Source organism: Pseudonocardia sp. TRM90224, from assembly GCF_021245725.1.
In the GTDB taxonomy this organism is placed as follows: Bacteria; Actinomycetota; Actinomycetes; order Mycobacteriales; family Pseudonocardiaceae; genus Pseudonocardia.
Genome location: NZ_JAJGSX010000029.1, coordinates 57,068 through 113,872 on the forward strand (window position 1 = coordinate 57,068; position 56,805 = coordinate 113,872).

53 protein-coding genes, 2 tRNA genes and 1 riboswitch (1 of these 56 running past the window's edge) are annotated in these 56,805 nt (G+C 70.9%); of the genes, 29 read left to right on the plus strand and 26 right to left on the minus strand.

Going from position 1 to position 56,805, the window contains the following annotated elements:
- The 3 genes in view from LL648_RS30455 to LL648_RS30465 are tightly spaced (at most 2 nt apart) and all read right to left on the minus strand, a layout consistent with a single transcriptional unit that may run on beyond the window.
- Nucleotides 1-238, minus strand: partial view of an enoyl-CoA hydratase/isomerase family protein gene (locus LL648_RS30455; protein ID WP_232666223.1) — the beginning only. It extends 533 nt beyond the left edge of the window; only the first 238 of its 771 coding nucleotides appear in the window; the start codon lies at nucleotides 236-238; the stop codon falls past the left edge of the window.
- Nucleotides 235-1,392 carry a CaiB/BaiF CoA transferase family protein gene (locus tag LL648_RS30460; protein WP_232666224.1) on the minus strand — a complete coding sequence of 386 codons (1,158 nt, stop codon included), beginning with the start codon at nucleotides 1,390-1,392 and terminating at the stop codon, nucleotides 235-237. Before LL648_RS30460 ends, LL648_RS30455 begins: the two co-directional genes overlap by 4 nt.
- 2 nt (nucleotides 1,393-1,394) lie before the next feature.
- Nucleotides 1,395-2,735 (minus strand): SLC13 family permease, encoded by a 1,341-nt coding sequence (locus LL648_RS30465; protein ID WP_232666225.1) that lies wholly within the window; start codon nucleotides 2,733-2,735, stop codon nucleotides 1,395-1,397.
- 87 nt (nucleotides 2,736-2,822) lie between these two features.
- Between LL648_RS30465 and LL648_RS30470 the strand changes: the two genes are divergently transcribed.
- The 5 genes from LL648_RS30470 to LL648_RS30490 are packed head-to-tail and all read left to right on the plus strand — an operon-like array spanning nucleotide 2,823 to nucleotide 8,492.
- Nucleotides 2,823-3,977: a pyridoxal-phosphate-dependent aminotransferase family protein gene (locus LL648_RS30470; protein WP_232666226.1), complete on the plus strand. Its 1,155-nt coding sequence runs from the start codon at nucleotides 2,823-2,825 to the stop codon at nucleotides 3,975-3,977.
- Complete coding sequence (locus tag LL648_RS30475; RefSeq protein ID WP_232666227.1) at nucleotides 3,974-6,907, plus strand: FAD-binding and (Fe-S)-binding domain-containing protein; 2,934 nt, start codon at nucleotides 3,974-3,976, stop codon at nucleotides 6,905-6,907. The genes LL648_RS30470 and LL648_RS30475 overlap by 4 nt, the downstream gene beginning before the upstream one ends.
- A gap of 51 nt (nucleotides 6,908-6,958) precedes the next feature.
- The gene (locus tag LL648_RS30480; protein WP_232666228.1) at nucleotides 6,959-7,303 is read left to right on the plus strand and encodes a YbaB/EbfC family nucleoid-associated protein; all 345 of its coding nucleotides are present in this window, start codon (nucleotides 6,959-6,961) and stop codon (nucleotides 7,301-7,303) included.
- Nucleotides 7,300-7,599 carry a type VII secretion target gene (locus tag LL648_RS30485; RefSeq protein WP_232666229.1) on the plus strand — a complete coding sequence of 100 codons (300 nt, stop codon included), beginning with the start codon at nucleotides 7,300-7,302 and terminating at the stop codon, nucleotides 7,597-7,599. The genes LL648_RS30480 and LL648_RS30485 overlap by 4 nt, the downstream gene beginning before the upstream one ends.
- Nucleotides 7,596-8,492, plus strand: coding sequence for a WXG100 family type VII secretion target (locus tag LL648_RS30490; RefSeq protein WP_232666230.1), 897 nt, complete (start codon nucleotides 7,596-7,598; stop codon nucleotides 8,490-8,492). Before LL648_RS30485 ends, LL648_RS30490 begins: the two co-directional genes overlap by 4 nt.
- An 89-nt stretch (nucleotides 8,493-8,581) precedes the next feature.
- Here the strand turns inward: LL648_RS30490 and thiC are convergent, their stop codons facing one another.
- Both thiC and LL648_RS30500 read right to left on the minus strand, forming a co-directional pair.
- A complete protein-coding gene (gene thiC / locus LL648_RS30495; RefSeq protein WP_232666231.1) occupies nucleotides 8,582-10,234 on the minus strand; it encodes a phosphomethylpyrimidine synthase ThiC in 1,653 nt (550 codons plus the stop codon).
- Nucleotides 10,226-10,352: riboswitch (TPP riboswitch) on the minus strand. Its footprint overlaps the gene before it by 9 nt.
- Nucleotides 10,353-10,379: 27 nt before the next feature.
- Entirely contained in the window at nucleotides 10,380-11,006 is a 627-nt protein-coding gene (locus tag LL648_RS30500; protein ID WP_232666277.1) for a pyridoxamine 5'-phosphate oxidase family protein, read from the minus strand.
- Nucleotides 11,007-11,052: 46 nt separating this feature from the next.
- On the opposite strand from LL648_RS30500, the gene LL648_RS30505 reads away from it, so the two are divergent.
- Nucleotides 11,053-11,493 (plus strand): SRPBCC family protein, encoded by a 441-nt coding sequence (locus tag LL648_RS30505; RefSeq protein ID WP_232666232.1) that lies wholly within the window; start codon nucleotides 11,053-11,055, stop codon nucleotides 11,491-11,493.
- Between the two features lie 20 nt (nucleotides 11,494-11,513).
- Here LL648_RS30505 and LL648_RS30510 read toward each other — a convergent pair whose 3' ends face one another.
- Both LL648_RS30510 and LL648_RS30515 read right to left on the minus strand, forming a co-directional pair.
- Complete coding sequence (locus LL648_RS30510; protein WP_255686828.1) at nucleotides 11,514-11,897, minus strand: type II toxin-antitoxin system VapC family toxin; 384 nt, start codon at nucleotides 11,895-11,897, stop codon at nucleotides 11,514-11,516.
- Nucleotides 11,894-12,160, minus strand: coding sequence for a type II toxin-antitoxin system Phd/YefM family antitoxin (locus tag LL648_RS30515; RefSeq protein ID WP_232666234.1), 267 nt, complete (start codon nucleotides 12,158-12,160; stop codon nucleotides 11,894-11,896). Before LL648_RS30515 ends, LL648_RS30510 begins: the two co-directional genes overlap by 4 nt.
- A gap of 108 nt (nucleotides 12,161-12,268) precedes the next feature.
- Here LL648_RS30515 and LL648_RS30520 point away from each other — a divergent pair, with 108 nt between their 5' ends.
- The 4 genes from LL648_RS30520 to LL648_RS30535 all read left to right on the plus strand — a co-directional run bounded on the left by LL648_RS30520 (nucleotide 12,269) and on the right by LL648_RS30535 (nucleotide 16,141).
- Complete coding sequence (locus LL648_RS30520) at nucleotides 12,269-13,231, plus strand: carbohydrate kinase family protein (protein ID WP_308190419.1); 963 nt, start codon at nucleotides 12,269-12,271, stop codon at nucleotides 13,229-13,231.
- 169 nt (nucleotides 13,232-13,400) lie between these two features.
- Nucleotides 13,401-13,943 (plus strand): DUF1707 SHOCT-like domain-containing protein, encoded by a 543-nt coding sequence (locus LL648_RS45460; RefSeq protein WP_232666236.1) that lies wholly within the window; start codon nucleotides 13,401-13,403, stop codon nucleotides 13,941-13,943.
- A gap of 51 nt (nucleotides 13,944-13,994) precedes the next feature.
- Complete coding sequence (locus LL648_RS30530; RefSeq protein WP_232666237.1) at nucleotides 13,995-15,026, plus strand: ABC transporter ATP-binding protein; 1,032 nt, start codon at nucleotides 13,995-13,997, stop codon at nucleotides 15,024-15,026.
- Complete coding sequence (locus LL648_RS30535; protein WP_232666238.1) at nucleotides 15,023-16,141, plus strand: hypothetical protein; 1,119 nt, start codon at nucleotides 15,023-15,025, stop codon at nucleotides 16,139-16,141. Before LL648_RS30530 ends, LL648_RS30535 begins: the two co-directional genes overlap by 4 nt.
- A 77-nt stretch (nucleotides 16,142-16,218) precedes the next feature.
- Here LL648_RS30535 and LL648_RS30540 read toward each other — a convergent pair whose 3' ends face one another.
- The 7 genes from LL648_RS30540 to LL648_RS30570 form a co-directional block, all read right to left on the minus strand.
- On the minus strand, nucleotides 16,219-16,908 hold the full coding sequence (locus tag LL648_RS30540; protein WP_232666239.1) for a hypothetical protein: 690 nt from the start codon (nucleotides 16,906-16,908) through the stop codon (nucleotides 16,219-16,221).
- 34 nt (nucleotides 16,909-16,942) lie between these two features.
- Nucleotides 16,943-17,962: a PHP domain-containing protein gene (locus LL648_RS30545; RefSeq protein ID WP_232666240.1), complete on the minus strand. Its 1,020-nt coding sequence runs from the start codon at nucleotides 17,960-17,962 to the stop codon at nucleotides 16,943-16,945.
- Between the two features lie 32 nt (nucleotides 17,963-17,994).
- Nucleotides 17,995-18,450: a hypothetical protein gene (locus LL648_RS30550; protein ID WP_232666241.1), complete on the minus strand. Its 456-nt coding sequence runs from the start codon at nucleotides 18,448-18,450 to the stop codon at nucleotides 17,995-17,997.
- Nucleotides 18,451-18,659: 209 nt separating this feature from the next.
- Nucleotides 18,660-20,069 (minus strand): AMP-binding protein, encoded by a 1,410-nt coding sequence (locus LL648_RS30555; protein ID WP_232666242.1) that lies wholly within the window; start codon nucleotides 20,067-20,069, stop codon nucleotides 18,660-18,662.
- Nucleotides 20,066-21,442: an FAD-binding oxidoreductase gene (locus tag LL648_RS30560; RefSeq protein WP_232666243.1), complete on the minus strand. Its 1,377-nt coding sequence runs from the start codon at nucleotides 21,440-21,442 to the stop codon at nucleotides 20,066-20,068. The genes LL648_RS30555 and LL648_RS30560 overlap by 4 nt, the downstream gene beginning before the upstream one ends.
- A 9-nt stretch (nucleotides 21,443-21,451) precedes the next feature.
- Nucleotides 21,452-22,390: an NAD(P)/FAD-dependent oxidoreductase gene (locus LL648_RS30565; RefSeq protein WP_232666244.1), complete on the minus strand. Its 939-nt coding sequence runs from the start codon at nucleotides 22,388-22,390 to the stop codon at nucleotides 21,452-21,454.
- A gap of 28 nt (nucleotides 22,391-22,418) precedes the next feature.
- The gene (locus tag LL648_RS30570) at nucleotides 22,419-23,930 is read right to left on the minus strand and encodes a flavin-containing monooxygenase (protein ID WP_232666245.1); all 1,512 of its coding nucleotides are present in this window, start codon (nucleotides 23,928-23,930) and stop codon (nucleotides 22,419-22,421) included.
- 71 nt (nucleotides 23,931-24,001) lie between these two features.
- Between LL648_RS30570 and LL648_RS30575 the strand changes: the two genes are divergently transcribed.
- Nucleotides 24,002-24,586 (plus strand): TetR/AcrR family transcriptional regulator, encoded by a 585-nt coding sequence (locus LL648_RS30575; protein ID WP_232666246.1) that lies wholly within the window; start codon nucleotides 24,002-24,004, stop codon nucleotides 24,584-24,586.
- A 125-nt stretch (nucleotides 24,587-24,711) separates the two neighbouring features.
- The gene (locus LL648_RS30580; protein ID WP_232666247.1) at nucleotides 24,712-25,455 is read left to right on the plus strand and encodes a siderophore-interacting protein; all 744 of its coding nucleotides are present in this window, start codon (nucleotides 24,712-24,714) and stop codon (nucleotides 25,453-25,455) included.
- A gap of 7 nt (nucleotides 25,456-25,462) precedes the next feature.
- Here the strand turns inward: LL648_RS30580 and LL648_RS30585 are convergent, their stop codons facing one another.
- The 5 genes from LL648_RS30585 to LL648_RS30605 form a co-directional block, all read right to left on the minus strand.
- Nucleotides 25,463-25,675: a hypothetical protein gene (locus tag LL648_RS30585; protein WP_232666248.1), complete on the minus strand. Its 213-nt coding sequence runs from the start codon at nucleotides 25,673-25,675 to the stop codon at nucleotides 25,463-25,465.
- A 68-nt stretch (nucleotides 25,676-25,743) separates the two neighbouring features.
- On the minus strand, nucleotides 25,744-26,166 hold the full coding sequence (locus LL648_RS30590; protein WP_232666249.1) for a type II toxin-antitoxin system PemK/MazF family toxin: 423 nt from the start codon (nucleotides 26,164-26,166) through the stop codon (nucleotides 25,744-25,746).
- Nucleotides 26,163-27,305 carry an acyl-CoA dehydrogenase family protein gene (locus LL648_RS30595; protein WP_232666250.1) on the minus strand — a complete coding sequence of 381 codons (1,143 nt, stop codon included), beginning with the start codon at nucleotides 27,303-27,305 and terminating at the stop codon, nucleotides 26,163-26,165. Before LL648_RS30595 ends, LL648_RS30590 begins: the two co-directional genes overlap by 4 nt.
- Complete coding sequence (locus LL648_RS45465; RefSeq protein WP_232666251.1) at nucleotides 27,302-28,813, minus strand: acetyl-CoA acetyltransferase; 1,512 nt, start codon at nucleotides 28,811-28,813, stop codon at nucleotides 27,302-27,304. Before LL648_RS45465 ends, LL648_RS30595 begins: the two co-directional genes overlap by 4 nt.
- A 28-nt stretch (nucleotides 28,814-28,841) precedes the next feature.
- Nucleotides 28,842-29,498: a DUF2461 family protein gene (locus LL648_RS30605; protein ID WP_232666252.1), complete on the minus strand. Its 657-nt coding sequence runs from the start codon at nucleotides 29,496-29,498 to the stop codon at nucleotides 28,842-28,844.
- 146 nt (nucleotides 29,499-29,644) lie between these two features.
- Between LL648_RS30605 and LL648_RS30610 the strand changes: the two genes are divergently transcribed.
- The 9 genes from LL648_RS30610 (at nucleotide 29,645) to LL648_RS30650 (ending at nucleotide 42,005) form a co-directional block, all read left to right on the plus strand.
- Entirely contained in the window at nucleotides 29,645-30,388 is a 744-nt protein-coding gene (locus LL648_RS30610; RefSeq protein WP_305080804.1) for a response regulator transcription factor, read from the plus strand.
- Nucleotides 30,385-31,791: a sensor histidine kinase gene (locus LL648_RS30615; RefSeq protein WP_232666253.1), complete on the plus strand. Its 1,407-nt coding sequence runs from the start codon at nucleotides 30,385-30,387 to the stop codon at nucleotides 31,789-31,791. The genes LL648_RS30610 and LL648_RS30615 overlap by 4 nt, the downstream gene beginning before the upstream one ends.
- A 135-nt stretch (nucleotides 31,792-31,926) precedes the next feature.
- Nucleotides 31,927-33,870 (plus strand): glycosyltransferase family 39 protein, encoded by a 1,944-nt coding sequence (locus LL648_RS30620; protein ID WP_374112132.1) that lies wholly within the window; start codon nucleotides 31,927-31,929, stop codon nucleotides 33,868-33,870.
- 95 nt (nucleotides 33,871-33,965) lie between these two features.
- Nucleotides 33,966-35,186, plus strand: a complete 1,221-nt coding sequence (locus tag LL648_RS30625; RefSeq protein ID WP_232666254.1) for a bifunctional glycosyltransferase family 2/GtrA family protein — start codon at nucleotides 33,966-33,968, stop codon at nucleotides 35,184-35,186.
- The gene (locus LL648_RS30630) at nucleotides 35,183-37,216 is read left to right on the plus strand and encodes an ArnT family glycosyltransferase (protein WP_232666255.1); all 2,034 of its coding nucleotides are present in this window, start codon (nucleotides 35,183-35,185) and stop codon (nucleotides 37,214-37,216) included. Before LL648_RS30625 ends, LL648_RS30630 begins: the two co-directional genes overlap by 4 nt.
- A gap of 54 nt (nucleotides 37,217-37,270) precedes the next feature.
- Entirely contained in the window at nucleotides 37,271-38,914 is a 1,644-nt protein-coding gene (locus LL648_RS30635; protein WP_232666256.1) for an AMP-binding protein, read from the plus strand.
- Nucleotides 38,915-39,042: 128 nt separating this feature from the next.
- Entirely contained in the window at nucleotides 39,043-39,939 is an 897-nt protein-coding gene (locus LL648_RS30640) for a sucrase ferredoxin (protein WP_232666257.1), read from the plus strand.
- A 33-nt stretch (nucleotides 39,940-39,972) separates the two neighbouring features.
- A complete protein-coding gene (locus tag LL648_RS30645) occupies nucleotides 39,973-40,461 on the plus strand; it encodes a PH domain-containing protein (protein ID WP_232666258.1) in 489 nt (162 codons plus the stop codon).
- Nucleotides 40,458-42,005, plus strand: coding sequence for a PH domain-containing protein (locus LL648_RS30650; protein WP_232666259.1), 1,548 nt, complete (start codon nucleotides 40,458-40,460; stop codon nucleotides 42,003-42,005). Before LL648_RS30645 ends, LL648_RS30650 begins: the two co-directional genes overlap by 4 nt.
- A gap of 17 nt (nucleotides 42,006-42,022) precedes the next feature.
- Here LL648_RS30650 and LL648_RS30655 read toward each other — a convergent pair whose 3' ends face one another.
- The gene (locus LL648_RS30655; RefSeq protein WP_232666260.1) at nucleotides 42,023-43,564 is read right to left on the minus strand and encodes a helicase HerA-like domain-containing protein; all 1,542 of its coding nucleotides are present in this window, start codon (nucleotides 43,562-43,564) and stop codon (nucleotides 42,023-42,025) included.
- A gap of 226 nt (nucleotides 43,565-43,790) precedes the next feature.
- On the opposite strand from LL648_RS30655, the gene orn reads away from it, so the two are divergent.
- The 5 genes from orn (at nucleotide 43,791) to LL648_RS30680 (ending at nucleotide 46,854) form a co-directional block, all read left to right on the plus strand.
- A complete protein-coding gene (orn, locus tag LL648_RS30660) occupies nucleotides 43,791-44,396 on the plus strand; it encodes an oligoribonuclease (protein ID WP_232666261.1) in 606 nt (201 codons plus the stop codon).
- Between the two features lie 67 nt (nucleotides 44,397-44,463).
- Nucleotides 44,464-44,539: transfer RNA gene (locus tag LL648_RS30665), tRNA-His, on the plus strand.
- A gap of 80 nt (nucleotides 44,540-44,619) precedes the next feature.
- Nucleotides 44,620-44,695: transfer RNA gene (locus LL648_RS30670), tRNA-Lys, on the plus strand.
- 819 nt (nucleotides 44,696-45,514) lie between these two features.
- Nucleotides 45,515-45,934, plus strand: a complete 420-nt coding sequence (locus tag LL648_RS30675) for a hypothetical protein (RefSeq protein WP_232666262.1) — start codon at nucleotides 45,515-45,517, stop codon at nucleotides 45,932-45,934.
- Entirely contained in the window at nucleotides 45,931-46,854 is a 924-nt protein-coding gene (locus LL648_RS30680; RefSeq protein WP_232666263.1) for a hypothetical protein, read from the plus strand. The genes LL648_RS30675 and LL648_RS30680 overlap by 4 nt, the downstream gene beginning before the upstream one ends.
- A 356-nt stretch (nucleotides 46,855-47,210) precedes the next feature.
- Here the strand turns inward: LL648_RS30680 and LL648_RS30685 are convergent, their stop codons facing one another.
- Complete coding sequence (locus LL648_RS30685; protein ID WP_232666264.1) at nucleotides 47,211-47,477, minus strand: hypothetical protein; 267 nt, start codon at nucleotides 47,475-47,477, stop codon at nucleotides 47,211-47,213.
- Nucleotides 47,478-48,511: 1,034 nt separating this feature from the next.
- Between LL648_RS30685 and LL648_RS30690 the strand changes: the two genes are divergently transcribed.
- Nucleotides 48,512-48,937 carry an HNH endonuclease gene (locus LL648_RS30690; protein ID WP_232666265.1) on the plus strand — a complete coding sequence of 142 codons (426 nt, stop codon included), beginning with the start codon at nucleotides 48,512-48,514 and terminating at the stop codon, nucleotides 48,935-48,937.
- Nucleotides 48,938-49,193: 256 nt separating this feature from the next.
- Here the strand turns inward: LL648_RS30690 and LL648_RS45845 are convergent, their stop codons facing one another.
- Both LL648_RS45845 and LL648_RS30695 read right to left on the minus strand, forming a co-directional pair.
- Nucleotides 49,194-49,904, minus strand: a complete 711-nt coding sequence (locus LL648_RS45845; RefSeq protein WP_374112133.1) for an HNH endonuclease — start codon at nucleotides 49,902-49,904, stop codon at nucleotides 49,194-49,196.
- A complete protein-coding gene (locus LL648_RS30695) occupies nucleotides 49,834-51,642 on the minus strand; it encodes an AAA family ATPase (RefSeq protein WP_232666266.1) in 1,809 nt (602 codons plus the stop codon). Before LL648_RS30695 ends, LL648_RS45845 begins: the two co-directional genes overlap by 71 nt.
- Before the next feature lie 507 nt (nucleotides 51,643-52,149).
- Here LL648_RS30695 and LL648_RS30700 point away from each other — a divergent pair.
- Entirely contained in the window at nucleotides 52,150-52,644 is a 495-nt protein-coding gene (locus LL648_RS30700) for a hypothetical protein (RefSeq protein ID WP_232666267.1), read from the plus strand.
- Nucleotides 52,645-52,839: 195 nt separating this feature from the next.
- Here LL648_RS30700 and LL648_RS30705 read toward each other — a convergent pair whose 3' ends face one another.
- The 3 genes from LL648_RS30705 to LL648_RS30715 are packed head-to-tail and all read right to left on the minus strand — an operon-like array spanning nucleotide 52,840 to nucleotide 54,415.
- Nucleotides 52,840-53,778, minus strand: a complete 939-nt coding sequence (locus LL648_RS30705; protein WP_232666268.1) for a hypothetical protein — start codon at nucleotides 53,776-53,778, stop codon at nucleotides 52,840-52,842.
- Nucleotides 53,753-54,196 (minus strand): hypothetical protein, encoded by a 444-nt coding sequence (locus tag LL648_RS30710; RefSeq protein WP_232666269.1) that lies wholly within the window; start codon nucleotides 54,194-54,196, stop codon nucleotides 53,753-53,755. The genes LL648_RS30705 and LL648_RS30710 overlap by 26 nt, the downstream gene beginning before the upstream one ends.
- Before the next feature lie 9 nt (nucleotides 54,197-54,205).
- On the minus strand, nucleotides 54,206-54,415 hold the full coding sequence (locus tag LL648_RS30715) for a hypothetical protein (RefSeq protein WP_232666270.1): 210 nt from the start codon (nucleotides 54,413-54,415) through the stop codon (nucleotides 54,206-54,208).
- Between the two features lie 1,928 nt (nucleotides 54,416-56,343).
- Here LL648_RS30715 and LL648_RS30720 point away from each other — a divergent pair.
- Nucleotides 56,344-56,646 (plus strand): hypothetical protein, encoded by a 303-nt coding sequence (locus tag LL648_RS30720; protein ID WP_232666271.1) that lies wholly within the window; start codon nucleotides 56,344-56,346, stop codon nucleotides 56,644-56,646.
- Nucleotides 56,647-56,805 lie beyond the last annotated feature (159 nt).

The window sequence follows — 56,805 nt, forward strand, 5'->3', positions numbered from 1 at the left end:
ACGCGACGCCGTCCTGGCCGTCGAACCCCTCGAACTGCGCGATGTCCGTGCCCGAGACGAACGCCTTCCCGCCGGCGCCGCGCAGCACGAGCACGCGGATGTCGGGATCGGCGTCGGCGGTCTCGCACGCGTCGTGCACGCCCTCGTACATCGCGAACGTCAGCGCGTTGTGCGCCTTCGGTCGGTTGAAGGTGACGTGCAGCGCCGGGCCGGCGCGCTCCACCAGCAGGTCGCTCATCTGGCCACCTCGTCCATCTCGGCGTCGCTGTAGCCGAGCTCGGCCAGCACGGTCCGGGTGTCGGCGCCGAGCGGCGGGCCCGCGTTGTCGTGGCGGGGTGGGCTCTCGGAGAACCGCATCGGTGAGCCCAGCTGGCGGACCGGCCCCAGCTGCGGGTGGTCGGCGTCCCAGAAGAACCCGCGCTCGCCGAGGTGCGGATCGCTGAAGACGGCCGCGTAGTCCTCGATCGGCGCGACCGGCACCCCGGCCGCCACCAGCGCGTCGACGACCGCCGCCGTCGAACGCGCCGAGGTCGCCTCCTCGACGGCGGGCACGAGCGACGCGCGGTGGGTGTGCCGAGCGGCCGAATCGCCGTAGCGCGGGTCGGTGTGCAGGTGCGCGAGGTCGAGCGCGGCGCACAGGCCGTCCCACGTCTTCGGGGTGATCGCGCCGAGCGTCACCCAGCCGTCGGCGCACCGGAACGCCTGGTAAGGCGCGCCGGTCTGGTGCGCCGAGCCGAGCGGGCGGCCGACCTCCCCGGTGGCGAAGTACCGCCCCGCCTCCCAGACGGCGAGCGAGACGCCCGACTCCAGCAGCGAGACGTCCACGTGCTGGCCGGTCGCGCCGCGCAGCGCGGCCGTCACCGCCAGCGCCGTGTAGAGGCCCGCGACGAGGTCGCAGATCGGCACGCCGACCTTCACCGGGTCGCCGCCCGGCTCCCCCGTGATGCTCATCAGCCCCGAGCGGGCCTGCGCCATGATGTCCAGCCCTGGCAGCGCGGCGAGTGGGCCGTCCTGCCCGAACCCCGACGCCGACGCGTACACGAGGTCGGGGTTCACCGCCGCCAGGTCGTCGGGGCCGAGCCCGAGCTTGCGCAGCGCGCCCGGCCGGAGGTTCTCCACCAGCGCGTCGGCCCGCTCGACGAGCCGCAGGAACGCCCGCCGGCCCGCCTCCGACTTGAGGTCGAGCGCCACCGACTCCTTGTTGCGGTTGAGCCGCGCGAACGGCGAGCTGTGGCCATCGACGAACGGCCCGGTCGCCCTGGTCGGGTCGGGCCCCTCCGGATTCTCGATCTTGATGACCCGCGCCCCGAGGTCGGCGAGCTGCATGGTGGCGAACGGCCCCGCCATGAACACGCCGACCTCGAGGACGGTGACACCGGAAAGCGGTGGCATGCCTACAACCAACCAGGCACCACCAGCAGCAGCCATGTGATCGGCGGCGCGATCACCACCATCGAGAAGCCCCACATCATCAGCCGCCGGTAGACGTACTCGCGCCGGTCCTCCGGCGCGTTCGCCGCGACCAGCGCACCCGACGTGGAGAACGGGCTGGAGTCGACCACCGACGACGAGATCGCGAGCGCGGTGATCAGCCCGATCGGCCCGACGTGCCCGGCCAGCAGGAACGGCACGGCCAGCGGGATGAGCGCGCCGAGGATGCCGGTCGTCGACGCGAACGCGGACACCGCGGCGCCGATGTAGCAGATGACGAGCGCCGCGAGCAGCGGCACACCGATCGTCGCGACCTGGTTGCCGAGGAAGTCGACCGTGCCGATGTCCTGCATCAGGTTGACGTAGGTGACGATACCGCAGATCAGCAGCACGGTCGGCCACGCGACCTGCGCGACGGCGCCCTTGTAGGTCTGCGGCGCGAGCAGCGAGAGCAGCACGGCCGCCGTGACGGCTAGCAGCCCGACGTCGAGCTGGAACCCGAGCGCCCCGACCGCGACGCCGACCAGCGCGACGAGGGTGAGCGAGCGGTTCAGGTCGAGGGTCGTGACCGGCTCGTGCTCGCTCTCGCTGAACGACGCCCCGGTCGCGCCTGACGTGACTGCCTTCGCGGCCCCGGGTCCGCCACCGGCCGCAACCTCCTGGGCGGGCTCCTCCTCGACGACCCGGCCGAGCAGCTCGCGCCCACCGAAGATCACGAAGACGACGACGTTGAGCAGGATGTTGAACACGAGGCTGCCCAGGAACAGCACGAGCGGGCTGCCGGGCAGGTTGTTGTCGGCGACGACGCCGTTCGTGATGACGCCGAAGATCGCGAGCGGGGAGAACCCGCCCGCGCTGGCGCCGTTGATGATCGAGAGGCCCATCAGCACCGGGTTGATCCGGTGCCGCACGGCGAAGCCCAGCCCGACCGGCGCGATGATCGCGACCGCGGCCGGGACGACGGCGCCGAATGCCGTCAGCAACCCGGTGACCATGAACATGATCCACGGGATCAGCGCGATGCGGCCGCCGACGCCGCGCATCGCCATGTGCACCAGCCAGTCGACGGTGCCGTTGGCACGCGCGATCGCGAACAGGAACGTGACCCCCACGAGGATCACGAAGAGGCTGCCGGGGAAGTTCTCGAAGATCTTGTCGGCGACGTCGTCGGGGCTGCCCTCCACGACGATCGAGCCGATCACGAACGCGGCGACGAGGGAGAGCGCGCCGAGGTTGATCGGGCGGATCGTGGCGATGATGAAGGCCACAACCAGCGCGAGGATGGAGATCACCTGGTAGGACATAGGCACGTCCTGTTCCACGATACGGAAGTGAATTTCCGTCATGGAGTATGGTTCGCGTCACAGCGACCGTCAACCCGAGGAGGAAACGTGAGTTCGACGGGTGGCCGCCACTTCCTGCAGATCCCCGGCCCGACCAACGTCCCCGACCGGGTGCTGCGCGCGATGCTCGCGCCGACGATCGACCACCGCGGGCCTGATTTCGCCGAGCTGACCCGCGCCGTCCTGCCCGCGCTCGCACCCGTCTTCGGCACGTCCGGCCCCGTGGTGATCTACCCGTCGTCCGGCACGGGCGCGTGGGAGGCAGCGCTGGTCAACACGCTGAGCCCGGGCGACCGCGTGCTGATCGGCGAGACCGGGCAGTTCTCGACGCTGTGGGCGGAGCTGGCTGCGCGCCTCGGGCTGGAGGTCGAGGTGATCCCCGGCGACTGGCGCCACGGCGTCGACCCCGCCGCCGTCGAAGAGCGGCTCGCAGCCGACACGGCGCACACGATCGCGGCGGTCTGCGTCGTCCACAACGAGACCTCGACGGGTGTGACCAGCCGCGTTCCGGAGGTGCGGGCGGCGATCGATGCGGCCGGGCACCCCGCGCTGCTGCTCGTCGACACGATCTCGTCGCTCGGCTCGATCGACTACCGGCACGACGAGTGGGGTGTCGACGTCACCGTCGCCGGCTCGCAGAAGGGTCTGATGCTGCCGCCGGGGCTGGGCTTCAACGCCGTCAGCGAGAAGGCGCTCGCCCGGTCCGCGGGCCTCCCGCGCTCCTACTGGGACTGGGCGCCGATCATCGAGGCGAACTCGCGCGGCTTCTTCCCGTACACCCCGGCCACCAACATGCTCTACGGGCTGAAGGAGGCGTGCGCGATGCTCGCCGAGGAGGGCCTCCCGGCCGTCTTCGAGCGCCACCAGCGGCACGCGGCCGCCACCCGCGCCGCCGTGCGGGCGTGGGGGCTCGAGGTGTGGTGCGCCGACGAGCGCGAGCACTCCGGCGCGCTCACCGCCGTGCTCCTTCCCGAGGGCCACGACGCCGATGCCATGCGCCGGATCATCCTGGAGCGGTTCGACATGTCGCTCGGTGCCGGGCTCGGTCGGCTCGCCGGCACGGTGTTCCGGATCGGGCACCTCGGCCACTTCAACGACCTGACGCTCGCCGGCACGCTGGCGGGCGTGCAGATGGGCCTGCAGCTGGCCGGAGTGCCGATCAAACCCGGCGGCGTGGAGGCGGCGCTGGAGCTGCTGCGTTGAACGACCTCGCACAGGCACTGGCCCGCGAGATCGAGGGCGAGGTCGCGTTCGACGACTACACCCGCCACCTGTACTCGCGCGACGCGAGCATGTACACGATCCGGCCGCAGGGTGTGGTCGCGCCACGGCACGCGGGTGATGTCGTCGCGGCCGTGCGGCTGGCCGCGGAGCACGACGTCGCCGTGCTGCCCCGCGGCGCGGCGACCAGCCTCGCCGGGCAGACCGTCGGCGACGCGCTGGTGCTCGACTTCTCGCGGCACATGTCCACGATCGTCGAGCTCGACGCGGAGGCGCGCACCGCGCGCGTGCAGCCGGGGGTGGTGCAGGACCAGCTGAACCGGGCCGCGGCGGCGCACGGGCTGATGTTCGGTCCCGACACGTCGACGTCGAACCGCGCGACGCTCGGCGGCATGATCGGCAACAACTCCGCGGGCAGCGGCTCCGTGCGGTACGGGATGACGATCGACCACGTGCAAGGGCTCGACGTCGTGCTCTCCGACGCGTCGACGGCCCGGTTCGCGCCGGTCGACGACGCCGAACGAACCCGCCGGGCAGCGGCGTCGACGCTGGAGGGCGCGCTCTACCGCGAGCTGCCCGCTCTCGTCGACGCGCAGCGCGACGCGATCGACACCGGGTTCCCGCAGTTCTGGCGCCGCGCGGGCGGCTACCGGCTCGACCGGCTCGTCCGGCCCGCAGACGGGTTCGACCTGGCCAAGTTCGTCGTCGGTTCGGAGGGGACGCTCGTCGTGCTCACCGAGGCGACGGTCGGGCTCGTCGAGAAGCCGCGCCACACCATGATCGCGGTCGGGCACTTCCGCTCGACGCAGGCCGCGATCGCCGCCACCGAGGACGCGTTGAGCTGCGACCCCGCGGCCGTCGAGCTGATGGACCGCACGATCCTCGACCTGTCCCGGCAGAAGATCGAGTACGCCGCGCTGGGCTCGATACTCGTCGACGACCCCGACGCGCTGCTCTTCGTCTCCTTCACCGGGCCCGACCCGGCGGAGCTGGCGGCCTCACTGGACCGGTTGACCGCGCTGTGGGAGCGCCACCACCACGGCTACCACACGCTGCGCGCCGACACGCCCGCCCAGCAGGGTGCGCTGCTGAAGGTGCGCAAGTCGGGGCTCGGGCTGCTGATGGCGGCGAGCGAGGGCACCAACCGGCCGCTCGCCTTCATCGAGGACACCGCGGTGGAGCCGGCCAGGCTGGCCGAGTACACGCAGCGGTTCGCGAAGGTGCTCGACCGGCACGGGATGCGCGCCGGGTTCTACGGGCACTGCTCGGTGGGCTGCCTGCACATCCGCCCGTTCGTCGACCTCGCCAAACCCGACGAGGTGGTGAAGATGCGTGCGGTCGCGGAGGAGATCCGCGATCTGGTGGCCGAGTTCGGGGGCGCCAACTCGTCCGAGCACGGCGACGGGCTGGCCCGCAGCGAGTTCAACCGGCAGCTGTTCGGCGACGCGCTGTACGAGGCGATGCGGCAGGTCAAGGCCATCTTCGACCCGGACAACCGGATGAACCCCGGCAAGATCGTCGACTCGCCGGCGATGACCGAGCACCTGCGCGACGCCGCGCTGCCGCCCGCGCCGCCGCTGCGGACCGCGCTCACGTTCAGCGTGGTCGGAGGCGGGAGCGGGGGCGGGATGCGCGATGCCGCCGACCGCTGCATGAACATCGGCGCCTGCCGCAAGAGCGACACCGGCGTCATGTGCCCCTCGTACATGGCGACCCGGCGCGAGGAGGACTCGACCCGCGGGCGGGCGAACGCGCTGGTCAAGGCGCTGTCGGAGCCGGACCCGCGGGCCGCGCTCGGCGACGAGCGGCTGCACGAGGTGCTCGACCTGTGCCTGATGTGCAAGGCGTGCAAGAGCGAGTGCCCGCTCGGCGTCGACATGGCGACGCTGAAGAGCGAGGCGCTGCACCAGAAGCACGCGACGCAGGGGACGCCGCTGCGGTCGCGGGTCTTCGGCAACATCCGGCGGCTGAACCGGCTCGGCTCGGCGACGGCACCGCTGTCGAACCTGGCCGGCAAGCTGCCGGGGATGCGGCGCCCGCTGGGCATCGCAGCGCAACGGCCCCTCCCCACGTTCACGCGCCGCACCCTCCCCCGCTGGTTCGCGCGCCGGCACGCCGCTGGGGGACGCCAGGAAAGCCACTTTCCTGGCACCACAGGACAGGAAAGTGGCTTTCCTGGCACCCTCCAGCCCCGCGGGCCGCTGACGTTCCTGGCCGACTCGTTCACCGCCTTCACCGAGCCCGGCGTCGGGATCGCGGCCGTCGAGCTCCTGGAGCGGGCGGGGTGGGACGTCCGGCTGGAGTCGGGCGGCTGTTGTGGACGGGCCGCGTTCTCCAAGGGCCTGCTCGACCAGGCGGCCCGGCAGGCGTCGGGGCTGGTGGACGCGCTCGCCAGGGCGGAGGGCCCGATCGTCGGCGTCGAACCGTCGTGCCTGCTGACGCTCAAGGACGAGCACAGGGCGCTGCTCGGCGACGACCCTCGGGTGACCGACATCGGCCGGCGCGCGGTGCTCGTCGAGGACCTGCTGGTCGACGCGATCGACAGCGGCGCGCTGGTGCCGAGCGCCGACGTGTGGCCGGCCGGGCAGCGGATCCTCTTCCACGGCCACTGCCACCAGAAGGCCGAGGTCGGGACGGCGGCATCGGTGGCGCTGCTGCGCCGGATCCCCGGCGCCGAGGTGGTCGAGCTGGACGCGGGGTGCTGCGGCATGGCCGGCTCGTTCGGCTTCGAGGCCGAGCACTACGACGTCTCGATGACGGTCGGCGAGGATCGGCTCTTCCCCGCCGTCCGCGCCGAACCGGCAGGCACCGTCGTCGCGGCGACCGGTGTCTCGTGCCGCCAGCAGATCGCGCACGGGACGCAGCGGAAAGCGTTGCACCCCGTCGAGCTGCTGCGGGCGGTGCTTGTCTGACATCTTCCAATCGGCCACGGAGAGGGCGACCCGCTCCCTAGCCTCCGTCGCATGGAACCTGAGGAGTGGCTCGCCGGCTACCGCACGAAGCTCGCCGACGTCAGGGCGCGGACGGAGCAGGCGCAGCGCGCGCTCGCCGAGGTCGAGGCGACCGCGACCAGCCGCGACGGCGCCATCAGTGTGACCGTCGGGCCGGCCGGTGCGCTCACCGCGCTGGTGCTGGGCGAGCGCAGCGAGTCGATGAGCCGCACGCAGCTCGCCGCTGCCGTGCTGGGCGCCGCGCGGCGGGCGCAGGCCGAGGCGGCCCGGATGGCGGCTGCCGCGGTCGCGCCGGTGATCGGGCAGGACAGCGAGGCCATGCGGGTGATCGAGGCGCAGCTGGCGGTGCCGCGGTGACCGCCGGGTTCGGCGTCGACCCGGCCGCGCTCGTCGCGCACGCGGCCGACGTCGACGCCATCGCGGGCCGGGTGCGGCGCGCCGCCGAGGCGGCCGCACCGCTGGACCAGTGGGCGTACGGGCTGCTCGGGCAGGTGTTCGCGGCGGCGGCCACCACAGCCGTCGGGGCGGGATCCGCCGCGATCGACGGGGTGGCCGGGGTCGCCGAGGACTTCGGCAACGCCGTGCGGGAGAGCCACGACGTCTACCTCGGGTCGGAGGACGGCGCGGCGACGTCGTTCCGGTGGCCGGGATGACCGGCGCGCTCGTCGCGGAGCCCGAGGACGAGGACGCCGAGCCGCTCAACTGGGAAGGCGCCGGGGTGGCGTCCAGCTGGGCCGACCTGGTCGACGCCGTCGGCGCGGATGAGGTCGACCCGTTCCAGGTGGGTTTCGCGGCGGCCGGCGCGGGCCTCGACACGCTCGGCGCGGTGCTGCACCCGCTCGACTCCCTGTTCGAGGCGGGCATCGGCTGGCTGATCGAGCACATCGCGTTCCTGCACGAGCCGCTCGACGCGCTCGCGGGCGACCCGACGCAGATCACCGCGCAGGCGAAGACGTGGCACAACGTCTCCGCGGAGCTGGCGGCCATCGCGAAGGACTACCGGACCATGGCGACCCAGCTGCCGGGTTGGAGCGGGGCGGCGGGCGAGGGCTACCGCGCTGCCGTCGACCGCTTCGCCGGTGCGCTCGAAGAATCGGCGGGACGGGCCGAACAGCTCTCCGGGCTGGTGCTGATGACCGGCGCCGGCGTCGGGACCGTGCGCGCGCTGGTCCGCGACCTGATCGCGGAGTTCCTGGGCGTCGTGCTGCAGTACGTCCTCGCGTTCGGCGCGCTCGCGCTCGTGACGGCGGGCGGCGGGATCGGCGGGATGGTGCTCTCGATCGTCGTGCGGGCGATCGACCTCGCCCAGGCGATCACCCGGCGGCTCTCGACGATGGTGTCGACGCTCGCCGCGGCCGGCGGGGTCGCCGGACGGATCGGCACCGGCCTGCAGAGCACCGCCGCCGCGGTCCGTTCGGCGAGCCCCGCTCTGCGCGCGACGGGGCAGCAGATCGAGGACGCCGCCGACGCGCGGCACGTGGAGAAGATCGTCGAGGCCGGCAAGCAGACCACCGGGAGCCTGGCGGAGCAGCGCGACTGGACGTGACCCCGGAACTTCCCCACCGTTTTGCCAACCTGCACACCCTGGAAGGCGTGCAAGTTGGCAAAACGGTGGGGAAGTTCGGGGCGCGGGCGCTACGACGGGGTGATCGGCAGGTACGTGCGCGCGCCGCCGTCGGTGAACTCGGCCGACTTCTCCGCCATCCCGGCCTCGATCGCCTCGACGCTGGTCAGGCCGTGCGCCTCCGCGTAGTCGCGGACGTCCTGCGTGATCCTCATGGAGCAGAACTTCGGGCCGCACATCGAGCAGAAGTGGGCGGTCTTGGCGGGCTCGGCCGGCAGCGTCTCGTCGTGGAAGGACTGGGCGGTGTCGGGATCGAGCGAGAGCCGGAACTGGTCGGCCCAACGGAACTCGAAGCGGGCCTGGCTCAGCGCGTCGTCGCGGGCCTGCGCCCGCGGGTGCTCCTTGGCCAGGTCGGCGGCGTGCGCCGCGATCTTGTAGGTGATCACGCCGGTCTTGACGTCGTCGCGGTTCGGCAGCCCGAGGTGCTCCTTCGGCGTGACGTAGCAGAGCATCGCGGTGCCGGCCTGCGCGATGGTGGCCGCGCCGATCGCCGAGGTGATGTGGTCGTAGCCGGGCGCGATGTCCGTGGCGAGCGGGCCGAGGGTGTAGAACGGCGCCTCGTCGCACCACTCCTCCTCCAGCCGCACGTTCTCCACGATCTTGTGCATCGGGATGTGCCCGGGGCCCTCGATCATGACCTGCACGTCACGGGCGCGGGCGATCGCGGTCAGCTCGCCCAGCGTCTTCAGCTCGGCGAACTGCGCGTCGTCGTTCGCGTCAGCGATGGATCCCGGCCGCAGTCCGTCGCCGAGCGAGAAGGTCACGTCGTAGGTGCGCAGGATGTCGCACAGCTCCTCGAAGTGCGTGTAGAGGAACGACTCGCGGTGGTGCGCGAGGCACCACGCCGCCATGATCGACCCGCCGCGGGAGACGATCCCGGTCGTCCGCTTCGCGGTCAGCGGGACGTAGCGCAGCAGCACGCCGGCGTGCACGGTCATGTAGTCGACGCCCTGCTCGCACTGTTCGAGCACGGTGTCGCGGTAGATCTCCCACGAGAGCTTCGCCGGCTCGCCGTTCACCTTCTCCAGCGCCTGGTAGATCGGCACCGTCCCGATCGGCACCGGCGAGTTCCGGATGATCCACTCGCGGGTGGTGTGGATGTCACGTCCCGTCGAGAGGTCCATGACGGTGTCGGCGCCCCACCGGGTGGCCCACACCATCTTCTCGACCTCCTCCTCGATCGACGAGGTGACCGCGGAGTTCCCGATGTTGGCGTTGATCTTCACCAGGAACCGCTTGCCGATGATCATCGGCTCGGCCTCGGGGTGGTTGCGGTTCGCCGGGATCACCGCACGGCCGCGCGCGACCTCCGAGCGCACCAGCTCGACGTCGACGCTCTCCCGGATCGCGATGAACCGCATCTCGGGCGTGACCACCCCGGCCTTGGCGTACGCGAGCTGGGTGACCGCGCCACCGATCGGCTCGCGTGCGGCGACCCACGGCGCACGCAGCCGCGGCAGCCCCTCCCGCACGTCGATCCCGCTGGTGGGGTCGGTGTACGGGCCGGACGTGTCGTAGACGTCGAGGTGCTCGCCGTTGCTCAGCTCGATCCGCCGGACCGGCACGCGGACGCCGGCGGGACCGTCGAGATGGACCTTGCGCGAGCCCTGGATCGGGCCGGTGGTGACGGACGGGTGCACAGACGTGCCCTGCTGCAGCGTCATCGCTGTCTCTCCCTACGCCGGCATTACCCGGACAGGTTCAGGCGGTCGGCGGCGCCCCTCCACAATGGAGGAACCGCCCTCTCAGCCTGCTTTGGTGCAGGCTCCCGCGGATATGCAGTTGTCCCGTCGACCGTAGCCGGCCGGGCTACGCGCGGTAAAGCCTCTGTACGTAGTCGGGCCCGTAGTAGGCCTCCAACGCCTCCAGCGACTCGCCCTTCGCCTCGAGCGCCTTCGAGATCCGCGCCCGCGACGGCAGGTCGTCGGCCGGCCACTCCTCGGGCTTCCACAGCGAGGAGCGCAGGAAGGCCTTGGCGCAGTGGTAGAAGGCCTCCTCGACGTCCACCTCCATCGCGAGGACGGGCCGGTGCCCCTTCACCACCATGTCGTCGAAGTAGGGCGCGTCGCGCACCAGCCGCGCGCGGCCGTTGACCCGCAACGTGTCGTTGCGCCCCGGGACCAGGAAGATCAGTCCGACGTGCGGGTTGGCCATGATGTTGTGGTAGCCGTCGACCCTGCGGTTGCCGGGACGCTCCGGCATCGCGATCGTGCGCTCGTCGAGCACCTGGACGAAGCCGGGCGGATCACCCTTCGGGGAGACGTCGCAGTTGCCCTCGGCGTCGCTGGTGGCCATCAGCAGGAACGGCGAGCGGGAGATCCACATCATGTCGATGGGATCGAGCACCGGACGAACCTTGTGCGCGGCCCGTTCCATCACGGGACCGACCAGCTCGGTCAGCTCGGCTACGGATGTGATCTCGCTGCGCTCTGCGATCGTGTCCACGTGCCAGCAGGGTAATCGGCTCCGGCAGGATGTGACCATGGCAATTGTGACGGCACGTGCGGAGCGGACGATCACCGCGCCGGCCGACAAGGTGCGCGCGGCGCTCGCCGACTACACCGAGGTGCGGCCGAAGATCCTCACCGACAACTACCGCGACTACCGCGTGGAGTCCGGCGGCAACGGCGCCGGGACCACCGTCCACTGGCTGCTGCAGGCCACGAAGAAGCGCGTGCGCGACCAGCTCGTCGAGGTCAGCGTGCCCGCCGAGGGTCGCATCGTGGAGCGCGACACCAACTCGAGCATGGTGACGGCGTGGACCGTCACACCCGCCGGCGACGACCGCAGCACGGTGACCGTCGAGACGTCGTGGAACGGCGCCGGCGGGATCGGCGGCTTCTTCGAGCGCACGTTCGCCCCGAAGGGCCTGCAGCGCATCCACGACGGCGTGCTGGCGAACCTCGACGCCGCGCTGCGCTGAAAGCCGACGAATCGCAGACGTCAGATGGTCGCTGCCATGATCTGAACGTCATACGAGCGCATTGCCCGGTCGGCAGTGACCAACATGAGCTGCTCCGCCTGCGCCTGAGCCACCAACAGGCGGTCGAACGGGTCGCCGTGAAGTCGAGGCACGTCCGCGAGCACCCGGCCGTGCTCGATCGTGAGCGGAAGTTCGGTGAACCCGTTTCCGACGACCTGCTCCGGCAGGTCGTCTGGAGCCTCCAGCTTCCCGCTGACCTTCTTGATCGAGATCTCGGCCGAGCTCACCGCGGAGACGAATACATCCGTCGTCGGGTTCCTGATCGCCGCCAGCGTCACCGGACCGATCTTCCCGTTGTCACCGAGCCACCAAAGGAGGACGTGGGTGTCGAGGAGCAGCCTCATCGTCCACCGTGCTCCTGCGGGAAGATCGGCCCGTCTTCCATGAGTTCGGTGAGTTCGGGATCAGGATCGTCGAAGTCATCGGCGATCCGAATCCTTCCAGCCCAGGCGCCAGGCTCCCGAGGCGACCTCGAGCGCTGCTCTGGTACCAGCCGCGCCACAGGCCGGCCGTTGCGGGCGATGACGATCTCCTCACCCGCCTCGACCCGTTCGATGAGCTTCGACAGATGCGTCTTCGCCTCGTACATGTTCACTTGGCCCGCCATGAACACATGATGCTTGACCTAGTCTGACCAAGGCAAGTCCTGGCAACGGAATCTGTAACCCGACAACATGGCTCCCAATATCGTCCATCGAGCTGAGAGGGGTTCGCCATCGGCACTCCGACCGAGAACGGCGTCGTCGCTGTCGCGGGTGAGGCGCTCGTCGACCTCGTGCCCGCACCCGTCGGCGACTACCTGGAGATCGCGCCCGGCGGCAGCCCGGCGAACGTGGCACTCGGGCTCGCGCGGCTCGACGTCCCGACCCGGCTGCTCGCGCGCATCGCCGACGACCCGATGGGCCGTCGGATCCGCGAGCACCTCGCCGGCAACGGGGTGGGGCTCGACCACGCCGTCGCGGCCACGGAGCAGACGTCGCTCGCGCTGGTGACGGTCGCGCCGGACGGCGGGCCGAGCTACGACTTCCGCGTCGACGGCACCGCCGACTGGCAGTGGACCGAGGCCGAGCTGGCCGGCGCCCTCGACGGTCCCGTCGTCGCGGTGCACTCGGGTTCGCTGGCGCTCACGACCCCGCCGGGCGCCGCGGTCCTGCGTGGCCTGCTCGCGCGGGCCGCGGCGACCGCGACGATCAGCTACGACCCGAACTGCCGCCCCCTGCTGATGGGCTCGCCCGCCGAGGTGCTCGCAGGGGCGCACGAGCTGCTCGCCGTCGCCGACGTCGTGAAGGTCAGCGCGGAGGACCTGGAATGGCTGGTGCCGGACGCGACGCACGAGGTGGTGCTGGCCGACTGGGCCGCGCGCGGCCCCGCGATCGTCGCCGTCACCCTCGGCGGCGACGGCGTGCTGGCCGCGACGTCGAGCGGCCTGCGCGTGCAGCGTCCCGGCATGCGGGTCGACGTCGTCGACACGGTCGGGGCCGGCGACACGTTCTCGGCGGCCCTGCTCGCCGGGCTGCACGCCCGCGGCCTGCTCGGCGCCCCCGCCCGCGAGCGGTTGCACGCGATCGACGCGGCGACGCTCGAAGCGGTGCTCGACGAGGCCGTCCGCGCCGCCGCGATCACCTGCTCGCGCCGCGGCGCCGACCCACCGACCGCAACCGAGCTCTACAACGGGTGACACGGAACGGCGGCGGGTGACGGCCCCAGATCCCTTGCGCCACCCGCCGCCGAACCCATCGAATCGGTGATCCGCACCCGAAGCGAGCGTTATAACCCCCTCGGGTGGCACACGTCGGTGGGCCGGACATCACGCTGCGTGCCGCTACCCCTGCGCTACGGTGCCGAACGTGACCCTCTCCCCGCTCCCCGAGCCGCTCGACAGCGAACGCGCGGCCGCGCAGTCGCGGCTGGAGGTCGCGGTCGGCGAGGGCCGGTTGACCCTCGACGAATTCACCGAGCGCTGCTCCCGCGTGTGGTCGGCCACCGACAAGACGGCCATCGCCCGCACCCTCGACGACCTGCCCGTCGAGGTCGTCGGCCAGCGGCAGAAGGCGACCTCCGTGCTGGTGGGCGTGTTCGGCGACATCAAGCGCCGCGGCCGGTGGGCCGTGCGCGAGCGCGTCAGCGCGTTCCTGCTGTTCGGTGACGTCGAGCTGGACCTGCGCGGAGCTGTCGTCAGGGGCGACGAGCTCACGATCCGCGTCTACACGATCTTCGGTGACGCCCAGGTGGTCGTCCCGGAAGGAGTGGACGTGGAGATGGGCGGCTTCTCGCTGTTCGGCGACGAGGAGACGAAGCTCGCGCCGGTCGAACGGGTGCGTGGCACACCGCTGGTCCGCGTGCGCCAGTTCTCGATCTTCGGCGACCTCGAGGTGCGCAGCGCCCGCTGATCGCGGACGGTACCTGCCAGAGCGCTTACCAGACTGGGTTAGCCTCAGCCCGTGTTGAGCGTGCAGGGGCTGACGAAGGTGTACGACGGGCGCACCGTCGTCGACCACATCGGGTTCGAGCTGCAACCGGGCACGGTGACGGCGTTCCTCGGGCCCAACGGTGCAGGCAAGTCGACGACGTTGCGCATGGTGTGCGGGCTGACCCACCCGACCCAGGGCACCGCAACCGTCGGCGGTCGGCCGTACGCCGCGTGGCCGAACCCGGGGCACGTGGCCGGTGTGCTGCTCGACGCGACGGCGGTGCACCCCGGCCGCTCCGGACGCCTGCACCTGCGGCTCGCCGCGCAGCTCGCCGGGTTGCCGGCCGCACGTGCCGACCAGGTGATGGAGATGGTCGGGCTCGCCGACGCCGCCACCCGCAAGATCGGCAAGTACAGCCTCGGCATGCGTCAGCGGCTCGGCCTGGCGCAGTCGCTGCTCACCGACCCGCCGATGCTGATCCTCGACGAGCCGATCAACGGGCTCGACCCCGAGGGCATCCGCTCGGTCCGCAACCTGCTCCGCGCGCACAGCGCAAAGGGCGGCACGGTGCTGCTCTCCAGCCATGTGCTCGCCGAGGTGGACCAGACCGCCGACCGGCTGCTCGTCATCGGCCAGGGCAAGATCGTCGCGGACGGGCCGCTGCAGCAGCTCACCGCGTCGAACCGCACCCTGGTGCGCGGGCCCGACATGGGCCGGCTGGTGATGGCGATGCAGCAGGCCGGCCTCACCGCGGAGCCCGCCGCCGACGGCTACGCCGCCGTGCGTGCGCCGGTGCCGCAGGTCTCCGACATCGCGTTCCGCAGCGGTGTGCAGGTGTACGACCTGCGCGAGGAGCAGCTGAGTCTGGAGGAGCTCTTCTTCCGGCTCACCGGCGACCCGCACGCGGCCCAGTCCAACCAGCCGCAGCAGCAACAACCGCCCCAGCCACCGCAACCCCCGTACCCACCCCAACCGCCGCAGGGATATCCCCCACAGATGAACGGCAACGGCTACCCGCCGGCGCAGGCACCTGCCGGGACGTGGGGAGGAGGGCAGCGATGACCAACCCGATGCCGCCGAAGCACGCGGCTCCGGCGCAGTGGCAGCAGAACCCGTACGGGCAGCAGCCGGCCTACCCGACCGCGCAGCCGGGCCAAATGCCACCGGCTCCCGCCCAGTACGGGCAGCACTCCCAGCCGACCGCACAACCGGCCGCCCAACCGACTGCGCAGCCCGGCCAAATGCCGCCGGCGCCCCAAATGCCACAGGCGCAGTACGGGCAGCAGCCTGCCTATCCCGCCGCGCAGCCGGCCCAGACGCCCTACGCGGCCCAGCCACAGGCTCAACCGGGGCAGCCCCAGCCGGCCCAGGCGGCTGCGTGGCCGCCCGGTGGCGCGGCACCCGCCGTCGCGGGCCCGGCCGGCGACTGGCAGATGCGCGCGTCGAAGCGCGCCGGGTTCGGCACGCTCGTGATGGTCGAGTTCAAAAAGCTGTCCGGCACTCTCAGCGACAAGATCCTCCTGGTCACCGGTCCGCTCTTCGCCATCCTGATCACGCTGCTCGTGCTCACGTCGCAGAGCAATCTCACGACCGTGACCAGCCAGATCAGCCCGCTCGCCTACCTGGCGCGGATCGCCGACGTAATCCTGCACGTCACCGTGATCAAGCTGGTCGCCGGTGAGTGGCAGCACCGCAGCGTGCAACCGACGCTGCTGATGCAGCCGTCACGGCAGCGGTACGCGCTCGCGCAGGCCGTCGTGGTCTTCACGATCTGGCTGGGCGCGGCGCTGCTGGAGATCGCGCTGTTCTTCCCGCTCATCTCATCGCGGGCCGCCGCGATCAACCACGGCTACCTGCTCGACCAGCGGATCGGCTGGGTCATTGCGGTCGCGTTGCTCGGCACCGGCCTGACGATGGCGGTCGCGCTGGTGACGGCGATGCTCCTGCCCAACGCGGCGGCGTCGATCACCGTGTACGTCCTCGTGGTGATGGGCATGATGATCCTTGTGGCGTCGCTGCCGGACTTCATGTCCTACATCGACCCGGTGCAGCCGATGATGGCGCTGGCGGGGACGGCCGAAGTCACCAACACGGCGTCCGTGATCACCTCGTCGCTGATGCTGGTGGGCCTGCTCGGGCTCGGGATGTGGAGAATCTCCCGCCGCGACGCCGGCTGACCCCGAAGTTCCCACCGTTTGGGCACTTGCGCGCTCGCTGGGCGCGCATCCACCCAAAACGGTGGGGAGATGTGCGGTCAGGCGCGCACGAGGCTCCCGCCGTCGGGGTCGAGCGCGGCGATGAACGCCTTGGCCATCTCGAGGCTCTTCGGGCAGAACTCCGTGGCGACCTTGCCCGATTGCGCGAGATCCTCCGACTCGTACTCGGTGCCGTCGTCGGCCGGACCGGCCGTGACCATGAAGACGATCGGCGAGCCGGTGTCGACGATCGTGTTGCAGTCGGGCCCCGCGGCCGAGAAGGCGAGCACCTGCACCGCGTAGTAGCGCTCGTTCAGGATGAACCGCCGGAAGTAGGACGGGGTGCCGTACACCGAGGCGAAGCGGCTGGCGCCGTCCCAGTGGTTCTTGAACGGCGCAGCGGGCGGCGGGTCGTCCGCGTCGACGTCCACGATGGGCGGCTGGATGTTCTCGATCCACGCCCGGCCCCACGGCTCGTCCCACGCGCAGCCGCCGGCCCCGCTGCCGAACCCCTTGGTCTGATGGGGTGGCGTCGTGAGGCCCGCCGCACGCATCGACTCACGCGGCAGCTCGAGGCAGGTGTCCTTGAACACCGGCTCACGGGTGGTCAGGAACGTGATGTCGTCGTAGGCGACGGACTCCGCCGGCAGCTTGGGGGCCGGCTGGGCCGGCACCACGGCAGGGGGTGCGGTGCACGCACTGAGCGCCAGCACCGACAGGCCGACGACGACCATGGACCTTCCTCGCATGCGGCCAGTCGACCACATGAGGTACGAAGGCTTTTCACCGGCTCCTGGCCAGCAGTCGCTCCACCGGCCAGGTGTTGATCACCCGCTCGGCCGGCACGCCGCACGCGACCGCCCGTTCGCAGCCGTTGCCGAGCCAGTCGAGCTGGCCGGGGGCGTGCGCGTCGGTGTCGATCGTGAACTCGCACCCCGCCTCGACGGCGAGCCGCAGCAGCCGTTTGGGCGGGTCGAGCCGCTCCGGGCGGGAGTTGACCTCGACGGCGACGCCGCCCTCCGCGCACGCCGCGAACACCGCAGCGGCGTCGAACTCCGACTCGGGCCGCTTGCGCTTGCCGGTGACCATGCGGCCGGTGCAGTGCCCCAGCACGTCGACGAGCGGGTTGGCGATGGCCTTGAGCATGCGGCGGGTCATGTCGGCGCGCTGCATGCGCAGCTTCGAGTGCACCGACGCGACGACGATGTCGAGCTCGGAGAGCAGGTCGGGGTCCTGGTCGAGCGAGCCGTCCTCGTTGATGTCGACCTCGATGCCGGTGAGCACCCGGAACTGCCCGTCGAGCTCCGCGTTCAGCTCGGCGACCTGGTCGAGCTGCGCGCGCAGCCGTTCAGCGGAGAGGCCGTTGGCGACGGTGAGCCGCGGCGAGTGGTCGGTGATCACGAGGTAGTCGTGACCCAGCTCGCGGGCGGTCTGCACCATCTCGCGCAGCGGCGACCCGCCGTCGGACGCGTCGGTGTGGCTGTGGCAGTCGCCGCGGATCGCCTCGCGCATCCCCTGCGCGGCCTCGTCGAGCGGAGTGCCCTCGGTGGCCTCCAACCTGCGGAGGTAGACCGGCTCCTCGCCGGTCAGCGACTCGATGACGCACCGCGCGGTGACCTCGCCGACGCCCTTGAGCCGCACCAGCTCGCCGGAGAGCGCCAGCTGGGTCAGCTCATCGGGGTCGCGGCGGGCGAGCACGGCCGCCGCGGTGCGGAACGCGCGCACCCGGTAGGTCGACTCGTGCGCACGTTCCAGCAGGAAGGCGATGCGCCGCAGATCGGCGACGGCGTCCCGGGCGCTCACGCAGCCGATCGTCGCACAGCTCACCCACGCGATCAGGACGGGTCGGTGCGCAGCGCCAGCCCGTCCTTGTCGCAGCCGATGATCCCGCTGCCCTGCGCGCCGGTGTCGGCGAGGCACGACCAGCCCTGCACGACGAGGCGGTGCGAGGTGCCCTCCGACTTGGTCGGCGCATCGCGGTAGTACTCGGTGATGACGTTGAACGCCTCCGTGCAGCCCACGCGGCCGGCGTCGGTCGCGACCGCGATCAGGTCGACCTGCGCGCCGCCCTCCGGGCCGACCTTGCCGCCGCTCGTGCTGCAGTTGACGTCGTCGACGTCGTCCTCGGCCGCCGAAGTGGGCGCCGAGGTGGGCGCCACCGTCGCGACGGCCGGCGCGGTCGAAGCCTGCGAACTCGGCGTGGGCGTCGGAGCCGGACCGGAACAGCCGGTGAGCAGCGCGGCGGCGAGCACCGCCCCGCACGTCACCACCCGGATCGTCCGTGCGTGCATGAGGTCCCCCGACCTGTTGTGGGACGGCACGTGCCGTCCCTTGTGGAGGACCCTAGTGCGGCGCCACAGACGTGGCGGCGGAGGGCGGGATGCGTGCGTTCCGCACGCGTTGCCAGGAAAGCCACTTTCCTGGCGCCACAGGACAGGAAAGTGGCTTTCCTGGCACCCCTGCCAGCTGAGGACGGGCGGGAGGCTGGGTGTCGCCTCCGTCAGCGTGGCAGTTTTGCCTTCTGCACCTTGCCCATGTCGTTGCGCGGCAGCGACTCGGTGAACCGGACCTCGCGCGGGCGCTTGTGCGGCGCCAGCAGCGCGGCGACGTGGTCGATCAGCTCGCGCTCCTGCGGCGGCTCCCCCGCCGGCACGACGAACGCGACGATCCGCTCGCCGAGATCGTCGTCGGGCGCGCCGATGACGGCCACCTCGGCCACCCCGTCGTGTTCGAGGAGCGCGTTCTCGATCTCGCCCGCGCCGATCTTGTAGCCGCCGGACTTGATGAGATCGGTCGCGCTGCGGCCCACCAACGCGAGTGTCCCGGAGGCGGTCCAGCGCCCGATGTCGCCAGTGGCGAACCAGCCATCGGCGGTGAACGCGGCCGCGGTGGCCTCGGGACGGTTGAGGTAGCCGTCGAACACCGACGGGCCGCGGACCTCGACCGCGCCGAGCCCTTCCGAGTCGTCGCCCGGGAGCGGTGTCAGCCGCACCTCGGTGCCCGTCACCGGACGCCCGACGGTGCCGGGTTCGGGTTCCTCGGCGGCGGTGGCCGCGGTGAGGATGAGTGTCTCGGTGAGGCCGTACCGCTCGCGCACGGCGAGCCCGGTCGTCGCGCGGATCCGGGCGTGGTCGACGGCCGTCAGCGCGGCCGACCCGGAGACGAGCAGCCGTGCGCGGCCCACCGCCGCGGCCGCCGCGGCGTCGGCCTCCAGCTGCGCCGCGAGGCGGTGGTACTGCGTCGGCACGCCGAAGACGAGCGTCGCGCCGGACGCCGCGAGCGTCGTGGCGTCGAGCGCGCCGATGTGGTGCAAGGTGCCGCCGCGGCGCAGCGGGCCGAGCACCCCGAGCACGAGCCCGTGCACGTGGAACAGCGGGAGGCCGTGCGCGAGCAGGTCGTCGGCCGTCCACTCCCAGGCCTCCGCGAGCCCGTCGAGGTTGGCGGCGACGGCCCGCCGCGAGAGCACGGCGCCCTTCGGCGGCCCGGTTGTGCCCGAGGTGTAGACGACGAGCGCGGGCGCCGTGAGGGGCGGCTCGTCGGTGGGCAGCGCACCGGTCGCCGCGAGGTCGACGTCGATCCGCGGGAGCGCCGCGAGCGGGCCCGGGAGCTCGACCCCCGGCGCGGCCAACACGAGCTCCGGCGCGGCGTCGGCGAGCACGTGCCCCAGCTCGCGCTCGCCGAGCTTCGGGTTGAGCGGCACCGCCGGCACGCCCGCGACCAGCGCCGACGTCACCGCGAGCGCGGTGTGGATGCTCGGTGTGGCGTAGACGGCGACGCGCGTGCGCCCCCGCAGCTGTGCAGCGAGCGCGCCCGCGGCGCCGGCGAGCTGCGCGTAGGTCAGCTCAGCGGCGCCGAAGCGGAGCGCCACGCGGTTCGGCGGGTCGAGCAGGGCGGGGAACAACGCGCTCATCCGACCATCTTCCCCGGGTTCAAGATCCCCTGCGGGTCGAGCGCCTGCTTCACGGCACGCTGCAGCGCGACGACACCGGGGCCGAGCTCGCGGCGCATCCCGTCGAGCTTGAGCAGGCCGACCCCGTGCTCGCCGGTCACGGTGCCGCCCAGCGCCAGCGCGGTATCGACGATCTCGTCGAACGCGGCCTGCGCGCGCAGCTTCGCCGGCTCGTCGCCGTGCTTGGTGAGCAGCAGCGGGTGCAGGTTCCCGTCGCCGGCGTGCGCCACCGTCGCGATCTTCGTCTCGTGCTTCGCGGCGATCTCCTCCAGCCGCCCGAGCATCTCGGCGAGCTTGCCGCGCGGCAGGCAGACGTCCTCGGTCAGCATCGCCTCGCCGCGCTGCTCGAGCCCCGGATAGGCGAGCCTGCGCGCCTCGAACAGCGCCTCCGCCTCGACCGGGTCGGTCGACATGATCGCCTCGGTCGCGCCGGCTGCCTCGAACTCGGCGTGGATCGCGGCCGCCTCCTGCTCCGCGGCCGGCTCCGGGAGGTCGGTCTGCGCCAGCAGCAACGCCGCGGAGCTCGCCGGCAGGTCGGCCTGCTTCCACTCGTTGATCGCCTGCAGGCACACTCGGTCGATCAGCTCGAACGCCGCCGGCTGCAACCCGGCCGCGGTCACCCGGCCGACCGCCTCCCCCGCCGCCGCGAGCGTGTCGAAGAACCCGACGACGGTGCGCGGGATCGTCGTGCGCAGCGGCCGCAGCCGCACGGTGACCTCGGTGACGACGCCGAGCGTGCCCTCGGAGCCGACCAGCAGCCCCACCAGGTCGTACCCCGCGACCCCCTTCGCCGTGCGCCGGCCGACCCGCACGACCTCACCCGCCGCCGTCACGAACTCGAGCGCGAGGACGTAGTCGCGCGTGACGCCGTACTTCACGCAGCACAGCCCGCCCGCGTTGGTGGCGACGTTGCCGCCGATCGTCGACCACGGCGCGCTCGCGGGGTCGGGCGGATACCAGAGGCCCTGCTCGGCGGCAGCGGCCCGGAGGTCGTCGTTGACGACGCCCGGCTGGACGACCGCGATCCGCTCGGCGGGGTTGGTCTCGACGATCTCGCGCATCCGTTCGGTCGAGAGCACGACACAGCCGTCGACGGCGTTGGCGCCACCGGAGAGGCCGGTGCCCGCGCCGCGGGTGACCACCGGGATGCCGTGCGCGGCGCAGGCCTTCACAACAGCGGCGACCTCCGCGGTGCTGCCAGGGCGGACCACGGCGACCGCTGCCCCGTACGCGGCCCACTCCGCCTCGTCGTGCAGGTAGGGACGGACGGTGTCGGGGTCGGTGAGCAGGTGCTGTGGCGCCACGGCCGCGCTGAGCTCCGGCGGGAGGGTCATGGGCCGACCCTACGTCGAGCGACCGGCAATCATCGCGTCCGCGAGACCGGTTCCCGACCGCCAGGCCGTCTCGATGCGCGGGCTGCCCCAGCCGTCGCCGGCGAGCGCGACGCCGTCGCGGCCGAGGTGGAACGGCTCCTCGCGGGTGCCGTCCGGCGCCGCGTGCGGCCAGTGCCGCACGTCCACCCATTCCGGGGAGGTCCGCACGCCGAGCAGGTCGCGCAGCGCGTCGAGCACCGCGGGGACGACGCCGGCCGGGTCGGCGGCGTGCGCGGTGGCCAGGCCGGCCGTCGTGTGCGCCACCAGGACGGGAGCGTCGTCGCCGCGGCGGGCGCCGTCGTCGGCGACCAGCGAGAGCACAGGGTGGCCGTTGACGAATGCCGCAGCCAGCTCCGGCCACTCCCGCTGCGCGAACCCGGCCACGACGGTGATCACGGGCCGCCAGCCGCGACCGGCCAGCACGGAAGCCGCGGGCGTTCCCGGCTCGACGAGCCGCTCCGCCTGCGGGTCGGGCATCGCGAGCACAACGGTGTGGGCTCGCTCACCGTCGACGTGCCCGGGACCGGCCGCCCGCACGTCGTGGCCGAACCGGACGTCGAGGCCGTCGGCCAGCGCGGCGACGAGGCTCGCCAGGCCGCCGGGCGCCGCCCACCGCATCGGGCCCCGCTCCGGCGAGCGGCTGCCGCCCTCCAGCACCGCGAGCTCCGCCGTCCACGGCCGGGCGAGCCCGGCCGCCTCCCACTCGGAGACGACGTCGGCGAACCCCTCGTCGCGCACGGTGAAGTAGGCCGCGCCGGTGTCGACGCGCCGCCCGCCGATGCGCGGGCTGGCCATCCGCCCGCCGACAACGAGGTCCCGCTCCAGGACGACAACATCCACCCCGGCGTCGGCGAGCCGCCGCGCGCACGCCACGCCGGCGATCCCGGCCCCGACAACGATCACCCGCACCCGTTCACGGTAACCGTCGACAACGACGTTATGGCTGTTTTGAAACGTTCCAAGCAGCCATAACGTCGTTGTCGACGGCGCGGCCCAGCAGCTCGTGGTCCGCGTGGTGCACGCGCCGCGTGCGGCGGCGGTAGCGGAACGTGTAGTCGGGCCAGAGCGTGCGGTTGCGACCGTCCTCGTCGAGGTACCAGGACGCGCAGCCGCCGGCCGTCCAGACCGAGCCGTCGAGCTTGCGCTGCAACGCGGCGTTGAAGCGGTCCTGCCGGTCGCGGCGGGTGTCGATCGCGGCCGCGCCGCTGCGGTCGACGAGCGCGAGCGCGTCGAGCAGGTAGCTGGTCTGCGACTCGATCATGTAGATCATCGAGCTGTGCCCGAGCCCGGTGTTGGGGCCGATCATGGTGAACAGGTTCGGGAATCCCGCGACCGTGGTGCCGAGGAAGCCCTCGGGGCCGCGCGCCCAGACGTCGTCGAGCTTCACGCCGTCGCGGCCCGTGATCGTCACGTCGTGGCCCATGCCCTCGCCGACCTTGAAGCCGGTGCCGAAGACGATCGTGTCGACCTCGTGCTCGACGCCGTCGGCCGTCACCACCGCGTTCCTCGTGACCCGCACGATCTTCTCGGTGACGACCTCGGCGTTGGGCTGCTTGAGCGCCCCGTAGTAGTCGTTGGACATCAGGATCCGCTTGCAGCCGATCGTGAAGTCGGGAGTGAGCTTCGCCGCGAGGTCGGGCCGGTCGGCGAACGTGCGGGCGAGGTGCGCCCGCGCGAACCGCTCGACGAGCTTCATCCGCCGCGGCTTGCGGAAGCCGCTGACCAGCGCCTCGTTGCGCGCGTAGATCACGCCGCGCTGCAGCTTCTGCGCCGCGGGGAACACGCGGTAGAGGGCGCGCGCGACGGCGGGGATCGGCCGGTCGGGCTTTGGCAGCACCCATGGCGCGGTGCGCTGGAACAGCGTGAGCGACGTGGCCTGCGGCTGGATCTGCGGCACGAACTGGATCGCGCTCGCGCCGGTGCCGACCACCGCGACCCGCTTTCCGGCGAAGTCGTGCGAGTGGTCCCACTGCGACGAGTGGAACGCCGTGCCCTCGAACTCGTCGAGCCCGTCGATCTCCGGGACCGACGGGATGTGCAGCGGGCCGGTCGCCCAGACGAGCACCCGCGCCCGGATCGCGGTGCCGTCGGACGTCGTGACCGCCCAGCCGGTGCCTTCCCACTCCGCGCGGGTGACGGCCGCGCCGAAGCGGATGTGCTCGCGGAGGCCGTAGCGGTCGGCGATGCCCTCCAAGTACGCGCGGATCTCCGGTTGGCGCGCGAACAGGCGCGTCCAGTCCGGGTTCGGCGCGAACGAGAACGAGTACAGGTGCGACGGCACGTCGCACGCGCAGCCGGGATAGGTGTTGTCGCGCCAGGTGCCGCCGAGCGACTCGCCCTTCTCCAGCACCACGAAGTCGGTACGGCCGGCCCCGGCCAGCCGAACGGCCGCGCCGAGCCCTGCGAAACCGCTGCCGACGATCGCCACGTCCACACTGAGGTCAGCCATCGTGCTCCTCTCCGAAAGCTGTTACCGCCGGTAACTTACCACGAGTAACTTACCTCCGGTAGTCTCTCCACGTGGAGACGAAGTCCCCACGCCGCCGGGTCAGCCGGGCCGAGCGTGAACAGCAGATCCTCGATGCCGCCGTCGCCGTCTTCACCGAGCGCGGATTCCAGAGCGCGTCCATGGACGCCGTCGCCGAGCGCGTCGGGGTGACCAAGCCGGTCCTCTACACGCACTTCGGGTCGAAGGACGGGCTGCTGCTCGCCTGCATCACGCGCAGCCGGGCCGAGCTGCTGCAGGTCACCGTCGCCGCGGTGTCCGCGGCAAAGGGGCCCGAGGACGCCCTGCGCAGCGGCATCAAGGCGTTCTTCGACTACCTCGACGCGCAAGGCCCGTCGTGGATGCTGCTCTACTCGGAGACGACCGTCGCCGGCGAGGCGCTGGAGAGCATCCGCGCGCAGCAGACCGACTTCATCGCGACGATGCTCGCCGCGCAATCGCCGCATACCGACCCGGAACGCCTCGACGCGTGGGCGCAGATCATCGTCGGGGCCTGCGAGCGGCTCGCGATCTGGCGCAACGGGCCCCGGACGGTCACGAGTGAGCAGGCGACGGCGTACCTGATGGACCTGGCGTGGCGAGGGCTGGGCTCGGACTGAGCGCGGCCCTGACCGTCCGCACGCGAGGGCAGGAAAGCCACTTTCCTGCCCTGTGAGGGCCGGAAAGTGGCTTTCCTGCCCTCCCCCAGCCGACGGGAGGAGGCCCGCCGGGCAGAATCGTGGCCGTGACGACGACGGCGCCCCGGCTGCTCCAGGTCCGGCGCAGCGCGCGGATCACTCCGCGGATGATCCGCGTGACGCTCAGCGGCGACGAGCTCGCCGGCTTCGGCGGCGACGGACCCGACCGGCGGATCAAGATGTTCTTCCCCGCGCCAGGGCAGGAGCGGCCCGCGGTGCCGCGGGCGACGTCGGGCGGGCCGCTGTGGCCGGCAGGCGAGGCGCGGCCGGCGATCCGCACCTACACGGTCAGGCGGTTCGACGCCGCGGCGGGCGAGCTGGACGTCGACTTCGTCCTGCACGAAGGGCACGGGCCGGCCGCGGCGTGGGCCCGCGACGCGCAGCCCGGCAACTGGGTGGGCGTCTCCGAGCCCGGTGGGCGCTACGAGCCCGACCCGGCGGCGGCGTTCCACCTCGTGATCGGCGACGAGACCGCGCTGCCGGCCGTCGCGACCGTGCTCGAAGCGCTCCCCTCGGGAGTTCCCGCGTTCGCGTTCCTCGAGGTCGCCGATGCGAGTGAAGAGCAGGAGCTGCCCGGCTCCGCCGCGGTGCGGTGGGTGCATCGCGGCGACGCCGAGGCCGGTGAGCCGCTCACGGCTGCCGTGCGCGCCGCAGAGCTGCCCGCCGGAGCCGGGCAGGCGTGGCTCTCCGGCGAGTCGACGTGCGTCAAGGACCTGCGCAAGCACTTGCTCGACGAGCGCGGGTTCGGCCGCCGCGCCGTGTACGCGACGGGCTACTGGCGGGCCCGCTAGTCAGGTGTCAGCAGACCCGGGTGATCTCACAGTTCGTGCTGCACCACCGGCTGCCGTCGGCGCAGTTCCACCACTGGCGCAGCCAGTACCGACCTTGCGAGCAGCCGCAGCCGTCGCCGCAGATCTCCCCGGTCGGCAGGCAGTACTGCGCCGCCGCGGCTCTCCTCGGCGCGATGCGGTCGAGGAATTGATCGGCGACCCGTTCGATGAGACCCAGCACGGTAAGCTCCCTGACCTGGTTGAGGTAAGAAAGCTAACCGGATGTGAGCGGGAAAACAACCGCCGATCTCACGACCAGCCGAAGCGCCTGCGCAGCTCGTGCGCCACGCGCTCGAACCGGTCGAGGTCGAGCACGGCACCTTCCCTGCGGATGCCGTGCTCCGCGACCTCCAGCACGCGGTCCAGCCGCACGAACGACTCACGTCCCTCGCGGTCCCACACCCCGGTCCCGACGGACATCCAGTCGCGGTCGTCGGCCCGCTCGTGCTGGCTGGAGAGCATCAGCCCGAGCAGTGCCCCGCCGCCACGGCCGACGACGAGCAGCGGCCGGTCCTTGCCCCTGCCGTCGCCCTCCTCGTACGGCACCCAGGCCCAGACGATCTCGCCGGGGTCGGCGGCGCCGTCGAGGTCAGGCGCGTAGACGATCGCCCGCGCCCGCTCCGCGGTCGGCGCACTCGTGACCGCGCCGTTGACCGGGCCGCTGCCCGTCACAGGCCCAGCAGCTTCGTGATGATCTCGTTCATGATCTCCGTGGTACCGCCGCCGATGCCCAGGATCCGCGCGTCGCGGTAGTGCCGCTCGACCTCGTGCTCGCGCATGTAGCCCATCCCACCGAGCAGCTGGACGCACTCGTGCACGACGGTGTCACAGGCCCGCACAGCGGTGTTCTTCGCCATCGCGGTCTGCATCAGCATGTCCTCGCCGGCGAGCCAGCGAGCGGCGACCGACCGCGTGTAGGTGCGCGCGACGTCGATCTCGCGAGCCATCTCGGCCATCTTGTGCCGCACGACCTGCCGGCTCACGAGCGGCCGGCCGAACGTCTCGCGCTGCCGCACCCAGTCGAGGGTCAGGTCGAAGCAGCGTTGGGCCGTCGCGTGGGCCTGCACGGCGAGCGAGATCCGCTCCGCCTGGAACTGCTGCGCGATCTGCACGAACCCGGTGCCCTCCGCGCCGACGAGGTTCGCCGCCGGCACCCGCACGCCGTCGAACGACAGCTCGGCGGTGTCGGAGCAGAGCCAGCCCATCTTCTCCAGCTTGCGCGAGACGGTGAACCCCGGCCGGCCCTTCTCGATCACCAGGAGCGAGACCCCGCCGTGGCCGCCGCCGCCGGTGCGCACCGCCGTCGTCACGAAGTCGGCCCGCACCCCGGAGGTGATGTAGAGCTTCGCGCCGTCGACGACGTACTCGTCGCCGTCGCGCACCGCACGGGTGCGCAGGCCCGCGACGTCCGATCCGCCGCCCGGTTCCGTGATGCCGAGCGCGCCGATCATCTCCCCGGCCAGCGTCGGCCGGACGAACCGGTCGACCAGGTCCGCGTTCCCCGAGGCCACGATGTGCGGCAGCGCGATGCCGTGCGTCATCAGCGCGGCGATCAGCCCGCCGGAGCCGCCCGAGAGCAGGATCTGCTCGGCGACGACGAAACCGTCGATGGGGTCGCCGCCCCCGCCGCCGACCGCTTCGGGGAAGCCCGCGCCGAGCAACCCGACGGCCGCGGCCTTCTTGTGCAGCTCGCGCGGCACCTCGCCGGCCCGCTCCCACCCGTCGAGGTGCGGCCCGATCTCCCGCTCGGTGAACTCGGCGACCAGCGCGCGCAGCGCCTGCCGCTCGTCGGTGCGCCACGGGTCGCTCATGTGCCCTCCACCAGGACGTGCTCATCCTTCCGAACGACCCGCGCCACGGATCCGACGATCTCCCTCGCGGTACCGCCGCGGTGCAACGACAACGCGCGGGCGGCGGCCGCGTCGCCAGGCGGGGTGGCGGCCGCGAACCGGCCGCCCTCGGCCGTGCGCGCCACCATGAAGCCCTGCGTCGCCGCACCGTCGCGACCGTGCTCGACGGTGGCCGCCTCGATCGTCACGTCGGCGATGTCCGGCACCGGGACGAGCGGCGGTGCGGCGCCCGCGGTGTCGCGCGGCTCCGGGTCGCCGCGGTAGTCGCGCGGCGAGCGCGAGAGCAGCAGCGCGTGCTGCGAGGTCAGGAACCCGCCGTTGCCGTGCACGAGCGCGAGGCCCGCGCCGGCCCGCAGCTTCTGGGTGACGGCGACGAGCGCGTGCAGCGTGTAGCTGGAGAGCGGCCCGCCGAACGCGTTGTGGCCGCCGGTCACGCCGGCCACCGCGGCGACGGGCAGTCCCAGGTGGTGCGCCACCAGCTCGGGGACGATCGGGAAGCAGCTGTAGACGTCGATCGCGTCCAGCTCGGCCGGGTCGACCCCCGCGAGGCAGCGGTCGCGCGCGTCGGCGAGGGCGTCGGAGCGGGCCAGCGACGGCCTGGCCAGCACGTCCCTGCTGTCCTTGGCGCCGGCCCCGCCGACGACGTGCACGATCCGGTCGTCCGGCACGCCGAGCTCCCGCGCGGCCGCGAGCGAGGTGACGAGCACCGCGGCGGCCTGGTCGACGTGCGGCATCGCGTTCATCGCCAGCGGGTAGGGCTCGCACACCATCCGGTTGCCCGGCCCCGGCTCCCCCACCTCGGCCGCGGTGCGCACCTCGGGGTTCCACGCCGCCGGGTTCAACGCCGCGACCTGCGTGAACGCCGCATACAGCTGCGCCGAGCGGGCAGCGGCGGCGGCCGGGGAGAGCCCGACGGCGTGCCGGTGCGCCGAATGGAACAGCGGGTAGACCCGCGTCGGGAACAGCAGCCCGGCCTGCCCCGACGGGAGGTCGCGCAGCGACGGGTCGAAGGCCGGCGGCCCGCCCGGCTCGGCGCTCCAGCCTGCGTCGACGGGGTCGATGCCGGCCTTGCGCAGCACCCCGATCGACGCCTGCGCCTCCCCGCCGGCGACGAGCGCCACCCGCGACTCCCCGGCGGCGATCCGCGCTGCCGCCTGCTCCAGCAGGACGGCCGGCCACTGGCCACCGACCGTGCTGCCGTGCGTGTGCCGCGGCGTGGCCCCGACATGCGCGGCGATCCGGCCGGCGAGGTCGTCGTACGCCCAGCTCATGACGTGCACGGTGGCGATCGAGTCGAGGGCGCCGAGCAGGCTGCCAACACCGGAGTCGCCAGCACCCGAGTCGGCCGCCGCGGCTGCGACGGCGTCGAGGACGAGCGCCGCGGGCTCGCGGGCCGCCGCCGGGTCGCGCTCCCGGTTGCCGCGCACCTGCCCGACCCCGACCAGCACCGGTGTCAGATCGTCTTCCACCTCGCCGACGGTAATACCCAGGGCGTTTTCACGTGACCTTGGCGGACGGGCCGACGTGCTCGTCCAGCCATTCGACGAGCGGCCGCGCGGCGCGCCACGCACCGGCGACGCGGGCCAGCGGCTCGGGGGTGCCGAGCCACGACCCGGCCGGCCAGCTGCGCCCGACGTGCAGGGCGCGCAGCCGGAGCAGGTCCATCCGCGGGTGCTCACCCTGGAACCCCTTCGGCCGGCTGACCAGCCGCGGGACATCGCCCAGCGCGAGCCCGGCCGCCGCCACCGCGGCGAGCACGTCCGGCAGCGCCGCACCGGCGTCCTGCACGACCGCCGCCCGGAATCGGCGCAGCTGCGCCGCGTCGAACAGGTAGTGCCCGACCCTGACCGTGAGCGCCGTGGCGGAGAGCACGACGCTGCGCTCGGTGCCCTCGGGTGTGTTGCCGACCGCGCCGGTGTCGAGGCGCAACGGCGGCCCGGCCGGCCGGAACCGCCGGTCGATGTACGGGCGCAGGATCCGCAACGCGCCGAACTCCCCTTCCAGCGCGCCGGCCATCGCGACCAGCGGCGCCCGCACCGCCGCTGCGTAACGATGGCGGTTGGCCACCCAGAACTCCTTCGTGTTGTCCTCGGCGAGCTCGGCGAAGAACGTGGTGGCGTCGGCCGGCCACCCGGTGAAGACGGACATGCTCATCAAAACCCCTCCATCCGTGGTTGTCGGGGCTTTGACGGCGCCCGCGGCCGGGCGGTTCCACATCGTTCGCACTTGCGAACGCGTTCACAGCCGGCGCACAGGTGGCACCCATCCGTGGCCCATCCACGCGCGCGAGGCTGGCTAGCATGTTCCCGGTGAGTGAGCAGGCAGGCGCCCTGCGTCGACCCGACGGCAGCCCGCTGCGCGTGCTCGTCGTCGACGACGAGGCCACGCTGGCCGACCTGCTCTCGATGGCGCTGCGCTACGAGGGCTGGGAGGTCCGCAGCGCCGGCGACGGGCTGACGGCGCTGCGCGCGGCGCGCGAGTTCCGGCCCGACGCCGTGGTGCTCGACGTGATGCTCCCCGACCTCGACGGCCTGGAGGTGCTGCGCCGGCTCCGCGACGAGACGCCCGAGGTGCCGGTGCTCTTCCTGACCGCGCGCGACGCCGTCGAGGACCGGATCGCCGGGCTCACCGCGGGCGGCGACGACTACGTGACGAAGCCGTTCTCGCTGGAGGAGCTGGTCGCGCGGCTGCGCGGGCTGCTGCGCCGCTCCGGCATGGCGGCGGCCGCCCGGCAGGGCCCGCAGCTCGTCGTCGGCGACCTGGAGCTGGACGAGGACAGCCGCGAGGTGCTGCGCGGCGACGAGCTGATCGAGCTCACCACCACCGAGTTCGAGCTGCTGCGCTACCTCATGCGCAACCCGAAGCGGGTGCTGTCGAAGGCGCAGATCCTCGACCGGGTGTGGAACTACGACTTCGGCGGCCAGTCCAACGTCGTCGAGCTCTACATCTCCTACCTGCGCAAGAAGATCGACGCCGGGCGCCCGCCGATGATCCACACCATCCGCGGGGCCGGGTACGTCCTCAAGCCGGCCGCGCCCGAGTGAGCCCGTTGCGGAGCCGGTCGCTGCGCACCCGCCTGCTCGCGACCGTCCTGCTGCTGCTCGCGGTGGCCGCAGCGGTGATCACCGTCGTGACGGCCCTGATGTTGCGCGGGTTCCTCTACGGCAAGCTCGACGACGACCTGCGGACGGAGAGCAGGATCCAGTTGCTCGCCCTCCCCGGAATGCCGGCGCCGTCGATATCGGCCAAGGACAAACCGCCCGGCACGCTCGTCGCGCTCGTGCACAACGGTCAGGTCGTGGCTGCCGGGGTGAACTCGCGCGATGGCGACGTGATCGTGCCACCCGAGGAGTTCGCGGACATCGTCGCGGTACGCGTGGGCGCACCGCCCGTCACCGTCGACCTCGGCCCGCTCGGCGTGTACCGGATGAACGGTGCCCCTGGCCGGTTCGCAGGCGACGTCGTCGTGACGGGGCTACCGGAGCGCCGGCTCCAGGAAACCGTGACGCGGCTGGTCACGACCGAGCTTGCGGTCTCGGCCCTGGTGCTGGTCGGGGCCGGGGTGGCGGGCACGATCGTCGTGCGCCGCGAGCTGCGCCCGCTGGAGCGGGTGGCCGCGACAGCCGCGGGCGTCACGGATCTGCCACTGGATCGCGGTGAGGTGTCGCTCGTCGAGCGTGTGCCCGACGCCGACCCGCACACGGAGGTCGGGCAGGTCGGCGCGGCGCTCAACCGGATGCTCGACCACGTCGAGGGGGCGCTCTCCGCCCGGCACGACAGCGAGACGCAGCTGCGCCAGTTCATCGCCGACGCGAGCCACGAGCTGCGCACGCCGCTGGCCGCGATCCGCGGGTACACCGAGCTGACGTTGCGGGGGCCGTTGCCGCCGGACGCGGAGTACGCGCTGGCCAGGATCGCGTCGCAGGGCGAGCGGATGACGACCCTCGTCGAGGACCTGTTGCTGCTGGCGAGGCTCGACGCCGGGCGCCCGCTCGAACGCAAGCCGGTCGACCTCACCCGGCTGGTGCTCGACGCCGTCAACGACGCGCGGGTCGCGGGGCCCGAGCACCGCTGGTCGCTGGACCTGCCGGAGGTGCCGGTCGCGGTCACGGGCGACCCGAGCCGGCTCGCGCAGGTGCTCGCCAACCTGCTCGCGAACGCCCGCACGCACACGCCGGCCGGCATCCCCGTCACCGTGACGCTCTCCGAGACGGCGAGCGGCGGCGCGCGCCTCACGGTCGTCGACGAGGGCCCCGGCATCGCTGCCGACCTGCTGCCGCACGTGTTCGAGCGGTTCGCGCGCGGCTCGACGTCGCGCTCGCGCGACAACGGCAGCACCGGCCTCGGTCTCGCGATCGTCGACGCCGTGGTCACGGCGCACGACGGCACCGTCCGCGTCGCCAGCGGCCCCGGCCGCACCACCTTCACCGTCGACCTGCCCGCGTAACTTCCCCACCGTTTTGCCAACCTGCACGGCCTTTTGGGTGTGCAGGTTGGCAAAACGGTGGGGAACTTCGGCTCACAGGGTGCGCACAGGTCGGGCATCGGGGGCGCACAGCGGCGCGCTCCACCCTCGGTCAGCGTGACCTCGACGCTCTCCTCCGCGCCCGTCTCCCCCACCCCGGACCGACCCGTGCCCCGACGCCGGTTCGCGGCCCGCCACCTCGGCGTGGCGGCGCTGCTCGGCGGCACGGCGGCGCTGTACCTCTGGGGCCTCTCGGCGTCCGGTTGGGCCAACGCGTTCTACGCCGCCGCGGCGCAGGCCGGCGCGCAGGACTGGACGGCGTGGTTCTTCGGCTCGTCCGACGCCGCGAACGCGATCACCGTCGACAAGACGCCGGCCGCGTTGTGGGTCACGGGCCTGTCGGTGCGTCTGTTCGGCCTCTCCAGCTGGAGCATCCTGGTGCCGCAGGCGCTGATGGGCGTCGCGACGGTCGGGCTGCTCTACGCGACCGTGCGCCGCACGGCCGGCACCGCCGCCGGTCTGCTCGCGGGCGCCGCGATGGCGCTCACGCCGGTGGCCGTGCTGATGTTCCGGTTCAACAACCCCGACGCCCTGCTGACGTTGCTGCTGGTCGGCGCGGCGTACGCGGTGCTGCGCGGGGTCGCCGCCGGCCGGACGGGCTGGCTGGTGCTGGCCGCGACGCTGATCGGCTTCGGCTTCCTCACGAAGATGCTGCAGGCGTTCCTCGTGGTGCCGGTGTTCGCGGCCGTCTGGTTGCTCGCCGCGCCGACCGGGCTGCACCGCAGGCTCCGCGACCTCGTGCTGGCCTGTGTCGCGCTGCTGGTCGGCGCCGGGTGGTGGGTGCTCGCCGTCGAGCTGTGGCCGGTCGGCAGCCGCCCGTACATCGGCGGCTCGCAGGCGAACAGCGTGCTGGAGCTGGTGTTCGGCTACAACGGCTTCGGCCGCATCACCGGCGACGAAATCGGCAGCGTGGGGGGCGGGTTCGGGGGTGGTTGGGGCCGGACCGGCCTCACCCGCCTGTTCGACGGCGCGCTCGGCGGCGAGATCGCGTGGCTGCTGCCCGCGGCGCTGGTGCTGCTCGGCGTGCTGCTCTGGCGCTGCCGCCGGGCCGACCGCGCAGACCGGTCCGACCCGCTGCGGGCCGCGACGATCCTGTGGGGCGGCTGGCTGCTGCTCACCGGGCTCGTGTTCAGCCTGATGGCGGGCATCTTCCACGGCTACTACCTGGTGGTCCTCGCGCCGGCGATCGCCGCGCTCGTCGGGATGGGCGCCACGGTCCTGTGGCGCGCGCGAGCGGCTCTCCCCGCCCGCATCGCGCTCACGGCGACGTTCGCGCTCACGGTCGTCTGGGCGTTCGCGCTGCTGACCCGCACCGTGCAGTGGAACGCCTGGCTGGGCTGGACGGTGCTGGCCGCCGGCGCGGCGCTGACGCTCCCGCTGCTCGGCGTGCACCGCGCTCCGCGGGTGGTGGCGGCCGGCATCGCGACGGCCGTCACCGCGACGGTCCTCGCAGGCCCGGCGGCGTACGCGCTGGACACGGCCGCGACTCCGCACACCGGAGCCGTCCCGGTGGCGGGCCCGCAGACGGAGAGCCGGCGCGGCGGGGTGGTCCTGATCGGACCCGGGCCGGGCGGTTCGCCACAGGGTCGGCCACCGGGTGCGCCCCGAAGCGGCGGCGGGTTCATGCGCGGCGGCGGGCTGCTGGACAGCCCGACCCCGAGCGCCGAGGTCACCGCGCTGCTGCAACAGGACGCCGACGCGTTCACCTGGGCCGCCGCGGCTGTCGGATCCAACAACGCCGCCGGCTACCAGCTCGCCGCCGGCGCGCCGGTGATGGCTGTCGGCGGGTTCAACGGCACCGACCCCGCGCCGACGCTGGAGCAGTTCCAGCAGCTCGTCGCGCAGGGAAAGGTGCACTGGTTCGTCGGCGGCCGCGGGCCGGGCTCGACGGAGTCCGGCGGCAGCGACGCGGCACGGCAGATCGCCGACTGGGTCGCTGCGACGTTCCCGCCGACGACGGTCGGCTCGACCGTCCTCTACGACCTGAGCGGGGCGTCATGACGGGGACCACGACTCAGGACAGCTCGGTGGAGGACACAGCCGCCGCACAGGTTCGTCACACGGCCGGGACAGCGCGGCAGGCGACCGTGGCCGGCATGATCCCCGACCACCCGGTGCTCGACGTCGTCGTCCCGGTCTTCAACGAGGAGACCGACCTGGAGCCGTCGGTGCGCAGGCTGCACGCCTACCTCACCGACGAGTTCCCCTACCGCTTCCGCATCACGATCGCCGACAACGCGAGCACCGACGCCACCGCGTCGATCGGCGCGCGGCTCGCTCGGGAGCTGCCGTCGGTGGTGTTCGTCCGGCTCGTGCGCAAGGGTCGCGGCCGGGCGCTGCGCGCGGCGTGGTCGGCATCGGACGCGCAGGTGCTCGCCTACTGCGACGTCGACCTTTCGACCGACCTCGCCGCGCTGCTCCCGCTGGTGGCGCCGCTGATCAGCGGGCACTCGGACCTCGCGATCGGCACCCGGCTCGGCCGCGGCTCACGGGTGGTGCGCGGCGCCAAGCGGGAGCTGATCTCGCGCACGTACAACCTGATCCTGCACGGCGCGCTCGCCACCCGGTTCTCCGACGCGCAATGCGGCTTCAAGGCGATCCGGGCGGACGTCGCGAAGCGGCTGCTGCCGCTGGTCGAGGACGCCGGCTGGTTCTTCGACACCGAGCTGCTGGTGCTCGCCGAGCGGGCCGGGATGCGCATCCACGAAGTGCCGGTCGACTGGGTGGACGACCCCGACTCGCGGGTCGACATCGTCACCACCGCCGTCGCCGACCTCAAGGGCATCGCCCGGCTCGGCCGGGCACTCGCCACCCGACGGCTGCCGCTCGCCGAGCTGAACGGCCGGCTCACCACCGGTGACCCGGTCGTGGCGGGCGTCCCGCGCGCCATGCCGGGCCAGCTGGTGCGGTTCGCCGCGGTCGGCGTCGCGAGCACGCTGGCGTACCTGCTGCTCTACGCGCTGCTGCGGGCCGGCATGGGCGCGTTCGGCGCCAACGTCCTCGCGCTCGTGCTCACCGCCGTCGCCAACACGGCTGCCAACCGGCGGTTGACGTTCGGCGTGCGCGGGCGCGCCGGGGCCGCCGTCCACCACGCGCAAGGCCTCGCCGTCTTCGCGATGGGCCTCGCCTTCACCACCGGCGCGCTCGCAGCGCTGCACGCGTGGGCGCCGGGCGCGGGCCAGCTCGTCGAGATGCTCGTGCTCGTCGCGGCGAACGCGCTGGCCACGCTCCTGCGCTTCATCGCGTTCCGCTCCTGGATCTTCCGGGGCAAGCGGGATGTCTCCCCCACCGTCACCGAACAGGAGGTCGCCGCGTGACCGCGACGATCGTCAGCACCACTCCCGACTCCGCGGCTCCGGTCGAACCCGTACCCCGCTCCCGCACCCGCGGCGAGCTCGTCGCGCTCACCGTGCTGCTCGCCGGCACCGCACTCGCGTACCTGTGGAACCTCGGCGCCTCGGGATGGGCGAACGACTACTACGCGGCCGCGGTGCAGTCGATGACGCAGAGCTGGGAGGCGTTCTTCTTCGGCTCCCTCGACGCCGGCAACATCGTCACCGTCGACAAGCCGCCCGCGGCGCTGTGGGTGATGGCGGCCTCCGCGCGGATCTTCGGCTTCTCCTCGTGGAGCATGCTGGTGCCGCAGGCGCTGATGGGTGTCGGCGCGGTCGCGCTGCTGTACGCGGCGGTGCGCCGGGTGTCGGGGCCGGGCGCGGCGTGGGTCGCAGGGGCGGTGCTGGCGCTCACGCCGGTCGCCGTGCTGATGTTCCGGTTCAACAACCCCGACGCGCTGCTGGTGCTGTTGATGGTCGCGGCGGCGTACGCGACCGTCAGGGCGATCGAGGGTGCGAGCACCCGCTGGTTGCTGCTCGCCGGCACGCTCATCGGGTTCGCGTTCCTGGCCAAGATGGCGCAGGCGTTCATCGTCGTGCCCGCGTTGGCGTTGGCATATCTTGTCGCGGCGCCGACCGGGTTCTGGCGGCGGATCCGGCAGCTGCTCGGCGCCGGCGCCGCGGTGGTCGTCGCGGCCGGCTGGTGGGTGGCGATCGCGGAGCTGTGGCCGGCGGCGAGCCGCCCGTACGTCGGCGGGTCGACGACCAACAGCGTGCTGGAGCTGGCGCTCGGCTACAACGGGCTCGGCCGGATCTTCGGCAACGGCCGAACGGGCGGGCCCGGGCCGTCGGGCGGTCCTTCGGGTGGTGGGCCGCGCGAGCTGGTCATGATCGGCGGCGGGCCTGGTGGCGGCGGGTTCGGCGGCGATCCGGGCATCACCCGGCTGTTCAACAGCGAGATCGGTGGGCAGATCGCGTGGCTGCTGCCCGCGGCACTGGTGCTGCTGGTCGCGGGCCTGTGGATCACGCGGCGGGCCGTCCGCAGCGACGCCGTGCGCGCCTCGCTGATCCTCTGGGGCACCTGGACGGTCGTGACCGCGCTCGTCTTCAGCTTCGCCGAGGGCATCTTCCACGGCTACTACACGGTGGCGCTCGCGCCGGGCATCGCCGCGCTCGTCGGCATCGGCGGGCGCGAGCTCTGGCGGCACCGCACGTCGTGGGCGGGGCGGAGCACCATCGCGGTGACGATCGCCGGGACGGCCGCGCTGGCATGGGTGCTGCTCGAACGCACCCCGACGTTCGCCCCGTGGGTGCACTGGACGGTCGCGGCGCTGGCCGCCGTGACGATCGTCATGGTGCTGCTGCCCCGCCCGGGTCGCCGCGTCGCGACCGTCGCGCTGCTCGCCGCGGTGCTGACCGGGATCGCCGCTCCGGCCGCGTACGCCGTGCAGACGAGCGTGACCGCGTACGGCGGGAGCGTCCCGCTGGCCGGGCCCACGGTCGCGAGCGGGCCTGGCGGCGATCATCATGGCGGGGATCAGCCCAGCGGGAATCTGCCCGGTGGGAATCTGGGTGGTGGCGGCGGGCCCGGCCGGGAGTCGATCGACGCCGCGCTGGTCGCGATGCTGCGCGACGCCGGGACGACCTGGTCGGCGGCCACCGTCGGCGCCAACAGCGGGGGTTCGCTGGCGCTGGCGAGCGGGACGAGCGTCATGAGCATCGGCGGCTTCTCCGGCCGCGATCCGGCGCCGACGTTGGAGCAGTTCCAGGCCTACGTGGCGGCCGGGGACGTGTGGTACTTCGTCGACGGCGGCCGCGGTGACCCCGCCGCCCTGCTGGAGACGCTCTCGCCGAGCGACCCGAACTACGAGGCGGTCGCCCAGGCCGTCGAGCAGGGTCGGCAAGGCGGTCCGGGTGGGGGCGGCTCCGCGATCACCGACTGGGTCAAGGCGCACTTCGCCTCGACGAAGGTGGGCGCGCACACGATCTACGACCTGTCCCAGCCGTTGACCTGAACACCGCACGATGGTCGTCTTGACGGCGTGCGTGAAGGTGACGGGGAGCAGGTAGTGGGACGGGCGGTGGCGGCCGCGGTCGGCGCCGCGCAGCGGTTGGCGGAGCAGGCGGTCGGCTCCACCCGTGCGGTGGTGGAGCTGGCCCGCTCCGGGGTCGTGCGCCCGATCCGGCCCGACCGGATGATCGGCATGGGCGGCGGGATCTTCCGCTACGGCTTCACCGTCGCCGCGGGTTGCGCCGCCGGCGCGGCCCGGCACCCCGACCGCACCGCGATCGTCGACGAGATCGGCTGGCTGAGCTACGGCGAGCTGCACCGGCGCACCGACCGGCTCGCCCGCGCGCTCGCCGCGACGGGCATCGGGCCCGGCACGAGCATCGGGGTGCTGTGCCGCAACCACCGCGGCGCGGTGGAGGTGCAGGTCGCGGCGGGCAAGCTGGGCGCGGATGTCGTGCTGCTCAACACCGGGCTCCCCGCCGGCCAGCTGGCGTCGGTCGCCGATGAGCTCGAGCTGGGCACGATCGTCGCCGACGCCGAGTTCGGCGAGGTGCTCGAACGGGTGCCGCGCAGCTGCCAGATCGTCACGGCGTGGGGCGCGGGCCTGGACGACACGTCGCTGGAGGAGCTGGTCACCCGCGACGGCCCCGACCCGCTGCCGCTGCGCCCGCCGCCCGGCCGGACGATCGTCCTGACCTCCGGCACGACCGGCCCGCCCAAGGGTGCGAAGCGGCCCGCGCCGAGCAGCCTGACCCCGATCGGGGCGGTGCTCTCCGCGATCCCGTTGCGGGCGGGGTCGCCGGTGCTGATCGCGGCGCCGCTGCTGCACACCTGGGGCAACGCGGCGCTGCAGCTCGCGCTCCTGCACGGCGCGCCGATCGTGCTCAGCAGGCGCTTCGACCCTGCCGGCTTCGTCAGGACCGTCGAGCGGGAGCGGTGCGACGCGGTGTTCGCGGTGCCGGTGATGCTGCAGCGGGTGCTGGAGCTGCCGGCGGGCGAGCTGGAGGACGTGTGGGAGCAGCACCGGCCGCGGATCGTCGCCGTCAGCGGATCGGCGCTGCCGGGTTCGCTCGCGACGGCGTTCATGGACCGCTTCGGTGACGTCCTCTACAACCTCTACGGCTCCACCGAGGTGTCCTGGGTGAGCATCGCGGGCCCGGCCGACCTGCGCGCCGCCCCCGGCACGGCGGGCAAGGCCCCGGCCGGCACCCGGCTGGTCGTGCTGGACGACAACGACGAGCCGGTCGCACCCGGCACCGACGGGCGGATCTTCGTCGGCAACGACATGCCGTTCGAGGGCTACACGCGCGAGGGTTCCGACGTCGAGCGGGCCGGTGGCCTGCTCGGCACGGGTGATGTCGGGCACGTCGACGGCGAGGGGCGGCTGCACCTGACCGGCCGGGCCGACGACATGATCGTCAGTGGCGGGGAGAACGTCCACCCCGGACCGGTCGAGGAGCTGCTGACCGCGCGCCCCGAGGTGCGCGAGGCGGCCGTCACCGGCGTGGACGACGACGAGTACGGGCAGCGCCTGGCCGCGTTCCTAGTGCTCGCCGACGGCGCCTCCACCAGCGCGGACGACGTGCGCGGCTGGGTGCGCGCCGAGCTGAGCCGGTTCGCGGTGCCGCGGGACGTGACGTTCGTCGACGAGCTGCCGCGCAACGCGACCGGCAAGGTCGTGCACCGGGAGCTGCACAGCTGACCGCAGCCCAACTTCCCCACCGTTTTGCCAACCTGCACACCCCCGGGGGCGTGCAAGTAGGCAAAACGGTGGGGAACTTCGGTGGGGGTGGCCCGGCAAGTTAGGGCAGCCTTGGGTATCGTGCCGAGATGGGGTCACAGCCCGTGGTCGAGAGGTGCGCCGTGCAGGCGCGCGTGCTCGACGAACCGCTCGCCGGTACGACACCGGTGGCGCGTGGCTGGTTGTGCCTGGAACACCGTGGTGCGTGGCCGCACGACGTCACCCGCCACCCCGATCCCGCCGTGAGCGGGTTCGCCGCGCGGGCCACCGCGCTGGGGTGGCGCCTGCAGCTCATCCGCCGCACCGGCCGGCGCACCGGTGATCACCCGGTCAGGTTGTTCTTCGCGGATACCGCCCCCGGCTCGACGCAGCTCACCTCGCTGACCGTCGACGGACCGTCCGAACTGGCCGACGTGCCGCTGCCCGAGCCCGGCTCCGCCCTGCCCGGCCGCCGCGTGCGCGACCCGTTGTTGCTGGTCTGCACGCACGGGCGGCGCGACCGCTGCTGCGCGCTCGACGGGCGCGCGCTCGCGCTCGCCGTCGAAGCGGCCGGCGAGGCGTCGGTGTGGGAGTGCACCCACCTCGGCGGGCACCGCTTCGCGCCCACCGCGCTCGTGCTGCCCACCGGGTACCTCTACGGGCATCTCGACGCCACCGCCGCGATCCACGCGCGCAAGGCCGCGGGGCTGCACGAGGTCGAGATCGCGCAGTGCCGGGGTCGCTCGACGTGGTCGCCCGCCGGGCAGGTGGCCGAGCTCGCGGTGCGCTCGGCGACCGGCCTGCGCGACGCAGACGAACTGACGGTCGAGCAGGGCAACGGGGTCGTGCGCGTCACCGCGCGTGACGGGCGGCGCTGGGACGTTCTCGTCGAGGAGACCACCGGCGAGCCGCGCCCGGCGTCCTGCGGCGTTGCCGCGCTGCCGTGGGCGGGGCTGCGGGCCGTGCGGATCGAGCGGGTGGAGCGGGTCCGGCACGCACGTCGCTGAGGGGCAGATGTTACTGACGGGCAGACTTGACGCATGTCCGTCGCGCTCCCCCTTCGCCCGCCCGCGCACCAGGCCAGCCCGCGCGCGGTGCACTGGTGGCGCCTGCGGGCCGGGCTGCTGCTCGTCGTGCTGGGCGGGCCGCAGGTTGTGCTGTGGTGGCTGATCGGCGCGGGCTGGCTGGGCTGGACCGCGCTGGTGACCGCGGGGCTCGTTGCCGGGTACGGCCTCGTCGTCCCGCCGCTGCTGTACCGGATCCACCGGTGGGAGGTCACCGACCAGGCCGTCTACACGCTGTCGGGCTGGCTCGTGCGGGAGTGGCGGATCGCGCCGATCTCGCGCGTGCAGACCGTCGACACCGAGCACGGGCCGTTGCAGCAACTGCTGGGGCTCGGCAGCGTGACGGTCACGACGGCCTCGGCCCGCGGCGCCGTCAAGATCACCGGGCTGGCCGCCGCCGACGCCGCTGAGCTGGCCAGGACGCTGACCGAGACGACACAGGCCACCGCGGGCGACGCGACATGACGGCCGACGCGACCGTCGCCCCGGAGGACGCCGTCCCGTGGCGGCGGCTCGACTGGCGGATGCTGTTCGTCGGCCCGATCGGCGGCCTGATCCGGCTCGCGCCCGTTGTCGCCGTGCTGCTGGTCACGGGCCGGCCGGGCGACATCGGACGGTTCTGGGTCGCGATCGCGATCGGCGTGCTCGTCGTCCTCGGCGGGGTGCTGCGGTGGCGCACCACCCGGTACCGCATCACACCCGAGCGCGTGGAGCTGCACACCGGATGGCTGCGGCGGCAGCGGCGGTCGGTGCCGCGCGACCGGATCCGCACCGTCGACCTGACCGCACGGCCGATCGCGCGGCTGTTCGGGCTGACCGTCGTGCAGGTCAGCTCGGCGTCGGGGGCGATGCTGGAGAAGTCGGGGCTGAGCCTCGACTCGGTGAGCAAGGCCGAGGCCGACCGCTTGCGCCGGGAGCTGCTCGACCGCTCCGCCTTCGACAGCGCGCTGCCAGCCCCGGATGCAGCCGTTGCGCAGGGCGTCCAGCTGGCTCGCCTGGACTGGTCGTGGCTGCGTTTTGCGCCGCTGACGTTCTCCTCGATCGCGGGCATCGGGGCCGTCGGTGCTGCCGTGTTCAACCTGGTGGACGACTTCGGCATCGACCCGCGCGACATCGGCGCCGTCGACGCCGCGACCGACCAGCTGCAGGCGGCGCCCGTGTGGCTCGCCCTGCTGGTGGTCGGGGTCGTGCTGCTGGTGATCGCCGCGCTCGGCGCCATGGTGCTCTTCGCGGAGCGCTGGTACGACTACCGGCTCACGCGCGAGGCCGACGGCACGCTCCGCGTCAAGCGCGGGCTGCTGACCAGGCGTTCGCTCTCGGTGTCGGAGGAGCGGCTGCGCGGCGCCGAGATCGCCGAGCCGATCCTGCTGCGCGCCGGCCGCGGCGGGCAGTGCCGCGCGCTCTCCACCGGGATCTCGCGCGACGCACAGGGCGGGGCGTTGCAGCCGCCCGTGCCGCGGGCCGAGGCGCACCGCGTGGCGTCGGTGGCGCTGCACGAGGCGCCGTCGATGATCACGCAGGCGCCGCTGCGCCGGCATCCGCGCGCGGCGATGGGGCGCCGGTTCAGCCGGGCGCTCGTCCCGACGGCGGTGCTGGTCGCGGGCGCGTTCCTGCTCGGGTACGCCGTGCCGGCGCTCGGCTGGGCGGGCCCGGCGAGCCTGGTGCTGCTGCCGATCGCGGCCGCGCTCGCGTTCGACCGCTATCGCAACCTCGGCCACCGGCTGACGGCCCGCTACCTGGTCACGCGGCAGGGCTCGCTCGTGCGCAGCACCGTGGCGCTGCAGCGGACCGGCGTGATCGGCTGGACGTTCCGGCAGAGCCCGTTCCAGCGCCGGGCGGGGCTCGTGGTGGCCGAGGCGTTCACCGCGGCCGGCCAGAGCGGCTACTCCGTGCTCGACGTCGGAGCCGTCGACGCAGTGGCACTGGCCGACGCGGCCACCCCGCACCTGCTCACACCGTTCGTCGACAACGACGTTCTGGCTGTTCCGGGGCCCGGAAAACAGCCATAACGTCGTTGTCGACGGCGTCAGCGGCGCCTGGTACCGAAGATGCCGCGGGTGATCTCGCGGCCCAGCGCGGTCGCCGCGGAGCGCAGGAACGACTTCACGACCGGCGAGCCGAGCACGTTCTCGACCATCCCGGGCTCGCGGCGCTCGGGGCGGGCCTCCCGCGGCGGCGGGGGTGCCTCGGCGGGCGGGGCGGCCTCCGGTGCCGGCGGAGCGGCGATGCGCGCGGTGAGCTTCTCGTAGGCCGACTCGCGGTCGACGGTCTCGCCGTACTTCGGGTAGAGCGTCGAGCCCTTCGCCGCAGCGGTGACGGCCTCGGCGCCGATCGCGGCCATCAGCGAGCGCGGGGCCCGCATCCGCGCCCACGCGACCGGCGTCGGGGCGCCGCGCTCCGACAGCACGGTGACGATCGCCTCGCCGGTGCCGAGCGAGGTGAGCGCCTCCTCCATGTCGTAGTGCTTGGTGTTCGGGTAGGTGCGGACGGTCTTGGCCAGCGCCGTCTGGTCCTCCGGCGTGAACGCACGCAGCGCGTGCTGGACGCGCGCGCCGAGCTGCGAGAGGACCGCGTTGGGGATGTCGGTGGGCAGCTGGGTGCAGAAGAACACGCCGACGCCCTTGGAGCGGATCAGCTTGACCGTCTGCTCGATGCGCTCCAGGAACGCCTTCGAGGCGCCGTTGAACAGCAGGTGCGCCTCGTCGAAGAAGAACACCAGCTTCGGCTTGTCGAGATCGCCCGCCTCCGGCAGGTCCTCGTACAGCTCGGCGAGCAGCCACATCAGGAACGTCGAGAACAGGCGCGGGTTGGCGGCCTGGTCGGCCAGCTCCAGCAGCGTGACGACACCCTTGCCGTCGACCACGCGGAGCAGGTCGGCGGGGTCGAACTCGGGCTCGCCGAAGAACTCGTCGCCGCCGGCTGCCTCCAGGTTCACCAGCGCGCGCAGGATCACGCCCGCGGTGGCCGCGGACACCCCGCCGATGCCCTTCAGATCGACCTTGCCCTCGTCCGACGTCAGGTGCTGGATGACGGCGCGCAGGTCCTTCGTGTCCAGCAGCGGCAGCTGGCGCTGGTCGGCCCAGTGGAAGATCAGGCCGAGCGTCGACTCCTGGGTGTCGTTGAGGTCGAGCACCTTGCTCAGGAGGATCGGGCCGAACTGCGTCAACGTCGCCCTGATCGGGACGGCGGAGCTGCTCCCGCCGAGCGAGAGGAACTCGACGGGGAACGCCGTCGGCGCCCAGTCGTCGCCCGTGTCCTTCGCCCGCGCGTCGATCTTGGGGTTGGGTTCGCCCGCCTTCGCCATGCCCGACAGGTCGCCCTTGACGTCGGCGAGCAGCACCGGGACCCCGGCGGTCGAGAGCTGCTCGGCGAGGCCCTGCAACGTCTTCGTCTTGCCCGTCCCGGTGGCGCCGGCAACGAGGCCGTGCCGGTTCAGCGTCGCGAACGGGATCCGCACGCGTGCGCCGGAGTCGACGACGCCGTCGACGAGCACGCAGCCGAGCTCGAGTGCGGCGCCCTCGGTGGCGTAACCGGCGGCGATCTCCTGGGCTGCAGTGTTGTCCCCCACGGCGCGGGAGCCTAGCCCTCACGACGCCGCTGTGGACACTCCGGCGCGCGCGACGTCGCCCGCCCGTGCGTTGCGCACGCGAGGGCAGGAAAGCCACTTTCCTGCCCTGTGAGGGCCGGAAAGTGGCTTTCCTGCCCTCCCCCGTGCCGCCGTCGTGCAGCCGCCAACTCGCCAACACGCGTCGCCGGACCGCTCGCCGCACGGCGTTCGGGCTTATCGTGGCGAGGTGAACGACCGGCTGGTGTGGATCGACTGCGAGATGACGGGGCTCGACCTCGAGCGCGACGCGCTGATCGAGATCGCGGTCCTGGTGACCGACGGCGAGCTCAACGTGCTGGGCGACGGCGTCGACGTGGTGATCCACGCCGACGAGCCGGCGCTCGCCGGGATGCCCGACATCGTGCGCGACATGCACGCCGCCTCCGGCCTGACCGAGGCGGTCCGCGCATCGACAGTCTCGCTCGCCGAGGCGGAGCAGCTCGCGCTCGCCTACATCCGCGAACACGTCCCCGAACCGCGCACGGCCCCGCTCGCCGGCAACTCGATCGCCACCGACCGCGGTTTCCTCGCCCGCGACATGCCGGAGCTCGACGGCCACCTGCACTACCGCATGGTCGACGTGAGCTCGGTCAAGGAGCTCTGCCGGCGGTGGTTCCCCCGCGTGTTCTACGCGAAGCCGGAGAAGGGGCTCGCGCACCGGGCGCTCGCCGACATCGAGGAGTCGATCCGGGAGCTGGACTACTACCGCAGCACCCTCTTCGTCCCGCAGCCCGGACCCACGTCCGAGCAGGCACAAGCCGTCGCCGCGAAGCTCGCGGCGGGCCGCTCGTAACCCCCTTCGAGACCCCCGGATCCGCACGCTAAGCTGTGCAGGTGCCCGGCAGTGCCGGGTTCACATGGTGGGTGTAGCTCAGCTGGTAGAGCACCTGGTTGTGGTCCAGGAAGTCGCGGGTTCAAGTCCCGTCACTCACCCCATGCTGCGGCACCCCGCCGTGAGGCAGCCCGGAAGCGGATGTTAGTGTTTCCGAGTCGCCGAGCGGTTGGGCGCACAGCATGCGCCGTTAGCTCAATTGGCAGAGCAGCTGGCTCTTAACCAGCGGGTTCGGGGTTCGAGTCCCTGACGGCGCACCACCCATGAGGGCCCTGACCGGCGAAGACTGGTCAGGGCCCTCGTTTTGTGGCGTCCACAATGGTCAGTTGTGTGCTCCATGTGTGCTCCGGAGTGCAGCGACCTGATCCACTGCCGCCAGAGCCCGGTTGAGCGAACGGTGTTCTGACGGAAAGTCGCAAACCTTTGATCATGGATGCTGCCAGCTCGACGGGCAAGGATGACGAGCGCCGTTCGGACGCTGGAGCACGACTTGCAACCTGACGGATCTTGAGCACGGCGCCAAGTGGTGATCGGCGAGGATCACTTGCGCTGGCCAGAGCCGGAGCGCGCGGTCTGCGGCCCTCAGCCAGAATCCGTCCTGATCGACCGTAGGCGTGGGCATCCACACTAGACCAGAGACTGCGACGGATGATCGACTCTCCAGCGCCTATACATGACACACGGTTCCTCACTGACGCCTCGACGGAGCACCCTGATGTGTTCTAGCGACTCCAGGTGCAAGGGCGTATAGCCGGCCTGCTGCTACGAACCTCGACGACTGCACCTCAGGTGAGCGTCGACGCTGTCGATCACAACAAAGTAGATAGATCAGCACGAACCCGCCAGCCAATCAAGATCCAGGGACCAGCGAGCCGCGACTCTCGAGCCGCGGACCCTGGGAGTGCGCGATGACACCCCCGCAGACAAGGTCGCCCCACGGCAGCCACCGCTGCCGCATCGATTTGCAGCGGCATCGAGCTGCGATCAGTATCCATCTCGTCACGTGGCGTAACGAAGGCCAGCTCCGACGCGAGGCTACATGCAGCGGTTCAAGCGGCGGCGGCGGAGAGGACAAGGGAATGGGCACCTCGCTAGGCCCGTCGATCGTGGCAGGATCCGTTGGCCTTGCCTCAGCGATACTAGCAACACTCGTTTCGGTTCTAACGATCCGTCGAGCAAACAAGCAAGACCATGAGGCGCGATCACAACAGATTGCGCTCGCACTGCTACCTCGCCGCCTCGACGTGCTAGAGAAAATCTGGGGCGAACTCTTCGAGATCGAGAAGAACGGGACCGTGCCATCATCGGCAATCGACAACCTGATCCCCTTTACCATCTGGCTTAGTCAGCCACTTAGAGATCAACTATTTGCCCTCCTCCTTAGCGATGAAGTCCGTACCGAAGCAGTACAAGCATTGCGACGAGAGCTATCCAGCGCATCTGCCACAGGCGCAATCGACTATTCACTAAGCCAGCTCGCCAGGAGGCGAAGCCAATGACAACCGCAGATCACAACTCCGGCGGCGACGTTGACCTTCTCGGGGAGCTTGCGCACCGGAGGCGTCAAGTTGTCCAGGAGGAGTCCGCCAGACCAAATCCAGACTTCCTCGAGTCGATTGAAGGCTCCAGGGCATCCTACTACTTTCGGCCCGTAGCTCTACCTCTCGCGCAAGTCGACGTTCCCCTCTTGCTGCGACTAGTCGAGGAGAGTTACGGAAGCATACTTTCATCGCCAGATCGAGGCTTGCTACACAGCCTCGTCTCTCGCGAGGAGCTCTTTTCCGCTTCAGACGAGGAGGCACTCAAGCTCATCCTCCGCCTAACCGATCGGAAGCAGTTCGCGCTAACCGGGGGGAAATTCCCCCTTCAGCTCCGAACAGATTTCGTACCGATACGATCCATTGTAGTCAACTACGAGTGCGTTTCCGTAGAAGTCGCACAGGGCTCAACTCCGGTGGCAGCCAAGATCGTAGAAGAAGTATATCAGATGTTGTGCATCTCCGCTGGAACAAACAAACGCTCTGACGAAATCGCGCTCCTGCCGACATTGATACGGTATAGTACATCGACACGGGTCTCCCTTCCGTTCCCCGCGGAACATCTGATGAGTGAGCGCTTGAGCACGTTTATCAACGATCACATCATCGGCGGCGAGACGTTCGCAGGAAGAACACGATCCATGTCACGCAAGAACAACTTCGACGCCCCCGACGTTGCATCCGTTGTAACTTTTGACGATCTCATCATTACAATCTCTACATTCGACCTCCGCACAGGCTCAGGCGAGTCTCACGACATTCGGTTCTCCGTGACATCTATAGACGACCACGGCATGGCAAACATTAGAATTGACTCCCCATTTAGTTTCGATGATCACATACGGCTTATTGAGCTAATGGTCGCAAAGTTTATTTCGTAGAGGTCCGAGCAACACGCTTGTCACCGTTGCCACTATCGGATGACTCCGACGCGCCCTGCGTGTAAGGACGGTGGCGGGCTGGCCTGAATGGCACAACCGAGCGTGGGTCTGCAACAGTGTCGCGACGGTGATCGCGCCGAGGACCTACCGTCGGCGCCGAGGTGGGGAACCCCATCGAGCGGGATCCGGTCGAGACGGCCGGCCTCGTCAGAGTCACTAGGCTGGCCGACCTGTTCCGCGTCGCGCCACAGGAAGACCGTGAAGGGGGCGTCGACGTTGCCCGGCATCGGGTCCAGCTGCAGCAGTACCTCGGGCTCGCCGAGCGGGCGCCACCCGGATTCTCGACGGCTTCCCGCTCAGCGGACGGGGTCTTCGGCGAGGTCGACCAGGCCGCCGAGCAGCTCGTAGCCGCACCGGTCGATCGGCATCCGGTACCACCACAACAACAGCACCTCGTCGGTCGGATTGACGATGGCCGCGATTGCCACCGCCGGGAACTCGACCATGGTGCTCGTCGGGACCGACACAGACGTCGCCGACCCGCACCGACTCCCCACCTGGACCTGCAGCGTGCCCAGCACCACCGTCGGATCAACATCGTGAAACGGGTCGGTGGTCGTCATCTGCTGCCTCCAGAGCCGCACGGCCGACAAGGCCGGGCCTGTCGGCCCGTCCTCGGTGGGGTGGCGGGGCGCTTTACCCCGCCGCCGCAACGGCGTCCAGCACGGCCGTGGAGGCTCGCGGTCAAGGGCGGCCGCAGGCCGTCGCGCAGCGAGCCGCAGCGCAGCGCAGGGCCCTTGACCGGGAGTCAGGCCGTGCTAAGCCAAGGGCCGACAGGCCCCCGCCGAAGGCGGTCCATCAGCAGTTCCACGGCCCGCGCGGCCAAGAGCGCAGACCCGACCGCCTGCTCACGGCGACAGCCCGGCGACATACCCATCCCCTGCCCGACCAGCGGATGCCCCCTTCAGATCCGGACCTCAGGCAGCTTCTCGAATGCCAGGAACCAGACAGTGCAGTTGAAACGTCCGCAGTCATTGCTGGAAGGTCACCATAGGGGCCTGCGCGAGCTGGTGGCCGCTAGCCTGCCCGGATGCCTCAACCGGATGTGACCGCCGACGACGTCAGGGCCGCGCTGGACGACTTCGACCGCCGCGGCCAGCAGGCATTCCTGGCAGAGCGCAACTTCGGCCAGGCGCGCAACTAACTTCCTCCTGCGCGACGGCGCGGAGTACGACTCGAAAGCGATCGTCGCCGCGGCGCACTACCTGCGCCACGGCCAACGACTCACCCCAACCGACTTCTCCGGCGGCGACACCACCGTCAAACGGCTACTCGAAGACCTCGGGTTCACAGTCCGCGTCCGCACCAGCCCAGACTGGAGCAGAGACGAGGTCATCGTGACCTGTGACCTTGTCCGCGGGAACAACTGGAAAGAACTCCGCGTCGGCGATCCCCGCGTGATCGAGCTGTCACAGCTCCTCCGACAGCTACCCATCCACCCGGTCGAGACCGTGCCGCGACCTTCCGCAACGCCGCGGGCGTCGCCAGGAAGACCTCCAACATCGCCACCCTGCACCCCGACTACACCGGCCAGCGCACCCGCGGCGGCCGCCACGAACAACCCGTCCTCGACGCGTTCCTCACCGACTCCAACCGCATGATCGCCGAAGCGGCAGCAATCCGCGCCGAAGTCCTGACCAGGCCTGCCACCCTGACAGCACCTGATCCTGATCTTGACGGAGCAAGCGCTCACGAAGGCGGACTACTCGAACGCCGCCACTTCGCCCGCGAACGTGACCGCAAGCTGCGCGACCTCAAGATCGCATCCGTCCGCAACACCGGCCAACCGATCCGTTGCGAGGTGTGCACGTTCGACTTCGCCCGTACCTACGGCGACCGCGGCCGCGACTATGTCGAATGCCACCACCGCCTACCCCTCCACGCCTCCGGACCCGTCACAACCAAACTCGCCGACCTCGCACTGTTGTGCTCCAACTGCCACCGCATGATCCACCGCCGAAAACCATGGCTCACCATCGAACAGCTCACCGAGCTCGTCGGCCGCCGCGACACCACAAGCTGACGACTTCCCCGAATCCGCACGGCCGAGGGCGTGGCATGTTTAGCGCCTTGGGGCGACGGGGACGTCCCTCACGCCCATAGCATCGCGGTCCGCCTGCGTGAGGATACGGTCCAATGCAGCCTGCAGGCTGTCGCGATGCAAGCACCTGACTACGGCTCAGGCCGCACTGCGCCCGAAGGCAGCAGGCCCGCTGAACGGGCCCCATAGAGGCTGCCGCAGTAGGAGTCTCGGCGGTTCTCGGAGTGCCTTTATCTGCCTACTCGGGACTCAAGATCAACTCCAAAGGGAAGCCCATCACTACCAGGAAAGAAGTAACCGCTTCGCTATACTCTCGGTCTGGGCCAGCCTCCTCGCGAAGCAGCCCCGCAAACGTTTCCTTATCTTCACCTTCCGCCTTAGCCCATACGCTTAGCAAGTGATTGATCGCCTTCAATCGCTCTTCCCTCGATTGCTTCAGATCGTTACGATGCAACTTAAGCCGCTCGACAGTCCGCTTGCCCAAGTCACTATCCGGTCGACCGAAGACCAGCGATCCAGTAAAAGTGAGGTGAGCGCGAGGCTCGACCTCGTATGGATTCAGCAGCGGCTGCAACTCACTGTAATAGGACCCCTTATGCTGATTGCAGTTTGGGCAAGCCAATGTCAAGTTCTCCCACTCGACGACCAGCTCAGGACATTGAGACTTGGGATTAATATGCTCGACATGGACTGAGGCTACGTGTTCGATTCTGCTCTCACAGTATGCACACTTGCCACAAGTCTCCGCCTTCAAGAACCTTCTAATCTCTCGGTGGCGGTGGCGTGCATACCGAGAAGGGTTCTCCGTCTCCAGAAACTCATGCGTCCAATTTACGAAATTCTCGTCGAGGACTGCGGGACGCGGACCTTTCCTCAATCTACGCATCAATCTGCCGCTCTGCCAGTGCCGCTGCAGTTGCGGGAAACTCATCGAGCAGTCCCACTTCATCGAGTCGCAAGCGAAGTTGCCGAAAGAGCTCGGGTGTCATCTGCCTATCGCGATAGTCGCTAACTATTTCGTCAAGGGCTGCGTCTGCCCACATCGGCAATGTTGAACCAACGCCAAGCACTCGACGAAGCACCTCCTCGGCCGACTTGACGCCGCGCCGGGGATCAACTCGGTAGGAAACCACACCTGATTCGGTGTATTCCAGCGCGTAGACATGAGCACCGGCCACCGACGTCACGACGAATGGACTATGTGTCGCAGCAACAAATGAAACATTCGGAAACGCCTCAAGCAGTCGAGGCAAGATTGATCGCTGCAGCTCGGGGTGCAGATGATTCTCTGGTTCGTCAAACACGACCGTAAAGGCTCGAACTTCGCGCGATCGCAGAAAGATCTGCCATCCCAGCTCAACAAGAGCGCTAATTCCACCAGATGCCGCGTCGATCGAGAACTCTCCACGCTCTGTCACGATCACTATCTCGGGCGTCCTAACCACCAAACTGCGAAAGCCCAGACTCGGCGGCAGAAGCCGCCGCAAGACTACCTGGAATCCTTGCCAAACCTCGTAGGCCTCCGCATTTTTTTCAATTTCAACATCGTCTGACCCGCTTCCGGCGCCATGATAGGCCGCGGCCAGTAGCGACTCCTTCATCCATTGTCCGGCAGACTTGCCGCTGAACGTACCCGCATAGCGAGATCGAACCTCCCCCAAGAACTGTTCAAGCAGCACTGATCCAGTCGAGAATGCCGTAGGTATTGTCGCCACTGGCGAGTAGCCTGCAACCGCCCGATGTGATGGAATATACAGGCCATTGACTTGGTTCTGACCCGACCAGGCAACCTGAAAGTTCACTCCCGCATCGCGCGCGAGCTGGATCGAAGCTTCGGCCTCGTTACTGTACACGAGGTGTGCAATTTGCGAAGCCGGCCTAGCTTCGCCTCCCTCAATGCCCGTCTCGTATGCAACACCGTGGCCGATCGATCGACGCGGTGTCGAAATTATAGGATTATTCCAATTGAAGTGCGGACTTAGCAGGTGAAGGAGGCTCGTTTTCCCTGCCCCGTTCTCTCCAGTTATTACCGTCAAGCGAGAGCTGAGATCGATATCTATCTCGGCGAACTGTCGCCACCCTCTCACAGATAGATGCTTGAATCGCGTTTCGGATTGCGCATCTTCCAGCCGACCGAAGCCATCACCCCTTGCAAATTGATACTCCCGGGCGCCCAACTGATGGTAGCGACGGGAAGAGTGCCCAGCCGCCGAAAGCGCCCCTGGCACGAGAAGCCTGTCAATTTCAACCAGGACGTCAAGTGGGCAGTGATCAAGAATCGCCTCCCACTCCTTAACACCGAGAGAGACAACCCAGTGGTCACTGATCGAGGAAGGCCCGGAGAGGTGTGTGATTAAGGCTCTTCGTAGCACCTCATCGCGAACTAGCTCGAAGTCCGAGATCGGCCTATGAACTATCTTCACCATCAACTCGATGACTACCATCCGCGAGCGGACGCTACCCGCTGGACTAGCTCGAACAACTCCAAATGCAACCACGCCCAGCGGCAAGTCTCCAGCACCAAGTGCATCCGAGATGCTCAGCACAACTGCATCACCGATTGACATATCGACATTCCGACTGGGGAGCGACAGAATGCCATCCGGCCCATCGTCGCCTTGATAGAAGAGCCATGAGGCCACCGCCGAGGTGGCATTGATATCAATTCGATAGAACCAGATCGCCATCCGAGTCCCTCACTACTGTTGCGATAGTCGGTCTGACAGCGAGCACGCCGCCTCGCCGAAAGTGCTCTAACAATCAAGTAAGTGCGGCGCTTGCCGATGATTCTCCGTCAGGGACTTTGCATCATGCTCCTGGAGGCGCAACAGCGCTGCGTCGTGGGCAGCAGCACCTTTGCCGGTTCCGCGAGTGGTTGCAGCGCGACGCGCTCGTGGCGTTGCCATGACATACCTCCCCCTGGCCAGCAACAGTCTGTGCCCGACCTGCCGCCGTGCGTAGTGAGTGCCTGCAAGCGTGTCTCGCACTGGCTGCATCGGCCGTTACCGGCCCTGGTCGCTTCGCCGATGTCTATGCGCGATCGAGACATCGCTGATCCGAGGTTCGAATTGGCCCCGTCCTGTCAGTGTTCGGTCCACACTGCATGTATGCCCAGGTGGCGTGTGCGAGATGTTCCGGTATGGGTCCGGCAGCCGGTCGCCGTGGCGGCGGCTATCGAGGACTGCATGTTGCGCATGTTCGGATCTACTGAGGCCCCGCCTGCGCTCGGCGCACGCTCGGCGCTGTCATGGATCGGTGGTCTGTCGCCGACGACCCCGCTGGTTGGGTTGCCGCATGGGCCGAGCCAGTCGCGGGCGATCGCGGAGTTCATGGTGGCGAACAAGGTCGCTGCTGGTGAGGAGTACCCGCCGGCGCCGTGGTGGGCGAAGTACGACGGGTTCAACTTGGACCGGGCGCATAGCCGGGAGTGGTGGGCGGTGAACGCCTACTGGGGTTACACCCGCGAGAACGCTCAGGACGTTCAGCTGGCGATCGGGTGGGCTTTCGGTGTGATCGACAACGTGGCGGTGCTGACGCCGGCACGTGCCGGTGACGGTTCGGAGATCGGTGTGGAGCGGCGGGAGCACTTCGCGCGGATGCTGCACCGGCTCGCCCCGCTCCCTCCCGGGCTGCAGCCTCAGGCGGAAGCGGGGCGTGTGGCGCCGGGCGCGGGTCAGACGTCCGCGTAGACGTCCTCTCGCCCGAGGTCAGCGACTGTTTCGCTGCCGGTGTCGTCGTATTCGTCGCGGCTGCGGGCGTAGGGGTCGTCGCGGCTGTGGTCGACGTCCCGCGGCGGGGGTTTCGAGTTCCATCGCGGCCGCACCCACCGCGGCCCAGTCGTCAGTGTGGCTGGTTTCGGTGGCGAGGTCAGTGGCGGTGATCGGTCAGTGCGGGTCGTCCTCACGCCGGGCAACGTGTTCGGCGTGCAGCCATTCCTGGCCGGTGACGTGCTCGTCGGTGTCGTGGTCGCCGGCTTGTTCGGCGAGGAGGTAGCGGGCTGCTTCGGCTTCGGCGCGGGTGAGCGCGGTGCGGGCCATGAACTCGGCGCGGGCGTCATCGACCTGGCGCAGCTTGTCGGCTTGTTCGTCGAGGACGGCGACGAGCGCGTCGGATTCGCTGGCCTGTCGCAGCAGCGTCGCGCGCTGCTGGTCGGTGGTGGCGTTTGTGGCTTCGGCGCGGCGGATCGCGGCGGTGGCGGTGTGGGTGCTGATCGCCTGCAGAGTGCCGGCGAGCTCGTTGCCGACGTAACGGGGACCCCACTGCAGTTCCCGCTCCCACGCGGTGACGCGGGCGCGCAGCGCGCCGCGGGTCAGCTCGTGCTCGGCCTGCTCGACCGCGGGGCGGTCGAGGGCGCGCCAGGCGGCGCGGTAGGCGGCGTAGGCCTCGACCTGCCCGGCTTTCGGTGCCGGGCCGAGGGCGTCGTGGGGGTCGGTGTGGTCGCGTAGTTCGCGGTAGCCGGCGATGGTCGCCGCGTTGCGTTCCCACACGGTCCGCTCGTCAGTGCCGGCGGCGGGCACCGGGCCGAGCGCGTCGGTGGCCCATGCGGCGCTGGTGTCGGCGGTGCTGCGGCCGAGTTCGGCGGTGCGCTGATCGGCGGTGTCGGCGAGCGCGGTGAGGTAGGTGTTCCACTGCTGGCCGACGTCGGCGGGGACCCAGTCGTGGTGCCGCTCGCCTGCCGGGTCCAACCGGACGGTGTTGCCGCGGGTGATCCGGGAGTGGATCACGTTGGTGGTGTTGGTGGCGGTGTCGAATGATCGCGCACCGATCGCGGCACGCAGGGTGGCGTAGGCGTCGCGGCTAGCGAGCTCGACGCGGCGCAGCACACGGGTGAGGGTGCTGGCGCCGCCCTCGGCGGCGATCTGGTCGCGTTGTGCGGGGGGTGAGGTCGCCGGTGTCGGTGAGCCGGTCCAGCCAGGTCATGGTGCGCTCGGTCGCGGCCTGTTGGGCTCCCTCAGCGAGCAGCTCGGCCGTGGTGCGGACGCTGCGCATCTCGGTTGCGGACTCGGCGGCGAGCGCGGTCGCGGACCGGTTGGTGATCGGGTCCTGGGTGGCGAGGACGCCGGCGAGGACCGCGACCGGGTCGCGGCGGACCTGGTGGCGGTGCTCGCTGCCCTGGGCGGGATCGGCGGGTGCGGTGGCGGTGACGACGTAGGCGGTGTTGCGTTCGCGGCCACGGGTCATCGGCACGAGCAGCCCGGCGGCGTCGGTCGTCGGGGTGGTGACGTTGTGGGTGGTGTGCACGGTGCCGCCCTACACCGCGTGTTTCGTCGAGGCGTAGCCGAGCGCGAGGTGCTCGGCGACATACCCCGGCGGCAGCACCATCTGCTCTCCGAGGACGTCGCCCTCGGCGGTGCGACCTTGCAGGACGGCGACCTGCAGGGAGCCGTCCGGGCGGACTGCTTGGACGCGGTATTGCTCGCGGGTGACCACGGGGCGGGTGTTGCCCTCGTAGCCCTGCACGGTCCAGTCCAGGGCGCGGGCCTCGACAAGGTCCGACCCCGGCGTAGGTGCCCTGCAGCCCCAGCGCCACCCCGTCGGCTTCGACGAGGTCGAGGAGATGGCGACCTGCTCACCGCGATCTGCCGCCCGACGAGGGAATCGATCTTGCGAGAGAACCTCGGCAACCCGCGCACCAGACACCCAACACGTGCCCTGAGTCACTCGCGACACCCGAGTTGGCGACGAACAGCGTCCGGCAACGTGTGACTTATGTCACATGCTGTGGCGCGGTCCGCAGTGGTGCGCAGCTGACACCGACGACCATGAACCCTGAGTCCGCGGCTCTTCGAGCTCCCACTCATTGCTCCAAGACTTGTGATGCCGGACGTTCAACGACCGATGCCAACCCAGCCGACGTCCGCGATCGATTGCCCTCGACTGAACCTCGCGCCGAGGGAAAGACACCACCTGATCTCGTCGTGCTGCACCGGGCACCTCTCTCCGGCCCCAAATGTCCTTGGACCTATCGCCCGTCGGCGCCCCCTTGTTGCTAGGCCCGAGCCCTTCGGCTGGGCTCGCGCCAGGATGGGTGCCGCGGGCAGCGCCATTCAGCCCGGACGACAAGACTCCGCCGAGCGAGACCGCCTCATCGCCGTCCTCGACCGCGAAGCTGTTATGCGCCCTCCCCGGCCGCTCCACCTCCGCGCACCGCTCCGGGCTCACCCAGGTCCACACGCTGATCCACCGCCACTCACTACTCCGCCCCTGCACCTCCACCCTGTTCCGCCGGTCTGTCCGCCAGCCCGGCGAGGTGTTCGCCAGCCTGTGCCGCCAGCCCGGACCACCAGCCGGACCACCAGCCTCCACCGCCAGCCCGGACCGCCAGCCGTACCGCCAGCCTCCACCGCCAGCCGTACCGCCAGCCTCCACCGCCAGCCGTACCGCCAGCCTCCACCGCCAGCCGTACCGCCAGCCTCTACCGCCAGCTGTTCGCCACCCTGTCCGGCGCGGCCTGTTCCGCCAGGCCCTCGCACCTCCCCACCCCACAACTCCATTCACACCTCCACAAAGCCACCACATCCAGCTGTCACCGTCTCCACATGCGACCAGCCCAACGAGCGCAATAGCTGCCAGATGCAGCATGGCCCCAATCAGGATATGCCTGCCGGTAAACATTCGAGCAGACCTGCTGACGCCGTGATTTGACTGACCGGAATCGCTTCACACAAGAATCGTCTTCGCCCAATCTGCAAACTACATACCTTTCGAAACGCTTGCCTGGACCGGTTCACAACTTCAGATCTCAGAGCAGGTGTGCACCCTTCTCCGCAGATGAGAGCTCAGGCCAAATCACTCGGCGTCCAGGCGCCGAAAGAAATTGCGCAAGGAACTGCCGTCTACCATCAAGGAATGCCTCTCGGATGGGCACCACCATGACCATTAGGCGCGCCTTCCGCATCGCCCGAGTTGATCACCAGGTGATCATCAGCGGAGACGCTCAGTCCGCGGTCGTTGCAGGTCCAAGCGCCGTCGCGGCCTGATGCCTCACCTCCTCACGGCCGAAGTCTGCGCTACTGTTCAGCCACTGGAACGGTGCGACTCGCACTCGGCGGTGCACGGTGCGGGCCACCACGAGAGCATGCCGACCGAAGAATCAACGGAAGCGAAATCGGGCTCGCATCGCTGGATGACTGCACCGCAGACCACCCAGTCCAAACCGATTGAGAGGACGTCAAGCACATGTCAGGACCATCAGATCCCCTGCTCTCTGTCCGCGCGTTCCTTGTGTTTTTCTCAGCGCTGCTGACCGGCACCGCGGCAGGCAGCCTGAGCTATCTGGCCACACCAAATGTGGCTTCCGCCAGCCTCGTTGGAATGGGCGCCTTCGCGGTGGCACTTCCCTTGGTCCACTCCATTCTCGCCCGTGACTGAGGCCCTCGTTGGCGTCGATGGCGGTTTCGATCGATGCGGCCGAAGCGTTGGGCGTGGCCGGCGATGATCCCGGCTCCGACGCGTTCCGGGTTCTGCCCGACCAGCACCTCGACGGCGACCCCACCGACCCGCGGCGCGAGCGTCGATCGCTCCAACTCCGGCCCCACACGGGCTGCCACCCGCCGCGCTGCGCCCGGCAGGATCTCGGCGACCGGGCGGACCAGCCGGCCGACCACCCGCAGCACCTGCCCGGGCACGGCATCCGGCCACACCATCCCGACCGCCGCCGTGACGGCGGCGGTCGGGGCGCCCGTCCCTAGGCGGTTCGTCGATCTGGCTCGCGCCCGCCTATGCGAGCGTGACGAGCGGCATGGCCGGCCGCGCTGCGGCACTCCTGGCCGGTGGCGGAGTCGGCGCTGCCCGCTCTCGGAGTACTCGTGGTGGCTGCGGTGTTCGCCGCGTGGGGCCCAGGTGGGAGT

Coding starts and splice junctions, on each gene's coding strand:
- LL648_RS30595 (WP_232666250.1), bottom strand. CDS start 27,305: ATGAGCGACCCGTGGCGCACCGACGAGCGGCAGGCGCTGCGCGCGCTG.
- LL648_RS30550 (WP_232666241.1), bottom strand. CDS start 18,450: ATGCACGCACGGACGATCCGGGTGGTGACGTGCGGGGCGGTGCTCGCC.
- LL648_RS30700 (WP_232666267.1), top strand. CDS start 52,150: ATGTTCGGATCTACTGAGGCCCCGCCTGCGCTCGGCGCACGCTCGGCG.
- LL648_RS30540 (WP_232666239.1), bottom strand. CDS start 16,908: ATGCGAGGAAGGTCCATGGTCGTCGTCGGCCTGTCGGTGCTGGCGCTC.
- LL648_RS30680 (WP_232666263.1), top strand. CDS start 45,931: ATGACAACCGCAGATCACAACTCCGGCGGCGACGTTGACCTTCTCGGG.
- LL648_RS30625 (WP_232666254.1), top strand. CDS start 33,966: ATGATCCCCGACCACCCGGTGCTCGACGTCGTCGTCCCGGTCTTCAAC.
- LL648_RS45845 (WP_374112133.1), bottom strand. CDS start 49,904: ATGAAGTGGGACTGCTCGATGAGTTTCCCGCAACTGCAGCGGCACTGG.
- LL648_RS30515 (WP_232666234.1), bottom strand. CDS start 12,160: ATGGCGGGCCAAGTGAACATGTACGAGGCGAAGACGCATCTGTCGAAG.
- LL648_RS30695 (WP_232666266.1), bottom strand. CDS start 51,642: ATGGCGATCTGGTTCTATCGAATTGATATCAATGCCACCTCGGCGGTG.
- LL648_RS30460 (WP_232666224.1), bottom strand. CDS start 1,392: ATGCCACCGCTTTCCGGTGTCACCGTCCTCGAGGTCGGCGTGTTCATG.
- LL648_RS30480 (WP_232666228.1), top strand. CDS start 6,959: ATGGAACCTGAGGAGTGGCTCGCCGGCTACCGCACGAAGCTCGCCGAC.
- LL648_RS30675 (WP_232666262.1), top strand. CDS start 45,515: ATGGGCACCTCGCTAGGCCCGTCGATCGTGGCAGGATCCGTTGGCCTT.
- LL648_RS30510 (WP_255686828.1), bottom strand. CDS start 11,897: ATGAGGCTGCTCCTCGACACCCACGTCCTCCTTTGGTGGCTCGGTGAC.
- LL648_RS30720 (WP_232666271.1), top strand. CDS start 56,344: ATGGCGGTTTCGATCGATGCGGCCGAAGCGTTGGGCGTGGCCGGCGAT.
- LL648_RS30690 (WP_232666265.1), top strand. CDS start 48,512: ATGATCGCCGAAGCGGCAGCAATCCGCGCCGAAGTCCTGACCAGGCCT.
- LL648_RS30605 (WP_232666252.1), bottom strand. CDS start 29,498: ATGAGCATGTCCGTCTTCACCGGGTGGCCGGCCGACGCCACCACGTTC.
- LL648_RS30505 (WP_232666232.1), top strand. CDS start 11,053: ATGGCAATTGTGACGGCACGTGCGGAGCGGACGATCACCGCGCCGGCC.
- LL648_RS30560 (WP_232666243.1), bottom strand. CDS start 21,442: ATGACCCTCCCGCCGGAGCTCAGCGCGGCCGTGGCGCCACAGCACCTG.
- LL648_RS30465 (WP_232666225.1), bottom strand. CDS start 2,735: ATGTCCTACCAGGTGATCTCCATCCTCGCGCTGGTTGTGGCCTTCATC.
- LL648_RS30610 (WP_305080804.1), top strand. CDS start 29,645: ATGTTCCCGGTGAGTGAGCAGGCAGGCGCCCTGCGTCGACCCGACGGC.
- LL648_RS30650 (WP_232666259.1), top strand. CDS start 40,458: ATGACGGCCGACGCGACCGTCGCCCCGGAGGACGCCGTCCCGTGGCGG.
- LL648_RS30645 (WP_232666258.1), top strand. CDS start 39,973: ATGTCCGTCGCGCTCCCCCTTCGCCCGCCCGCGCACCAGGCCAGCCCG.
- LL648_RS30685 (WP_232666264.1), bottom strand. CDS start 47,477: ATGACGACCACCGACCCGTTTCACGATGTTGATCCGACGGTGGTGCTG.
- LL648_RS30535 (WP_232666238.1), top strand. CDS start 15,023: ATGACCAACCCGATGCCGCCGAAGCACGCGGCTCCGGCGCAGTGGCAG.
- LL648_RS30555 (WP_232666242.1), bottom strand. CDS start 20,069: ATGAGCGCGTTGTTCCCCGCCCTGCTCGACCCGCCGAACCGCGTGGCG.
- LL648_RS30640 (WP_232666257.1), top strand. CDS start 39,043: ATGGGGTCACAGCCCGTGGTCGAGAGGTGCGCCGTGCAGGCGCGCGTG.
- thiC (WP_232666231.1), bottom strand. CDS start 10,234: ATGACGCTGCAGCAGGGCACGTCTGTGCACCCGTCCGTCACCACCGGC.
- LL648_RS30490 (WP_232666230.1), top strand. CDS start 7,596: ATGACCGGCGCGCTCGTCGCGGAGCCCGAGGACGAGGACGCCGAGCCG.
- LL648_RS30570 (WP_232666245.1), bottom strand. CDS start 23,930: ATGGCTGACCTCAGTGTGGACGTGGCGATCGTCGGCAGCGGTTTCGCA.